Annotated in this window: 55 protein-coding genes and 1 tRNA gene (1 of these 56 running past the window's edge); 37 read left to right on the top strand and 19 right to left on the bottom strand. The window is 71.4% G+C overall.

What is annotated here, in order from left to right; all coding sequences use genetic code 11:
• Both CFP66_RS13440 and CFP66_RS13435 read left to right on the top strand, forming a co-directional pair.
• A protein-coding gene (locus tag CFP66_RS13440) for an MFS transporter (protein WP_143517248.1) crosses the window boundary here: on the top strand, positions 1–118 show its end. Its footprint begins 1106 nt before the window's first position; only the last 118 of its 1224 coding nucleotides appear in the window; its start codon lies off the left edge, out of view; its stop codon occupies positions 116–118.
• On the top strand, positions 25–849 hold the full coding sequence (locus CFP66_RS13435) for an SDR family oxidoreductase (RefSeq protein WP_198961426.1): 825 nt from the start codon (positions 25–27) through the stop codon (positions 847–849). The genes CFP66_RS13440 and CFP66_RS13435 overlap by 94 nt, the downstream gene beginning before the upstream one ends.
• On the opposite strand, the gene CFP66_RS13430 is transcribed toward CFP66_RS13435, so the two are convergent.
• From CFP66_RS13430 to CFP66_RS13415, 4 genes are all read right to left on the bottom strand, one after another.
• A complete protein-coding gene (locus CFP66_RS13430; RefSeq protein WP_094923550.1) occupies positions 816–2537 on the bottom strand; it encodes a choline dehydrogenase in 1722 nt (573 codons plus the stop codon). The two genes, CFP66_RS13435 and CFP66_RS13430, sit on opposite strands and share 34 nt — an antisense overlap.
• On the bottom strand, positions 2534–4030 hold the full coding sequence (locus CFP66_RS13425) for a lipopolysaccharide biosynthesis protein (protein ID WP_143517247.1): 1497 nt from the start codon (positions 4028–4030) through the stop codon (positions 2534–2536). Before CFP66_RS13425 ends, CFP66_RS13430 begins: the two co-directional genes overlap by 4 nt.
• Positions 4027–4836, bottom strand: a complete 810-nt coding sequence (locus CFP66_RS13420; protein ID WP_094923545.1) for a sugar phosphate nucleotidyltransferase — start codon at positions 4834–4836, stop codon at positions 4027–4029. The genes CFP66_RS13425 and CFP66_RS13420 overlap by 4 nt, the downstream gene beginning before the upstream one ends.
• A gap of 345 nt (positions 4837–5181) precedes the next feature.
• Positions 5182–5583: a nuclear transport factor 2 family protein gene (locus CFP66_RS13415; RefSeq protein WP_094923543.1), complete on the bottom strand. Its 402-nt coding sequence runs from the start codon at positions 5581–5583 to the stop codon at positions 5182–5184.
• A gap of 119 nt (positions 5584–5702) precedes the next feature.
• Between CFP66_RS13415 and CFP66_RS13410 the strand changes: the two genes are divergently transcribed.
• Positions 5703–5918: a hypothetical protein gene (locus CFP66_RS13410; RefSeq protein WP_198961425.1), complete on the top strand. Its 216-nt coding sequence runs from the start codon at positions 5703–5705 to the stop codon at positions 5916–5918.
• 122 nt (positions 5919–6040) lie between these two features.
• On the opposite strand, the gene CFP66_RS13405 is transcribed toward CFP66_RS13410, so the two are convergent.
• The 3 genes from CFP66_RS13405 to CFP66_RS13395 form a co-directional block, all read right to left on the bottom strand.
• Positions 6041–6112, bottom strand: a tRNA-Arg gene (locus CFP66_RS13405).
• Positions 6113–6147: 35 nt separating this feature from the next.
• Positions 6148–6855: a DUF305 domain-containing protein gene (locus CFP66_RS13400; RefSeq protein WP_094923540.1), complete on the bottom strand. Its 708-nt coding sequence runs from the start codon at positions 6853–6855 to the stop codon at positions 6148–6150.
• On the bottom strand, positions 6855–7628 hold the full coding sequence (locus CFP66_RS13395; RefSeq protein WP_094923538.1) for a DUF3105 domain-containing protein: 774 nt from the start codon (positions 7626–7628) through the stop codon (positions 6855–6857). Before CFP66_RS13395 ends, CFP66_RS13400 begins: the two co-directional genes overlap by 1 nt.
• 118 nt (positions 7629–7746) lie before the next feature.
• Here CFP66_RS13395 and argS point away from each other — a divergent pair, with 118 nt between their 5' ends.
• The 10 genes from argS to CFP66_RS13345 all read left to right on the top strand — a co-directional run bounded on the left by argS (position 7747) and on the right by CFP66_RS13345 (position 20150).
• Positions 7747–9396, top strand: a complete 1650-nt coding sequence (gene argS / locus CFP66_RS13390) for an arginine--tRNA ligase (RefSeq protein WP_094923536.1) — start codon at positions 7747–7749, stop codon at positions 9394–9396.
• An 85-nt stretch (positions 9397–9481) separates the two neighbouring features.
• Positions 9482–10924, top strand: coding sequence for a diaminopimelate decarboxylase (gene lysA / locus CFP66_RS13385; RefSeq protein ID WP_094923534.1), 1443 nt, complete (start codon positions 9482–9484; stop codon positions 10922–10924).
• A 51-nt stretch (positions 10925–10975) separates the two neighbouring features.
• Positions 10976–12301, top strand: coding sequence for a homoserine dehydrogenase (locus CFP66_RS13380; protein ID WP_094923532.1), 1326 nt, complete (start codon positions 10976–10978; stop codon positions 12299–12301).
• Entirely contained in the window at positions 12298–13374 is a 1077-nt protein-coding gene (gene thrC, locus CFP66_RS13375; RefSeq protein ID WP_094923530.1) for a threonine synthase, read from the top strand. Before CFP66_RS13380 ends, thrC begins: the two co-directional genes overlap by 4 nt.
• Before the next feature lie 40 nt (positions 13375–13414).
• Positions 13415–14317: a homoserine kinase gene (thrB, locus tag CFP66_RS13370; RefSeq protein ID WP_094923528.1), complete on the top strand. Its 903-nt coding sequence runs from the start codon at positions 13415–13417 to the stop codon at positions 14315–14317.
• A gap of 318 nt (positions 14318–14635) precedes the next feature.
• Positions 14636–16978, top strand: a complete 2343-nt coding sequence (gene rho, locus CFP66_RS13365) for a transcription termination factor Rho (RefSeq protein WP_094923526.1) — start codon at positions 14636–14638, stop codon at positions 16976–16978.
• A gap of 130 nt (positions 16979–17108) precedes the next feature.
• The gene (gene rpmE / locus CFP66_RS13360; RefSeq protein ID WP_094923524.1) at positions 17109–17327 is read left to right on the top strand and encodes a 50S ribosomal protein L31; all 219 of its coding nucleotides are present in this window, start codon (positions 17109–17111) and stop codon (positions 17325–17327) included.
• A 70-nt stretch (positions 17328–17397) separates the two neighbouring features.
• The gene (gene prfA / locus CFP66_RS13355) at positions 17398–18459 is read left to right on the top strand and encodes a peptide chain release factor 1 (protein ID WP_094923522.1); all 1062 of its coding nucleotides are present in this window, start codon (positions 17398–17400) and stop codon (positions 18457–18459) included.
• An 85-nt stretch (positions 18460–18544) separates the two neighbouring features.
• Complete coding sequence (gene prmC, locus CFP66_RS13350; RefSeq protein WP_094923521.1) at positions 18545–19423, top strand: peptide chain release factor N(5)-glutamine methyltransferase; 879 nt, start codon at positions 18545–18547, stop codon at positions 19421–19423.
• A 79-nt stretch (positions 19424–19502) separates the two neighbouring features.
• Positions 19503–20150 carry an L-threonylcarbamoyladenylate synthase gene (locus CFP66_RS13345; RefSeq protein WP_094923519.1) on the top strand — a complete coding sequence of 216 codons (648 nt, stop codon included), beginning with the start codon at positions 19503–19505 and terminating at the stop codon, positions 20148–20150.
• Positions 20151–20201: 51 nt separating this feature from the next.
• On the opposite strand, the gene CFP66_RS13340 is transcribed toward CFP66_RS13345, so the two are convergent.
• Positions 20202–20876 carry a TetR/AcrR family transcriptional regulator gene (locus CFP66_RS13340; protein ID WP_094923518.1) on the bottom strand — a complete coding sequence of 225 codons (675 nt, stop codon included), beginning with the start codon at positions 20874–20876 and terminating at the stop codon, positions 20202–20204.
• A 110-nt stretch (positions 20877–20986) separates the two neighbouring features.
• Here CFP66_RS13340 and glyA point away from each other — a divergent pair, with 110 nt between their 5' ends.
• From glyA to CFP66_RS13275, 13 genes are all read left to right on the top strand, one after another.
• Positions 20987–22276, top strand: a complete 1290-nt coding sequence (gene glyA / locus CFP66_RS13335; RefSeq protein WP_094923904.1) for a serine hydroxymethyltransferase — start codon at positions 20987–20989, stop codon at positions 22274–22276.
• Positions 22277–22289: 13 nt separating this feature from the next.
• Complete coding sequence (locus tag CFP66_RS13330; RefSeq protein WP_094923516.1) at positions 22290–23441, top strand: glycosyltransferase family 4 protein; 1152 nt, start codon at positions 22290–22292, stop codon at positions 23439–23441.
• Between the two features lie 1383 nt (positions 23442–24824).
• Complete coding sequence (locus CFP66_RS13325; RefSeq protein WP_094923515.1) at positions 24825–25268, top strand: hypothetical protein; 444 nt, start codon at positions 24825–24827, stop codon at positions 25266–25268.
• Between the two features lie 215 nt (positions 25269–25483).
• Positions 25484–25702, top strand: coding sequence for an AtpZ/AtpI family protein (locus tag CFP66_RS13320; RefSeq protein ID WP_094923513.1), 219 nt, complete (start codon positions 25484–25486; stop codon positions 25700–25702).
• A gap of 57 nt (positions 25703–25759) precedes the next feature.
• Positions 25760–26539 carry a F0F1 ATP synthase subunit A gene (gene atpB / locus CFP66_RS13315; RefSeq protein WP_198961424.1) on the top strand — a complete coding sequence of 260 codons (780 nt, stop codon included), beginning with the start codon at positions 25760–25762 and terminating at the stop codon, positions 26537–26539.
• 63 nt (positions 26540–26602) lie between these two features.
• Complete coding sequence (atpE, locus tag CFP66_RS13310) at positions 26603–26821, top strand: ATP synthase F0 subunit C (RefSeq protein WP_198961423.1); 219 nt, start codon at positions 26603–26605, stop codon at positions 26819–26821.
• 35 nt (positions 26822–26856) lie between these two features.
• A complete protein-coding gene (locus CFP66_RS13305) occupies positions 26857–27420 on the top strand; it encodes a F0F1 ATP synthase subunit B (protein ID WP_094923511.1) in 564 nt (187 codons plus the stop codon).
• Positions 27420–28250 carry a F0F1 ATP synthase subunit delta gene (locus CFP66_RS13300; protein ID WP_094923509.1) on the top strand — a complete coding sequence of 277 codons (831 nt, stop codon included), beginning with the start codon at positions 27420–27422 and terminating at the stop codon, positions 28248–28250. The genes CFP66_RS13305 and CFP66_RS13300 overlap by 1 nt, the downstream gene beginning before the upstream one ends.
• 38 nt (positions 28251–28288) lie before the next feature.
• A complete protein-coding gene (gene atpA / locus CFP66_RS13295) occupies positions 28289–29938 on the top strand; it encodes a F0F1 ATP synthase subunit alpha (RefSeq protein WP_094923507.1) in 1650 nt (549 codons plus the stop codon).
• A gap of 26 nt (positions 29939–29964) precedes the next feature.
• On the top strand, positions 29965–30951 hold the full coding sequence (locus CFP66_RS13290) for a F0F1 ATP synthase subunit gamma (protein WP_094923505.1): 987 nt from the start codon (positions 29965–29967) through the stop codon (positions 30949–30951).
• Position 30952: 1 nt separating this feature from the next.
• On the top strand, positions 30953–32395 hold the full coding sequence (atpD, locus tag CFP66_RS13285; protein WP_094923503.1) for a F0F1 ATP synthase subunit beta: 1443 nt from the start codon (positions 30953–30955) through the stop codon (positions 32393–32395).
• Positions 32396–32437: 42 nt separating this feature from the next.
• Positions 32438–32812, top strand: a complete 375-nt coding sequence (locus tag CFP66_RS13280) for a F0F1 ATP synthase subunit epsilon (RefSeq protein ID WP_198961438.1) — start codon at positions 32438–32440, stop codon at positions 32810–32812.
• Between the two features lie 7 nt (positions 32813–32819).
• Positions 32820–33281, top strand: coding sequence for a DUF2550 domain-containing protein (locus CFP66_RS13275; protein WP_094923500.1), 462 nt, complete (start codon positions 32820–32822; stop codon positions 33279–33281).
• A gap of 316 nt (positions 33282–33597) precedes the next feature.
• Here the strand turns inward: CFP66_RS13275 and CFP66_RS13270 are convergent, their stop codons facing one another.
• The 4 genes from CFP66_RS13270 to CFP66_RS13255 all read right to left on the bottom strand — a co-directional run bounded on the left by CFP66_RS13270 (position 33598) and on the right by CFP66_RS13255 (position 36716).
• A complete protein-coding gene (locus CFP66_RS13270; protein WP_094923498.1) occupies positions 33598–34185 on the bottom strand; it encodes a cob(I)yrinic acid a,c-diamide adenosyltransferase in 588 nt (195 codons plus the stop codon).
• A 235-nt stretch (positions 34186–34420) separates the two neighbouring features.
• The gene (locus tag CFP66_RS13265) at positions 34421–35269 is read right to left on the bottom strand and encodes a haloalkane dehalogenase (protein WP_094923496.1); all 849 of its coding nucleotides are present in this window, start codon (positions 35267–35269) and stop codon (positions 34421–34423) included.
• A gap of 22 nt (positions 35270–35291) precedes the next feature.
• On the bottom strand, positions 35292–35756 hold the full coding sequence (locus CFP66_RS13260) for a MarR family winged helix-turn-helix transcriptional regulator (RefSeq protein ID WP_198961422.1): 465 nt from the start codon (positions 35754–35756) through the stop codon (positions 35292–35294).
• Between the two features lie 204 nt (positions 35757–35960).
• Entirely contained in the window at positions 35961–36716 is a 756-nt protein-coding gene (locus CFP66_RS13255; protein ID WP_233159387.1) for an SDR family NAD(P)-dependent oxidoreductase, read from the bottom strand.
• Positions 36717–36789: 73 nt separating this feature from the next.
• On the opposite strand from CFP66_RS13255, the gene CFP66_RS13250 reads away from it, so the two are divergent.
• Genes CFP66_RS13250 through CFP66_RS13240 form a run of 3 tightly spaced genes read left to right on the top strand, consistent with a single transcriptional unit; the run spans position 36790 to position 39389 of the window.
• Positions 36790–37401: a TetR/AcrR family transcriptional regulator gene (locus tag CFP66_RS13250; protein ID WP_094923489.1), complete on the top strand. Its 612-nt coding sequence runs from the start codon at positions 36790–36792 to the stop codon at positions 37399–37401.
• 29 nt (positions 37402–37430) lie between these two features.
• Entirely contained in the window at positions 37431–38699 is a 1269-nt protein-coding gene (murA, locus tag CFP66_RS13245; RefSeq protein WP_094923487.1) for a UDP-N-acetylglucosamine 1-carboxyvinyltransferase, read from the top strand.
• Between the two features lie 51 nt (positions 38700–38750).
• Positions 38751–39389, top strand: a complete 639-nt coding sequence (locus CFP66_RS13240) for an SDR family oxidoreductase (RefSeq protein ID WP_094923485.1) — start codon at positions 38751–38753, stop codon at positions 39387–39389.
• Between the two features lie 143 nt (positions 39390–39532).
• Here CFP66_RS13240 and CFP66_RS13235 read toward each other — a convergent pair whose 3' ends face one another.
• Genes CFP66_RS13235 through CFP66_RS13225 form a run of 3 tightly spaced genes read right to left on the bottom strand, consistent with a single transcriptional unit; the run spans position 39533 to position 43115 of the window.
• Positions 39533–40531 (bottom strand): substrate-binding domain-containing protein, encoded by a 999-nt coding sequence (locus tag CFP66_RS13235; RefSeq protein ID WP_094923483.1) that lies wholly within the window; start codon positions 40529–40531, stop codon positions 39533–39535.
• Between the two features lie 32 nt (positions 40532–40563).
• Complete coding sequence (locus CFP66_RS13230) at positions 40564–41571, bottom strand: ABC transporter permease (RefSeq protein ID WP_094923481.1); 1008 nt, start codon at positions 41569–41571, stop codon at positions 40564–40566.
• Complete coding sequence (locus CFP66_RS13225) at positions 41568–43115, bottom strand: sugar ABC transporter ATP-binding protein (protein WP_369805036.1); 1548 nt, start codon at positions 43113–43115, stop codon at positions 41568–41570. The genes CFP66_RS13230 and CFP66_RS13225 overlap by 4 nt, the downstream gene beginning before the upstream one ends.
• Before the next feature lie 184 nt (positions 43116–43299).
• Here CFP66_RS13225 and CFP66_RS13220 point away from each other — a divergent pair, with 184 nt between their 5' ends.
• Both CFP66_RS13220 and CFP66_RS13215 read left to right on the top strand, forming a co-directional pair.
• The gene (locus CFP66_RS13220; RefSeq protein WP_158228088.1) at positions 43300–44025 is read left to right on the top strand and encodes a DedA family protein; all 726 of its coding nucleotides are present in this window, start codon (positions 43300–43302) and stop codon (positions 44023–44025) included.
• Between the two features lie 234 nt (positions 44026–44259).
• The gene (locus tag CFP66_RS13215) at positions 44260–45078 is read left to right on the top strand and encodes a DUF1206 domain-containing protein (RefSeq protein WP_094923477.1); all 819 of its coding nucleotides are present in this window, start codon (positions 44260–44262) and stop codon (positions 45076–45078) included.
• A 40-nt stretch (positions 45079–45118) separates the two neighbouring features.
• On the opposite strand, the gene CFP66_RS13210 is transcribed toward CFP66_RS13215, so the two are convergent.
• On the bottom strand, positions 45119–45442 hold the full coding sequence (locus CFP66_RS13210) for a hypothetical protein (protein ID WP_094923475.1): 324 nt from the start codon (positions 45440–45442) through the stop codon (positions 45119–45121).
• A 144-nt stretch (positions 45443–45586) separates the two neighbouring features.
• Between CFP66_RS13210 and CFP66_RS13205 the strand changes: the two genes are divergently transcribed.
• Positions 45587–47611 carry a protein meaA gene (locus CFP66_RS13205; RefSeq protein WP_094923473.1) on the top strand — a complete coding sequence of 675 codons (2025 nt, stop codon included), beginning with the start codon at positions 45587–45589 and terminating at the stop codon, positions 47609–47611.
• Positions 47612–47624: 13 nt separating this feature from the next.
• Positions 47625–48302 carry a GNAT family N-acetyltransferase gene (locus tag CFP66_RS13200; protein ID WP_198961421.1) on the top strand — a complete coding sequence of 226 codons (678 nt, stop codon included), beginning with the start codon at positions 47625–47627 and terminating at the stop codon, positions 48300–48302.
• A gap of 47 nt (positions 48303–48349) precedes the next feature.
• On the opposite strand, the gene CFP66_RS13195 is transcribed toward CFP66_RS13200, so the two are convergent.
• Complete coding sequence (locus CFP66_RS13195) at positions 48350–49267, bottom strand: hypothetical protein (protein ID WP_094923471.1); 918 nt, start codon at positions 49265–49267, stop codon at positions 48350–48352.
• Between the two features lie 258 nt (positions 49268–49525).
• On the opposite strand from CFP66_RS13195, the gene ehuB (CFP66_RS13190) reads away from it, so the two are divergent.
• From ehuB (CFP66_RS13190) to ehuA, 4 genes are read left to right on the top strand one after another with little or no spacing between them, the layout of a single operon-like run.
• Entirely contained in the window at positions 49526–50434 is a 909-nt protein-coding gene (ehuB, locus tag CFP66_RS13190) for an ectoine/hydroxyectoine ABC transporter substrate-binding protein EhuB (RefSeq protein WP_094923469.1), read from the top strand.
• 7 nt (positions 50435–50441) lie between these two features.
• Positions 50442–51143: an amino acid ABC transporter permease gene (locus tag CFP66_RS13185; RefSeq protein ID WP_094923467.1), complete on the top strand. Its 702-nt coding sequence runs from the start codon at positions 50442–50444 to the stop codon at positions 51141–51143.
• Positions 51143–51796, top strand: a complete 654-nt coding sequence (gene ehuD, locus CFP66_RS13180; RefSeq protein WP_369805034.1) for an ectoine/hydroxyectoine ABC transporter permease subunit EhuD — start codon at positions 51143–51145, stop codon at positions 51794–51796. The genes CFP66_RS13185 and ehuD overlap by 1 nt, the downstream gene beginning before the upstream one ends.
• Before the next feature lie 16 nt (positions 51797–51812).
• Entirely contained in the window at positions 51813–52577 is a 765-nt protein-coding gene (gene ehuA, locus CFP66_RS13175) for an ectoine/hydroxyectoine ABC transporter ATP-binding protein EhuA (RefSeq protein ID WP_094923465.1), read from the top strand.
• 17 nt (positions 52578–52594) lie between these two features.
• Here the strand turns inward: ehuA and CFP66_RS47205 are convergent, their stop codons facing one another.
• Both CFP66_RS47205 and ehuB (CFP66_RS13170) read right to left on the bottom strand, forming a co-directional pair.
• Positions 52595–53221, bottom strand: coding sequence for a hypothetical protein (locus tag CFP66_RS47205; protein WP_143517246.1), 627 nt, complete (start codon positions 53219–53221; stop codon positions 52595–52597).
• A gap of 1258 nt (positions 53222–54479) precedes the next feature.
• The gene (gene ehuB / locus CFP66_RS13170) at positions 54480–55337 is read right to left on the bottom strand and encodes an ectoine/hydroxyectoine ABC transporter substrate-binding protein EhuB (protein ID WP_094923463.1); all 858 of its coding nucleotides are present in this window, start codon (positions 55335–55337) and stop codon (positions 54480–54482) included.
• Between the last annotated feature and the right edge of the window lie 837 nt (positions 55338–56174).

Below are 56174 nucleotides of genomic sequence, written 5' to 3'. Positions count from 1 at the left end.
GACGTGGACCGGGCCGGTGGGTGCGTGCGTCACGTTGGCCGGAGTCGTCTTCACGGCAATCGTGCTTCGCGCCGATTCAGACAATGCATCCCAGCTTTCGACCGGGAGGAAGAGATGAATCTCAAGGGTAAGAAGGCGCTCGTCACCGCGGGCTCCCGCGGAATCGGGAGTGCCATCGCACGACTCCTGGCCACCCGCGGCGCCGAGGTCGTCGTCAACTACCACGAGAACCGAAAAGCGGCCGACGGCACCGTCGAGGCGATCACCGCCGCCGGCGGCACGGCGATCGCCGTTCAGGCCGACCTCGGCAGCTCAGCAGACGTCCACCGGCTCTTTGCCGAAACCGCCGAGACCCTCGGTGGGCTCGACATCGTCGTCAACAACGTCGGCATCAACCTCGTCGCGCCGATCGCCACGACGGCCGAATCCGACTTCGACAACGTCGTCGCCGTCAACTTCAAGGGGTCGTTCCTGGTCATGCAGCACGCGGCCGACGCGGTGTCCGACAACGGCCGGATCATCAACATCTCGACGGGTAACACCCGCGTCTCGATGCCGTTCATCGGGGTCTACGCAGCCACCAAGGCGGCCGTCGAACAGATGACCTTCTCGCTCGCCCGCGAGCTCGGTTCGCGAGCGGTGACGGTGAACGCGGTGCTCCCGGGGCTGACCGACACCGACGGACTGCGCCCGGAGATCCGGGAGAACGCTTCTTCGATCATCCAGATGACCCCGCTCGGTCGGATCGGTACCCCCGAGGACGTCGCCGAGGTCGTCGCGTTCCTCGCCTCGGCCGAGTCGCGTTGGGTCACCGGTCAGACCATCGGCGCCTCGGGCGGCTTGTCCTGATCGGCAGGACGACGACTCAGCCCACGGCCGGGACGGTCCGAGCGTGCGACGGAGGCCGAGCCCCAGGGCCGCGGGGGCAGCGGGGTGTTGCCCAGGAGGAGGTCGGCGGCCCGTTCGGCGATCATCACGGTGGGCCCGTACGTGTTGGCGTTGGGCAGCACCGGCATCACCGACGCGTCGACGACGCGTAGACCCTGCGTGCCGTGCACGCGCATGGTGCGCGGGTCGACCACGGACTCGTCGTCGAGACCCATGGCGGCGGTGCCCACCGGGTGCAGGCCGGTTTGGGCGCTGCGGCGCACCCAGTCGAGCACCTGCTCGTCACCGGCCACGGCGGGTCCGGGTAGAACCTCGCCGCCGTCATAGGGTTCGAACGCAGGCTGGGCGAGCAGGTCCCGGGCCTTCTGCAGGGCGATCGGCCACAGCCGGTGGTCCTGGCTGCCGCCCAGGTAGTTCACACGGATGGCCGGGTAGCGCTGGGGATCGCGGCTCGTGATCATGACCGAGCCGCGCGCGTCGGAGCGCATCACCCCCACGTGCAGCTGATAGCCGTGGTCACGGGGCCCCAGCGACGTCTCCTCGCTGTGCATCGCGATCGGCGCGAACATCATCATGAGGTCGGGGTAGGGGGCGGCCTCGGAGCTGCGCAGGAAGCCCACGGCCTGCATCGGGTTGTGGGCACCGGGGCCGCTGCCGCTCAGCAACGACTGGGCGACGATGCGCGGCCAGCGCTTCTTGTCCTTCACCCCGACGTCCGAGACCGGCAGCCGGGACTCGTGCTGCATGTGGACGGCGAGGTGGTCCTGCAGGTTCTGCCCGACGCCGGGCAGGTCGTGCACGACGGGAACGCCGAGCGATTCGAGGTGGCGAGCGTTCCCGATGCCCGAGGACTGCAGGAGTTGCGGGGTGCTGATGGCGCCGCCGCACAGGACGACCTCACCGGCGCGGGCCTGAACGGTCGCACCGGGCCTGGTCCGGTAGCGCACGCCGACGGCGCGGGTCCCGGAGAACATCAGGCCGGTGACCGCCGCCTGGCAGCGGATCTCGAGGTTGGGGCGGTGCCGGACGGGGCGCAGGTACGCCCCGGCCGCCGACTCGCGGCGCCCGCGGCGCACCGCCTGGTCCAGCCGGGCGAAGCCCTCCTGCTCGGTGTCGTTGATGTCGCCGACGACCGGGTGGCCGGCTTGGCGGGCGGCGGCGAAGAAGGCATCGAACAGCGGCCCCCGCGCCGGGCTGCGCTCCAGGGTCTGTGGTCCGTGGCGGCCGCGGGTGGTGCCGCCGGGCTCATCGCGCACGTTCTCCAACCGCCGGTAGTAGGGCAGGCAATGCGCCGCATCCCACTCGTGCAGCCCGGGGCGCTGGGCCCAGCCGTCGTAGTCGGCGGGGTTCCCCCGCTGGTAGACCATCCCGTTGATGCTGCTGGAGCCGCCGAGCACCCGGCCGCGCGGTTGCCGCATGCGCCGGTCGTGCATGCGCGGCTCCGGTTCGGTCTCGAAGCGCCAGTCGTGCGTCCGGCTGCCGACGGGGAAACCCATCGCGATCGGCAGGTGCACGGCGAGGTCCCACCAGTAGTCCGGCCGGCCCGCCTCGAGCAGCAGCACCGTGGTGCGCGGGTCAGCGCTGAGGCGGTTGGCCAGCACACAGCCCGCCGATCCGCCCCCCACGATGATGACGTCGTACTCCGTCACGTCCGGTCCCCCCGTGTCATCCGTTTCTTCCCCAGCGTGCGAACGAGCACCACGTGCACCGCGCAGAGCAGTTGGACCGCCACGTAGCCCCACGCGACCGGCAACAGGGCGGTGCCCGAGCCACCGCCCGCCGGCACCGGCACCAGGAAGACAGCCAGTAGCACCAGCACCGTGCTGGCCAGGTGCAGCCGCGCGTAGGCCACCCCTCGGCCGGCGGCCGTGCGCACTCCGAGCTCGTGCACCACCAGCAGGCGGAACGCCTGGCCGAGCAGGAGCAGCCGCAGCACCTCGGCGGTCGCCGCGTAGCCGGGCCCGAAGATCGTCAACCCTGGTCCGGCCAGGAGCGCTGCGAGCCCGAGCAGCGGCAGGAAGATCATGAGCATCTGGCGGCGGGAGGAGGACGTGAGCTCGGCGGCCCGTTCCGGCGCCCGCGCCCACGTGGCGGACAGCGAGTGGGTGAAGTAGGTGGCCGCGGTCTCCACCACGACCGTGGCCTGCCAGGCGACGAAGAAGGCCGCGCCCGGTTCGGGGCCGAACCGGAGGATGACCAGTAGGGGCACCTGGTTGAGCAGGAGGGTGTTGCCGATCTGGGCGAGCCAGGTCGGCCCGAGGAAACCCACCACCTCGGACCTGCTCGGTACGGTGCCGCCGGTGGCGCGGGCGGCGCAGCGACGCACCGCCACCAGGAGCACCAGTGAGCCGGCCGCGATCCACACGACGAGCGGGCCGGCCCAGGAGAGCACCACGCCCTGCGCGCCCAGGGCGGAGCCCAGGACGACGAGCAGGGCGATGCGAACTGCGGCGAACAAGCCGTTGCGCCACACGCTCCACCACGGCTTGCCGATGGCGACCAGCACGTAGTCGTGCACGACGAAGACGCCCCACGCGGCCGCGGCCGCGGCGAACACCACCGCGCCGATGACGATCGGTCCGTCCGGTCCGGCCGCGGTACGGGCCAAGGTCGGAACCACCACCACGTACGCGAGGCCTGCGACGCCCGCCAGCGGCATGATCAGCAGCAGGCTGCGCCACACGAGAGTGCCGACGTGCCGGCCCGCGACGGGCAGCCAACGCATCAGGGCCAGGCCGAGGTTCACCTGGGCGATGCCGCCGACCAGCATGAACGCCGAGACCACGGCGGCGGCGAGCCCGAACTCGGCTTGCGGGAGCAGGCGTGCCGCGATCAGCCAGCTCGCCAGCCCTGCCAGTGCGCCGAGCCCGGAGCTGATCGAGAGCGCCAGTCCCTCGCCCAGCCCGGCGCGACGCTGTGCCGCCGAGGAGCAGGGCGCTGCGGACAGCGGCTGCTCGCCGCGGCGCCGGACGGGGGGCAGCACCACGGTCAGCGGCTCGGTCACGAGGGCGCAGAGCTCGTGCTCGGTGCGTGCTGAGAGGCCGCGCTGCTCCCCGGGAACGGCGGCCTGCGTCCGGACGGCCGGAGGACCCGGGCGCGGGTGCCAGGAACCGTCGGCCGATCCGCCGACCGCGGACGTCATGCGCGCTGCCCCGGGGCGGGAACGGGTTCGCCGCACGCGGACTCCCACACCATCCACGGCCGGTTCCCGGCGTGGTAGGCCGCCTCCAGCGCGTGCCGTTCCTTGACCGTGTCGGCAGGCTGCCAGAACCCCCGGTGGCGGTGCGCGAGCAAGCGGCGCCGCTCCGCCAGCGACCGGCAGGCGTCCATGACCAGATCGCCGCCCGGAGGCAGGTGGTCGAAGATCTCGGGGCGCAGCACGAAGTAGCCGCCGTTCTCCCACAGCGGCATCTCCTGCAGTGCCGTGATGCTCTCCACGAGACCGTCGTCGCGCACGTCCACGCAGTGGAAGGCCGCCTGCGGCGCCACCGCGAGCAGCCCCGCCACGGCGTCCGACTGCCGGAACCGCTCCACCATGCGGTCCAGCGGGAGATCGGTCAGCACGTCGGCGTAGTTGGCGAGGAACATCTCCTCGCCCTGCACGTGTGGGCGCACCTGCCGCAGCCGCTCCCCGATCGGGGAGTCCGACCCGGTGTGGACGAAAGTGATCGTCCACTCCGAGATGTCGCGGCCCAGCAACTGCACGTCCCGGCCGCGCAGCACGAAGTCGTTCGACGCGGTCTCGGAGTAGCTCAGGAAGTAGTCCTTGACGTGGTGCGCCCCGTGGCCCAGGCACAGCACGAAGTCGGTGTGACCGAAGTGGGCGTAGTAGCGCATGACGTGCCAGATCAACGGTCGTGGCCCGATCTGCTGCATCGGTTTGGGCAGCTCGGAGGCGCCGTCGCGCGTCCGCGTGCCGTAGCCGCCGCAGAACAGCACGACCTTCACGATGTGACTCCGGCCCGTCGAGCGGGCTCACGCTCGTCCGACACGTACATCCTCCGTCACTCTCCGTAGGCGCAATAGCTATTGCGTCCGTGAGAGTAGACGTCCCGGATCGCACGGGGTTGCCCACCGTGCACGAGTGGATCTGCCCGCCACCTCGGGCGCTGCAACCGGCACCGAGAGGGCGCTGTTCGGTGCGTCCAGCGCTCCGGCGGGGCGCATGGTCCGCGGGTTCGGTTGCTATGGCTGTCGGGCAGCCAAAGTCAACCGAAACTCGCGATCATGAGCCCGCCGCGAGGATGCCTCGGTTCCGGGGTGGGAGGCGGTCTCGAGTCGTCAACGGGCCGCTCATCCAGAGAACGCGGAGAGGGCGCGGGCCGTATCGATGTATTCGCGTGCTGCCACGATCTTGCCGTCCGCCAGTTCGAATGCGAAGTGATATACCTGGTCGAGGCTCTTCCCGTTGGCGAGGAGCGCGTGCGAAGTCGCCTCCACCGACGCATGGGCTTCATCGGCGATCACGCTGGTCACCGACATGTGTATGCCGCTGGGAAGCGAGTCGTGAAACTTCTTCATGTGTTCGATGAACGCGGGCTTCGACATGTCGCCGGAGACCGGGAAAGTGGCAGCGTCGGTCATGACGGTCCACACTGCATCGTCGTGAAGAAGGTCGAAGGCGTCGGGGCTACCGTCCGTTCCCAGACCTTCGACCAGCCTTCTGACGGACGCCTTGTTTCGGTCGATCGTCATGTTTCTTCCCTTCGTCGTCGGTCTGGCACGGGCTCGCACGTGCACGCGCGTCGTCAGTCTGCACCCGGGCTCACGCGCTCGGATGTGAGCCTGGTCCACCCGAATAGGAACGCCCGGATGTGCTCGCCGTCCCGCTCGGTGCGCCGCCCTGCACGCTCCGGCACGCGTGCGTCTCCACGCGGCTCAACGGGGGGTTGCCGAGCCCGCAGGTCGCCGAGTGGGCCGGGCACTCGGTGAAGGCGTTGCTCGAGGCCCGCACCAAGTGCGAGGACGGGCAGGACGCGATCGCCCGGCGCCGCGTCGAGCAGGCGCTCGGGTACCTGGGGAGGGCGTAGCCGCAACGTGGGCTAGGTGGACGCGCACAGTCGGTCAGGGCCGGGACGCCCAGACACGACAAGAGCGGCCCCTCACGCTGTCTTCCCAGGTGAGGGGCCGTTTCTCGTGGTCACGATGAGGGTGCCCCCGGCAGGATTCGAACCTGCGCTCCCGCCTCCGGAGGGCGGTGCTCTATCCCCTGAGCTACGGGGGCCGTAGCGATGCCACAACCCTAGCGCACGCCCGGATCTACAGCGGCAGGGGCTGCCCGCCGCGCTCGGCCAGGAGTTGGCGCAGGTAGTCGGTCTCCACCGACTGCGAGCGGTGCATCTGCTCGGCGAGGTTGCGGACCTGCGGCACGGCGGCGCGCTCGGCGGCGTAGGTGAGCATGCTCGCCCCGCCCTGGTGGTGACGCAGCATGAGCTGCAGGAACAGGACGTCGAGCTCGGGGCCGGTGGCAGCGCGCAGGGCGGCGAGCTCCTCGTCGCTCGCCATCCCCGGCATGGTGGCGACGCCGCCCGCACTCGCGGCCACATGGCCGTGGCCGGGCTCGGTCATCCACGCCATGTGCTCGCCGGTGGGCAACGACGCGGCGCCCCACAGCTCGAGCCAGCCCTGCATGCGCCCGATCTGGGCCTCCTGCGTGGCCTCGATGTCGGAGGCGAGCTGGTGCAGCACCGGGTCGGTGGTGTGGTCGCGCTCCCAGGAGGCCATCGTCACGGCCTGCTGGTGGTGCACGGTCATGTCCTGTGCGAAGCCGACGTCCACGGAGCCGCGCTCCGGCACGACGGGTCCGGAGGAACCGGGCATGCCTAGGAGCAGCCCGCCGGCCGCACCGAGCAGCAGGAGGCCCACGGCGGCGACGACGACGAGCGCCGGACGGATCCAGCCGGCTTCCGGCGGCGTGGGGCCGGTCGGCGTGGCAGGGGGTGCCGTGGGCGTGCTCACCCCTCCCATCATGACCCCGGAGCGGGGGCGGGCGCCTGCGCCTGCACTGTCTCGGGGTACGCGCCGGGCGTGCCCGGGGCGGGCGGGGGAGCGAACGCGGGCGGGCTGTCCTGGGAGAAGCCGTTGGCCTCGTTGCAGCTGGCTCCCGGCTCGGGGTGCTGGTACTGGTTGAGCCGCAGCGCGGTGATGAACTGGTCGATCCGCGGGTCGTTCGCGTCGTCGAGCTTCAGCTGGTGGCCCCAGGACTGGAGCGAGATCGGGCGGTCGAGCCCGGGGTAGGGCGACAACATCGAGTACGGCTGGCCCTCCACCTTGCTGCGCAGGGTGTCGAGCGCGGGCCCGTTGACCTGGTCCGGGTTGTAGGCGATCCAGACGGTGCCGTGCTCGAGGGCGTGGACCATGTTCTCGTTGCGCACCGGCTCCGGGTAGACGACGCCGTTGCACGCGGCCCATGCGTAGTCGTGGGCGCCGCCCATCGGCGGGAAGTGGGTGTAGGACACCTGAGTGGCCCCGTCGACGTGCACCCCGCCCTGGAACGGGAGGACCTCGACGCCGGCGATCTGCGTGGACGGGTCCTGGTTCTCCGCGCTCGGCGTGTAGGGCGCCACCGCGTCGGCCTGCGCCTGGGACTCCTCGTTGCGCATGAACGCGTAGCCGAAGACGGCGCCGGCGAAGAGCGCCACCACGACGACCGCGGCGATGAGACCCCACGGCGTGGCCTTCTGCTGGACCACCTTCGTCTTGGAGCTGCGGGACCGCTTGCTCGTCTTGCCGCTGACCATGAAACGTCCAGACGCTCGGAATCGGGATGCGCGGCCGTCACCCGGACAGCCCTTGCGAGCCCGCAGTCTAGGAGCGCCACCTGAGAAACCGGTGAGCAGCACCTCCTATCCTTGAGCGGTGACCCCTGCCCTGCTCGCCGAACTGGTCCGTGCCGCTGCGTCCGACGTGCTGACGCGACGCGGCCTGGACCTCGCGGCGCTGCCCGCCGACGTCACGGTGGAGCGCCCGCGCAACCCGGAGCACGGCGACTACGCCACCAACGTGGCCATGCGCACGGCCAAGAAGGCCGGGGTCGTGCCGCGGGACCTGGCGGGCTGGCTCGTCGAGGAGCTGGCCGGGCGGACGGGCATCGCGAGCGCGGAGGTCGCGGGGCCGGGGTTCATCAACCTGCGCCTGGCCGCCGACGCGCAGGGCGCGGTCGTCGGCGAGGTGCTCTCCGCCGGGGCGGGTTACGGCAGCGGCGACGAGTACGCCGGCCGCGACGTCAACCTCGAGTTCGTCTCGGCCAACCCGACGGGACCCCTGCACATGGGGGCCACGCGGTGGGCCGCGGTGGGCGACGCGCTGGGCCGGGTGCTGAGCACACGCGGGGCGAAGGTCACCCGCGAGTACTACTTCAACGACGCGGGCTCGCAGATCGACCGGTTCGTCGCGTCGCTGGTGGCGGCGGCACAGGGCAGGCCCACTCCGGAGAACGGGTACGCCGGCGCCTACATCGGCGAGGTGGCCCAGCAGGTCGTGCAGGCCGAGCCGGACGTGCTCGACCGGCCCGACGCCGAGCGCGACGAGGTGTTCCGGCGCATCGGGGTCGGGCACATGTTCGACAGCATCAAGCGCACGCTGCACGAGTTCGGCACCGACTTCGACGTGTTCTTCCACGAGCAGTCGTTGCACGAGTCGGGCGCGGTCGCCGCGGCCGTGCAGCGGCTGAAGGACTCGGGTGGCCTCTACTTCTCCGAGGGCGCCTGGTGGCTGCGCTCCTCGGAGTACGGCGACGACAAGGACCGGCCGGTCATCAAGAGCGACGGCAACCCGGCCTACATCGCGGGCGACCTCGCCTACCTGCTCGACAAGCGCTCGCGCGGCTTCGACCTGTGCATCTACATGCTCGGGGCGGACCACCACGGCTACATCGGCCGGCTCAAGGCCTCCGCCGCCGCGTTCGGCGACGACCCGGCCGTCGTCGAGGTGCTGATCGGACAGCTGGTCAACCTGGTCAAGGACGGCAAGCCGGTGCGGATGAGCAAGCGCGCGGGCAACACCGTCACGATGGACGACCTGGTCGAGGCCGTCGGCGTGGACGCGGCCCGCTACTCGCTGGTGCGCTCGTCGGTCGACTCGCCGCTGGACATCGACCTCGACCTGCTGGTCAAGCGCTCGAACGACAACCCCGTCTTCTACGTCCAGTACGCCCACGCCCGGCTGGCCTCGCTCGCCCGCAACGCCGCCGACCTCGGCCTCGAGCCGGGGGAGTCCTTCGGCCTGCTCGAGCACCCGCGCGAGGGCGATCTGATCCGTACGATCGGGGAGTTCCCGGGCGTGGTGGCCACGGCGGCCGAGCTGCGCGAGCCCCACCGCGTGGCCCGGTACCTGGAGCAGCTGGCCAGCGCCTACCACAAGTTCTACGACTCGTGCCGGGTGCTGCCGATGGGCGACGAGGAGATCGGCGACCTGCACCGGGCCCGGCTGGCGCTGTGCGTCGCCGCGCGCCAGGTGTTCGCCAACGGGCTCGGGCTGCTCGGGGTCTCGGCACCGGAGCGGATGTGAACGCAGGCCATGATCAGCGGTTCGGCGCGAAAACGTGTCGGATCCGCCCGGGAACGCGCCGAAATGTCGATCAAGAGGCAGAGTCATGAACGCCCACCCCGCCGGCCCGCTGCATGCCGGCATCTCGGTCCCGCCGGAGACCGCGGGCCTGCGGCCCACCGACGCCGCCGGGCTCGACGAGCTCGCTCCCGCCGTGTGGCCGCGCCACGCCGCCCGCTCCGAGGGGGGCGCGGTGGAGGTCGCCGGCGTCGACGTCCGGGAGCTCGCCGAGCGCTACGGCACCCCGCTGTTCGTGATCGACGAGGGTGACTTCCGCTCCCGGGCCGCCGAGTTCGCGGCCGCGTTCGGCGCGTCCGCGGTGCACTACGCGGCGAAGGCTTTCCTGTCCGTCGAGGTGGCCCGCTGGGTGGCCGAGGAGGGCCTGAGCCTGGACGTCGCGAGCGGCGGCGAGCTCGCCGTGGCGCTGCGCGCCGGGTTCCCGGCCGAGCGGATCGCGCTGCACGGCAACAACAAGTCCACCGAGGAGCTCGTTGCGGCCGTCGAGGCGGGCGTGGGCCGGGTGGTCCTCGACTCGTTCCACGAGATCGCCCGCCTGGACGCCGTCGCCCGCGAGCGCGGCGTGACGGTGCCGGTGATGGTGCGCCTGACCGTCGGCGTCGAGGCTCACACGCACGAGTTCATCGCCACCGCCCACGAGGACCAGAAGTTCGGCTTCTCCATCGCGGGCGGGGAGGCGAGCGCGGCGGCCGAGGCCGTGCGGCGCGTCCTCGCGGCCGACGGGCTCGTGCTCGACGGCCTGCACAGCCACATCGGCAGCCAGATCTTCGACACCGAGGGCTTCGAGGTGGCCGCGCACCGCGTCGTGCGGTTCCTCGCACAGCTGCACAAGGAGCACGGCGGCGACGCGCTGGCCGCGCTCACCACCCTCGACCTCGGCGGCGGGTTCGGGATCGCCTACCGGGCGCAGGAGTCCCCGGTGGACGTCCCCGAGCTGGCCGAGGAGCTGCGCGGGATCGTCAAGCGGGAGTGCCACGGCGCGGACCTGGACGTGCCGCACCTCGCGGTCGAGCCCGGCCGGGCGATCGCCGGGCCCGCCGGGATCACGCTCTACACCGTCGGCACCCTCAAGGACGTGCCGCTGGGTGGGACGTCGGCGCGGCGCTACGTCAGCGTGGACGGCGGGATGAGCGACAACATCCGCACCGCGCTCTACGACGCGGTGTACGACTGTCGGCTCGTCTCGCGCTCCTCGCAGCGTGACGGCACCGGTGACGCGGCGCTGTCGCGGGTGGTCGGCAAGCACTGCGAGAGCGGCGACATCGTGGTGCGCGACTGCTGGCTGCCCGCCGACGTGGCGCCCGGTGACCTGCTCGCGGTGGCGGCCACCGGCGCCTACTGCTACTCGATGGCCAGCTCCTACAACCGCCTGCCGCGGCCCGCGGTCGTGGCCGTGCGCGACGGGCGGGCGCGGCTGCTGCTGCGCCGCGAGACGCCCGAGGACCAGTTCCGGCTCGAGGTGGACGCGTGAGGACTCCCACCCGGGCGCCCAGCGGTTGCCGGTACCGGCGATGATCGGGGGGTGGCTGTGAAACCCGTCCGCGTCGCCATGCTGGGCTGCGGCACCGTCGGCGGCGAGGTGGTGCGGCTGCTGCGCGAGCAGGCCGACGAGCTCACCGCACGCGCGGGCGCTCCGGTCGAGCTGGTCGGTGTCGCCGTCCGCCGCCCGCACAAGCATCCCGAGCTCGAGGACCTGATCACCACCGATGCCACCGGCCTCGTCACGCGCGAGGACGTCGACGTCGTGGTCGAGGTGATCGGCGGCATCGAACCGGCGCGCACGCTGCTGCTGGAGGCGCTGAAGGCCGGCAAGTCCGTCGTCACGGCGAACAAGGCGCTGCTCGCCGAGGACGGTCCCGCGCTCGCCGAGGCCGCCGACGCCTCCGGTGCGGACCTCTACTACGAGGCGTCCGTCGCCGGGGCGATCCCGCTGCTGCGCCCGCTTCGGGAGTCCCTCGCGGGTGACCGCATCACGCGCGTCGCGGGGATCGTCAACGGCACCACGAACTTCATCCTCTCCGCGATGACCGCGTCGGGGGCGAGCTACGCCGACGCGCTCGAGGAGGCCACGCGGCTGGGCTACGCCGAGGCCGACCCGAGCGCCGACGTCGACGGCTACGACGCCGCGTCGAAGGCGGCGATCCTCGCGTCGCTGGCGTTCCACACCCGCGTCGCCTCCGTCGACGTGCACTGCGAGGGCATCCGCACGGTCACGGCCGCCGACATCGCGGCCGCCACCGGCATGGGCTGTGTGATCAAGCTGCTGGCGATCTGCGAGCGCACGCCTGCGGACTCCACCACCCCCGAGTCCGTCTCGGCGCGCGTGTACCCCGCGATGATCCCGGCCACGCACCCGCTCGCGTCCGTGGACGGCGCGTTCAACGCCGTGTTCGTCGAGGCGGAGGCCGCGGGCCAGCTGATGTTCTACGGGCAGGGTGCGGGCGGCGCCCCCACGGCGAGCGCGGTGCTCGGCGACCTCGTGGCGGTGGCCCGCAACCGGGTGTTGGGCGGGCGCGGGCCGCGGGAGTCGGCGTACGCGGGCCTGCCCGTCCGCCCGATCGGCACGCTGCCCACGCGTTACCACGTGAGCCTCGAGGTGGCCGACCGCGCGGGCGTGCTCTCCACGATCACCGGCGAGTTCGCCCGGCACGGCGTCAGCATCGCCGCGGCGCGCCAGTCCGGCGACGGCAACGGCACCGAGGCGGCGCGGCTCGTGGTCGTCACCCACGCGGCCCCGGAGGCCGCCCTGGCCGCCACGGTGGACGTGCTCGCCGGACTCGACGTCGTCCACGGCGTCCACAGCGTGCTGCGGGTCGAGGACCTGGGCCGGAAGGGAGTGGCGGGATGACGACCACACAGGGGCTCACCCGCTGGCCGGGTGTGATCGAGGCCTACCGGGACCGGATGCCGGTGCAACCGGGTTGGAAGATCGTCTCCCTCGGCGAGGGCGGCACCCCGCTGCTGCCGGCGCCGCACCTGTCCGCGGAGACCGGCTGCGAGGTGTTCCTCAAGGTCGACGGCGCCAACCCCACGGGCTCGTTCAAGGACCGCGGGATGACGGTGGCGGTCACCGATGCGCTCGCCAACGGCAAGCAGGGCGTGCTCTGCGCGTCCACCGGCAACACCTCTGCGTCGGCCGCCGCCTACGCCACGCGCGCGGGCCTGACCTGCGCGGTCCTCGTGCCGCAGGGCAAGATCGCGCTCGGGAAGCTGGCGCAGGCCGTGGCGCACGGCGCGCGGATCCTGCAGATCGACGGCAACTTCGACGACTGCCTCGAACTGGCCCGCAAGACGACGGCCGACTTCCCGGTGGCCGCGCTCGTCAACTCCGTGAACCCCACGCGGATCGCAGGCCAGGCGAGCGCGGCGTACGAGATCTGCGACGAGCTCGGCCGCGCCCCCGACGTGCACTGCCTGCCCGTGGGCAACGCCGGCAACATCACCGCGTACTGGGCGGGCTACCGCGCGTACCTCGCGGACGGGCTGATCGACGCGGCGCCGCGCATGTTCGGGTTCCAGGCCGCCGGGGCGGCCCCGCTGGTGCACGGCGAGCCCGTGGTGGCGCCGGAGACGATCGCCACGGCCATCCGGATCGGGGCGCCCGCATCCTGGGGGCCCGCCGTCACGGCGCGCGACGAGTCGCACGGGCGGTTCGCCGCCGTCACCGACGACGAGATCCTCGCGGCCTACCGGTTGCTGTCCGCGCGGGAGGGCGTGTTCGTCGAGCCCGCCTCCGCGGCCAGCGTCGCAGGGCTGCTGCAGTCGGTGGCCGACGGCACGCTGCCGCGCGGGTCGCTCGTCGTGTGCACCGTCACCGGCCACGGCCTGAAGGACCCGGACACCGCGCTGCTCGCCGCGCCCGAGCCCACAGTGGTGCCGATCGACCCGAGCGCCGTCGCCGCAGCGCTGGAACTCGCATGAGCACTCGTATCCACTCACGGCCGCCGAAGGCGGGCTGCTGATGGGGCGGCCTTCCGAGGTCCGGGTGCGGGTGCCGGCCTCGTCGGCGAACCTCGGCCCCGGCTTCGACGCCCTCGGGCTCGCGCTCGGGCTCTACGACGAGATCGAGGTGTCCGTGGCCGCGGACGGCCTCGCCGTCGACGTCGGGGGTGAGGGCGCCGGCCGCGTGCCGTGCGACGAAGGTCACCTCGTCGTCAAGGCCATGCGCACGGCCTGGAACATCGTCGGTGACGCGCCTTCCGGTCTGCGGCTGCGCTGCCGCAACGCGATCCCGCACTCGCGCGGGCTCGGCAGTTCGGCAGCGGCCGCGGTGGCGGGCGCGGTGGCGGCCGTCGTGCTCGCCGGGCGCGACGCCGAGCTCGAACGCGACACCGTCCTGCAGGTTGCGGCCGGGATGGAGGGCCACGCCGACAACGCGGCGGCCAGCCTGCTCGGCGGGTTCGTGCTGGCCTGGGAAACCCCTGGGAATACGGCGGAGAGGTTCCACGCTGTACGGCTCGACGCGCATCCGGGCATCCGCCCGGTGGCGCTCGTCGCGGGAACCGAATCGCTCACCAGCACCACCCGAGGGCTCCTGCCCGAGCGGGTCCCGTTGGTGGACGCCGCCTTCACGGGCAGCCGCACCGCACTCGCGGTGCTGGCCTTCACCCAGCGGCCCGACCTGTTGCTGCCGGCCACCGAGGACCGGCTGCACCAGGGCTACCGGCGGCCGGCGTACCCGCAGTCCGCGGACCTGGTGGATGCGCTGCGTGAGCAGGGCGTCGCCGCCGCGATCTCCGGGGCCGGGCCCACGGTGCTGGCGCTGACCGGCGACGGCACCCTCCCGTCCGACCTGGCGGTCGACGGCTTCACCGTCCTCCCGCTCCCGGTCGACAACGTCGGGGCGCGAGTGGAGATCGGCTGATCCGCCCGTCCGGCGCGCCGGTCACGGGGGGTTGTTGCCGGGGCGCGGTGGGAACGTCTACGCTCGGCATCGCAACGGCGATCCACGCGGCATCCGCGTGGCCACTCGAGCCGGAATCTGCCAATCAGCATCGCCAGGACCGGTTCCGACCCGAGCGGCCAATTCCCGTGACCGTCGCGATGATCGCCGCCCTTGCCTGTCGGGGCGGCCGCTCATCCCGCGACCCGTTGACCGACATGTCGTCCGGCACACCGTCCGGGCGAGTGTGTGAATCCCGCTGATCAGGGCTCGAGGCCCGGTCGGTCAGGAAGGACATCTGTGAGCGAGACCGATCTCGTCAGCACTGAGGCGTCGCCCGCACCGCGCAAGCGCGGAGGCCTCACCGGCATGGTGCTGGCGGAGCTCCGCCAGCTGGCCGGCGAGCTGAACATCACCGGCATCGCCGGGATGCGCAAGGGCGATCTGATCGCGGCCATCAAGGAGAAGCAGGGCGAGTCGCCGAGCCGCAAGAAGGCGGCGTCGGGCCAACTCCCGCTGCCGGAGAACGGCTCCGAGCCTGCCGCGCCGAGCGCCGCCGAGGCGCCCGCCGTGAACGGCTCGGCCCCGGCTGCGAAGCCTGCTGCGGACGCGAAGCCTGTTGTGGACACGAAGCCCGCTGCCGACACGAAGCCTGCGGCCACCGAGCCGTCCACCGGCACCGTCTCGGCCGAGACCGCTGCCCCCGAGGCGCCGCCGGCCACCGCGCCCACGCGCCGCCGCCGTGCCGCGTCGCGGCCCGCGGGAGCGCCGGCGAAGTCCGCCGCGCAGGCCGAGGCGCCCGCGGTGAACGGCTCCGCCCCTGCCGCGCAGGCCACGCCCCGGAAGGCGGAGCAGGCCAAGGCGCCTGCGGAGGCCACTCCGGAGGCCCCTGCTGCGGAGGCTCCTGCCACGGAGGCTCCTGCCACGGACACCGCTGCCGCCCCGCAGGCGGACGCCGCGACCGAGGCACCCGCACCCACCACCCGCCGCTCCCGGCAGAGCCGGCGTAACCGCGCCGAGCAGCAGTCGGGGCAGCAGTCGGGACAGGCCCCCGAGCAGGCTGCGGCCCCGGCTCCCGCCGACACCCCGGTGGAGGAGCGGCCGCGCGACCGCACCCGTGACGCCGGCGAGTCGCGTCAGGACAGCCGTCGTGACGAGGGCCGCGCCGAGCGCGACGGCGGTCGTGGTGACCGCGACGGTGCTCGCGGCGGTCGTGGCGACCGGCCGGACAACCGTGGCGACAGCCGGGCTGACCGGCCGGACAACCGCGGCGACAACCGCGGCGACCGCCCGGACAACCGCGGCGACCGCCCGGACAACCGCGGCGACAACCGCCCCGACTCGCGCGGGCCGCGCGACAACCGTCCCGACGACGATGACGACGACGGCGACGGGCGGGGCCGGCGCGGTCGCCGCTTCCGGGACCGTCGCCGGGGCCGTGACCGCGACCGCAGCACCGGTGGCGGCGGCCAGGGCAACGTCGACACCGAGGTGCGCGACAACGACGTGCTGCTGCCGGTGGCCGGCATCGTCGACATCCTGGACAACTACGCGTTCGTCCGCACCACCGGCTACCTGTCCGGGCCCACCGACTGCTACGTCTCGCTGTCGCTGGTCCGCAAGTACGGCCTGCGTCGCGGCGACGCGATCACCGGCGCCGTGCGTGAGCCCCGCGAGGGCGAGCAGTCGCGGCAGAAGTTCAACCCGCTGGTCCGGGTCGACTCGGTCAACGGGCAGGACCCGGACGCCGCGAAGGACCGGCCCGAGTTCACCAAGCTCACCCCGCTCTACCCCAATGAGCGGCTGCGCCTGGAGACCGAGCCGCACAAGCTGACCACCCGCGTCATCGACCTGGTGATGCCGGTCGGCAAGGGCCAGCGCGCGCTGATCGTGTCCCCGCCCAAGGCGGGCAAGACCACGATCATGCAGAACATCGCCAACGCGATCACCACCAACAACCCCGAATGCCACCTCATGGTCGTCCTCGTGGACGAGCGGCCGGAGGAGGTCACCGACATGCAGCGGTCGGTGAAGGGCGAGGTCATCGCCTCCACCTTCGACCGGCCTCCGTCGGACCACACCACGATCGCGGAGCTGTCGATCGAGCGGGCGAAGCGCCTGGTCGAGATGGGCCACGACGTGGTGGTGCTGCTCGACAACATCACGCGGCTCGGCCGGGCCTACAACCTGGCCGCGCCGGCGTCCGGGCGCATCCTGTCCGGTGGTGTCGACTCCACGGCGCTCTACCCGCCGAAGCGTTTCCTCGGCGCGGCGCGCAACATCGAGGACGGCGGCTCGCTCACGATCTTCGCCACGGCGCTGGTCGAGACCGGGTCCACGATGGACACCGTCATCTTCGAGGAGTTCAAGGGCACCGGCAACGCCGAGCTGAAGCTGGACCGCCGCATCGCCGACAAGCGGGTGTTCCCCGCCATCGACGTGGGCGACTCCGGCACCCGCAAGGAAGAGCTGATCATGTCGCCGGACGAGTACGCCGTCATGGTGAAGCTCCGCCGGGTGCTCGCCGCGCTGGACGACCAGCAGGCCATCGACCTGCTGCTCACCCAGCTCCGCAAGACGCGTACCAACATCGAGTTCCTGATGCAGGTCGCGAAGAACACCCCCGGCGCCGACAACGACTGACCCGGCCTCGGCCGACCTGGGCCGCCCGCGGGAATCCGCGGGCGGCCCAGGTGGTTGAATGGGCTGTCACGCTCCGGTTCCGGTTCACCCCGTCCCGCGGGGACCCGGCGCCACTTCGAGAGGAACCACCGTGCGTTCAGGCATCCACCCCGAGTACGTCGAGACCCAGGTCGTCTGCGGCTGCGGCAACTCGTTCACCACGCGCAGCACCAAGACCAGCGGGAAGATGACCGTCGAGACCTGCTCGGCGTGCCACCCGTTCTACACCGGCAAGCAGCGCATCCTCGACTCCGGCGGCCGCGTCGCCCGCTTCGAGGCCCGCTACGGGAAGCGCGCCGGCAAGAAGTAGCGGCACCGACGGCGCCCACCAGAGCTTGGTGGGCGCCGTCCGCATGTCTGGACCGCGGAAAGGGGGAGGCATGACGGCACCGGCCGTCGAAGCGGTGCTCGCCGAGCACGCCGAGCTGGAGCTGCGGCTCGCCGACCCTGCCGTGCACACCGACGCCGCCACCGCGCGCAAGCTCGGTCGCCGCTACTCGCAGATCGGTCCGATCGTCGCGGTGGCGCGGGAGCTGTCCGCGGCGCGCGCCGACGAGGCCACGGCCCGCGAGCTCGCGCCAGAGGACGCGTCCTTTGCTGCCGAGGCCGACGAGCTCGCCGCGCGCATCCCGGCCTTGGAACGGCGGCTCGCCGAGCTGCTGGTGCCGCGGGATCCGCACGACGGCGACGACGTCATCATGGAGGTCAAGTCCGGCGAGGGCGGCGAGGAGTCGGCGCTGTTCGCGGGCGACCTGGTGCGGATGTACCAGCGTTACGCCGAGCGTCGCGGCTGGAGCACGCAGGTCCTCGACGCGGTGCCGTCGGACCTGGGCGGCTACAAGGACCTCACGCTGGTGGTGCGTTCGCGCGAGCCGGTGGCCGACGGCGTCTGGTCGGGGCTGAAGTTCGAGGGCGGCGTGCACCGCGTGCAGCGCGTTCCCGTCACCGAGTCGCAGGGGCGCATCCACACCTCCGCGGCCGGAGTGCTCGTCTACCCCGACACCGGCGAGGACGCCGACGTCGAGATCGACGAGAAGGACCTGCGCGTGGACGTCTTCCGCTCGTCGGGTCACGGCGGGCAGAGCGTCAACACCACCGACTCCGCGGTGCGGATCACCCACCTGCCCACGGGCATCGTGGTGAGCTGCCAGAACGAGCGCTCGCAGTTGCAGAACCGGGCGCGGGCGATGGAGGTGCTGCGCTCCCGGTTGCAGGCTCTCGCCGAGGAGGAGGCGGCCGCGAAGGCGTCCGACCAGCGTCGCTCCCAGGTCCGCACGGTCGACCGCTCCGAGCGCATCCGCACCTACAACTTCCCGGAGAACCGGATCTCCGACCACCGCGTGGGCTACAAGGCCCACAACCTGTCGACGGTCCTGGACGGCGACCTGCAGGGTGTCGTGGACGCCCTGCAGGCGGCAGATCGCGCGGAGGCGGTCGGCTGATGAAGTGGCCCCAGAGGTTCAGGAAAGCCACATTCATGAACCTGCAGGACATGAATGTGGCTTTCCTGAACCTCGGGAGGCTGCCGTGAGGCGGCAGCCGCTGCGGCTGGCCATCCTCGAGGCCGAGCGCGCGCTCGCCACCGCGGGGATCGCCTCGCCCCGGGTCGACGCGGAGCTGCTCGCCGCGCACGTCGTGGGCGTGGACCGCGGGCGGCTCATGATGCACCCGCTCGTCGACCCGCCCGTCGTCGACGCGCTGCGCGAGCTCGTGGAGCGCCGTGCCGCGCGCGAGCCCCTGCAGCACCTGGTCGGTAGCGCCGTGCTCGGCCCGGCGGAGGTTGCCGTCGGGCCGGGGGTGTTCACGCCCCGCCCGGAGACCGAGCTGCTGCTGGAGTGGGGGCTGCGCGAGATCGTCGACGTCGCCCAGCCGCTGGTCGTGGACCTGTGCACGGGCAGCGGGGCGCTCGCGCTGGCGGTGGCGGCGAGCCGGCCGGACGCCCGGGTGCATGCCGTCGAGGCCGACCCCGCGGCGCTGACGTGGGCGCAGCGCAACGTCGCCGCGCACGTTGCCGACGGGGGCACGCCGGTCACCCTGCACGCGGCCGACGTCCGGTGGCCGGACCTGCTCGTGGAGCTGGAGACGCACGTCGACCTCGTGCTCTGCAACCCGCCCTACGTGCCCGACGGCACCCGCCTGCCGCCCGAGGTCACCGACTGGGACCCGCCCGCCGCGGTCTTCGGCGGCCCCGACGGCCTGGAGATCATCCGCGCTGTCATCTCGGCGTCCGCGGCCCTGCTGCGCTACGGCGGTGGCCTTGCGATCGAGCACGACGACACCCACGGCGAGACGGTGCCCGCGCTGCTGCGCCGCCGCAAGGTGCTCACCGAGGTCGAGGAGCACGACGACCTGAACGGTCGCCCCCGCTTCGCGACGGCGCGCCGCCGCCCCCTGCACCCCGCCTGACCCGCCCGGCGGCACCTGGGAGGACCAGGCCGTTCGGACCGGGCCTCGGAGTCGAGGTATCGCTCGGTAGGCTCCGCCCGTGGCTTCCACGTACGACTGCGCCGACCCGGACCAGCGCGCCGAGGGACTGGTGGCGGCGGCTCGAGCGGCGCGGGCGGGACGCCTGGTGGTGCTGCCCACCGACACCGTCTACGGCATCGGCTGCGACGCCTTCAGCGCCTCGGCGGTGCGTAGCCTGCTCACGGCCAAGCAGCGTGGCCCGGACATGCCGGTGCCGGTGCTCGTCGGCTCCTGGACGACGATCGACGGCCTGGTGCAGGGCGTCCCGAAGGCCGCGCGCGACCTGATCGAGGCGTTCTGGCCGGGCGGGCTGTCGCTGGTGCTGCCGCACGCGCCGTCGCTGAAGTGGGACCTGGGCTCCACGAAGGGCACGGTGATGCTGCGGATGCCGCTGCACCCGGTGGCCCTGGAGCTCCTGCGTGACGTCGGCCCCATGGGTGTCTCCAGCGCCAACGTCTCGGGCTCGCCGCCCGCGTCCACCGCCGCGGAGGCGCAGGAGCAGCTGGGCGAGAAAGTGGCGGTGTACCTCGACGGCGGCCCGTCCGGGGAGCCCGTGGCGTCCACGGTGCTCGACCTCACCGGCGACGACCCGCGCGTGCTGCGCGAGGGCGCGGTGTCGTCGGCGGAGGTGGCGGAGGTCCTGGGCCGCGAGGTGCTGACCGCCTGATTCGCGCGCCGATCCCGCGACGGAGGTGCCGTTCGTTGCGGGGGCCGGTGTTCACGGGAGCGGGATCAGGTCCGCCAGCCGCTCGACCACCACGTCGAAGTGCGCTTCGTGGTCGGCCACCACGCCGTGGGTCTGGCCGAAGAGCTCGAAGCTGATCGCGCCGTAGAGGCCGCTCCAGACCATGACGATGCGCGGGCCGAGGGCGGGCGGCAGGCCGAGGCCCTCGGCGAGGCCGGGGGTGAGCACGTCGGCACCGTCGCCGGGGTCGGCGTCGACCGCTCCGGCGTCCACCCCGTCGAGCACTACCCGGCACAGCAGCTCCGCGACGCGCGCCGCGGGGCCGATGGTCGCCTCGGGCGCCGCGTAACCGGGCACCGGCGAGCCGTAGACCAGCGCGTACTCGTGGGGGTGCGCGATCGCCCACACGCGTGCGGCGCGGCACGTCGCGCGCCAGCGGCCGCGCAGGTCGCTCCGTTCCACCGCGGACTCGGCCTGCTCGGCCGCCGTGCCGATGGAGTCGTAGGCGTCGATGATGAGCGCGGTGAGCAGGTCGTCGCGGCTCGGGAAGTAGCGGTAGACGGCGGAGGAGGCCATGCCGAGCTCGCGGGCCACCGCGCGCAGGGAGAGTGCGGCGGCACCCTGCGTGGCGAGGTGCCTGCGGGCGGCCTCGGCGATCTCGCGGGTCAGTTCGGCGCGCACGCGGGCGCGGGCTCCGGCGGCGGTCATCGGGCGAGTCTGGCACGGGATGAGAGCAGCAGCAACAACTGAGATCGGTGCTCCAGTTGAACGGCACCGCCCCGACCAGGCGCGACGGTCGCAGCGGGTACCGTTCAACCGTGAGCGAGCAGAGCACCCCGTTCTGGGGCCCGGACTTCGACGCGCTGCAGCACCAGGACCCGGAGATCGCCGGAGTGGTGCTCGACGAGCTGGATCGGCTGCGCGGTGGCCTGCAGCTCATCGCGAGCGAGAACCTCACGAGCCCGGCCGTCCTGGCGGCGCTCGGCTCCACGCTGTCGAACAAGTACGCCGAGGGCTACCCGGGTCGTCGCTACTACGGTGGCTGCGAGGTCGTCGACCGCGCGGAGGAGATCGGCAACGCCCGCGCGCGGGAGCTGTTCGGCGCGGAGCACGTCAACCTGCAGCCGCACTCGGGCGCGTCGGCGAACTTCGCCGTGTACGCCGCGTTCACCCAGCCCGGCGACACGGTGCTCGCGATGGACCTCAAGCAGGGCGGCCACCTCACGCACGGCAGCAAGGTCAGCTTCTCTGGCAAGTGGTTCAACGCGGTGTCCTACACCGTCCGCGAGGACAGCGAGCTGATCGACTACGACCAGGTCCGCGACCTGGCCCTCGAGCACCAGCCGAAGATGATCATCGCCGGCGCCACCGCGTACCCGCGGCTGATCGACTTCGCCGCGTTCCGCCAGATCGCCGACGAGGTCGGCGCCAAGCTCATGGTCGACGCGGCGCACTTCATCGGCCTGGTCGCCGGCAAGGCGATCCCGTCGCCGGTGCCGTTCGCCGACGTCGTCACGGCCACCACGCACAAGGTCCTGCGCGGGCCGCGCGGCGGCATGATCCTCGCGAAGGCCGAGCACGCGAAGGCCATCGACAAGGCCGTGTTCCCGTTCGCCCAGGGCGGCCCCCTCATGCACGCGGTGGCGGCGAAGGCGGTCGCCATGCGCGAGGCGGCGCTGCCGGAATACCAGGCCTACACGAGCCAGGTGATCGGCAACGCCCAGGCGCTGGCCAAGAGCCTCGAGACCGAGGGGATGCGCCCGGTGTCCGGCGGCACCGACACCCACCTCGCGCTGGTGGACCTGCGCCCCATCGGCGTCACCGGCGACCAGGCGGAGACCCGGTGCGACGCCGCGCGCATCACGCTGAACAAGAACGCCATCCCCTACGACCCGGCTCCGCCGCTCAAGCCGTCCGGGTTGCGCGTCGGCTCGCCCAGCGTCACCACGCAGGGCATGACCGAGACCGACATGGCCGAGATCGGCGCGCTGCTCGGCCGGGCCGTGCGGGCCGAGCACGGCACCCCGACCGGGGACGCGGAGCTGGCCGACGTGGCCGCCGCGGTGTCCGCGCTCGTCGCGCGGACCCCCGCCTACCCGCGGCCCTAGCGGGCACGCCGCCGTGGCGGTCCCCACGCTCGTCCTGCCGATCCGGGAGTTCCTGCTCGCCGGTCTGACGGCGACGGTCGTGACGTTCCTGCTGGTCGGGCCCGTGCGTGTGCTCGCGCTCCGGCTCGGAGCGGTGGCCTGGCCGCGCAAGCGCGACGTGCACGTCACGCCCACCCCGCGCTGGGGCGGCCTCGCCATGCTCGGGGGAGTGCTCGCCGGCGTCGGCATGGCCTACCAGCTGCCCGCGCTGCGCCTCGCGTTCGACAACAACGCGTCCGAGGTGCTCGGCGTGCTGGGCGCCGCACTGCTGCTCGCGGCCGTCGGGGCGCTGGACGACCGCTACGACCTGGACGCGCTCACCAAGTTCGCGGGCCAGACCACGGCCGCCGGGATCCTGGTGATCTTCGGTGTCCAGTGGACGGTGTTCTTCGTGCCGTGGGGTGGCGGCGGCTCCGGTGAGTCCGGCTCGCTGCTCGTGCTCGGCCAGGAGCAGGGCGTGCTGATCACGGTGCTGCTGACGGTGGCGCTGGTCAACGCGATGAACTTCGTCGACGGGCTGGACGGGCTCGCCGCCGGGGTGGGCATGATCGCCGCGGCCGCGGTCGGGCTCTTCGCGGTCGGCCTGGTCGGCCGCGTCGGCAACGATCCCTCGGTCTACTCGCCCGCCCTGATCGCGGCGGTGCTCGCCGGAGCCTGCCTCGGCTTCCTGCCGCACAACTTCAACCCCGCCCGGATCTTCATGGGCGACTCCGGCTCGATGCTCATCGGCCTGCTGCTCGCGGCGGCCACCACGAGCGCATCGGGCAAGATCTCCATCATCGGCGCGGACGCCACCGACATGCTGGCCCTGTTCGCGCCGCTGATCGTGCTGGCCGCAGTGGTGTTCGTGCCGTTGCTCGACCTGCTCATGGCCGTGGTCCGGCGCACCCGCAAGGGGCTGAGCCCGTTCGCGCCGGACAAGATGCACCTGCACCACCGGCTGCTCGAGATCGGGCACAGCCAGCGGCGCGCGGTGCTCCTGATCTACCTGTGGGCCGGCCTGCTGGCGTTCGGCGCGGTGGCGCTGGCGCTGATCGACGACCCGTTCATCGTGCTGTGCGTGGTGGGGGTGGGCCTGGTCGTGGCCGTGCTCGCCTCCGCCATCCCGAGAGCGAGGGCCAAATGACCGACTTGCACCCCCGAGTCGTCCCGGGGGCCACCGTTAGTTAGCACACCGCAGCGTCATCTGCGTTCGGCCCACTGACCCCCGAGGTACGAACCCGACCGGTCTCGCCTGGCGCGATCGTGATGCAAGGAGAGTCGGGCCAGCCGGCGATAACAGCACGGGCGTCGATGGTGTGCGAGCAGGCATTCCTGATGTCGGCGTAGGTGGACCCTTCATCCTGGTACACGCGGACCAGCTGTGCGCAGCCAGCGGCAGACTCGGCCGCAGCTGCAGGCCCAGCCGCAGCCGCAGGCGCAGCGGTCAGAACGAACGAAGACATCGAGATGAGGGGGATGGTCAGGAGGAATGCGGTTCGTCTTGGCAAGGTCGGCTCCTCGGTGTGAATGGTGTCAATCAACTAGCCATGGCACTGAAGCATGTGTCCATGTGGCGGATCGAAGTATGCATCGCCGACGCCGATTTTCAGCCAGATCCAGCTGAAACTGTTTGCGATAGTGAACGTTGTCAGGACCGGGCGATCGTGGGTAGACATGATCAGGTTGGCATCCAGCCCATGGTCGAGGGGGCAGGGCCGCTGTGGTGATCGCTCCGGTCTGCCACTGGACGCAGGCGACCAGACTGGTCCGGCGCGGAGCGGCGGGGGGCAGGCCGGCGTAGCCCTGTGCGTAGCAGTGCTACGGACTGTGCTGCCGGCAGCTCTCGTCGTCGGCCAGTGGGCAGACCGAGGGAGAACGGGTCGGCTGCCAGGGTGGCGGAGGGCTTCGGGATGGACCGGCCGTGCCGCAGAATTGATCAAGGTCTGTGGTTGCAGAGATGCGCCGATGCGGTTCTGGCGCCGCAGCCATCGATCATGTCGACCTGCCGCCCGAGCGACCGGTGCCCGGCGGGGGCGGTCGGTGCGGACGCTGTGATCGCCAGGACCGGGACCTGGCGCCCACCAGTGGCTGCGAGTCCGGGTTGCACCGATCATCGGCCATTGCCCGCCCGCGGGCCGTGGGGGCGGTCGTCATCGCGCATGCCCTAAAACTGCGTTGATCACCGGTTGGGTGCACGAACGGCCGGATACGGCCGCCCGTGCACCCAACCGATGACCATGCTTCTGGCCCGCGCTTCCGGCCCCGCCACGGCACCCGCCGCACAGATCACGAGGCCTCGCAGTGGTGGGAGGCCACTCGCTGCTGTGACGGTCATCGCGGGAGCGCCCTGACTGACATATTCGTGGAGGGGAAGTGCGGTGTGTTCGTCAGGGGCTCGACATGAACTGGGTAGTCGCGGCGGGTGCCCGCTGCCGCTTCCGCCGCACGGGTGTTGCTACGTTCGAGGCGGCGGGGATCGGCCTGGTCGTGGCCGTGCTGTCCCTGTCATCCCGAGAGTGAGGGCCAGATGACCACACCCCGACCCGAACCCGAGAAGGACGCCCCGCACGTCGGCACCGTGCTCCGCCTCGCCGCGGCGATGCAGCGCTCCGCCGCGATCATCACCGCGATCGTCGCCGTGATCGCGTTCGTCGTCGGGTTCCTGCTGCGAGGCAGCCCCGGCCTGGTCGGGGCGATCGTCGGCGCCGTGATCGGGGGAGCGCTCGGCTGGCTGGGTACCTGGGTCATGGCGCGCACGGCCCGGGCCAGCCCGGCAGGCGTGATGATCGGTGCGATGGCCGCGTTCGGCGTGAAGATCGTCGTCATGCTGGTGTTCCTGCTGTTGTTCCAGGGCACCACGCTGTTCGACAGCCGGGCGTTTGCCTTCAGCCTGCTGGCCGTGACGGCGGCGTGGATCGTCGGCGAGGTCGTCGGCTTCGTGCGGACGCGCATACCCGCCGTCGACATCTGAAACGACCCCCGATCGGGTGTACGGCGACGGTGTGATCGGGGTCTCCATGGGACCCCGATCACTCGACGAAGGCCTCGTCGCGGCCGTTCTACAGGCGATAGAGCCCGGCGGGCCCGCGTTCCGGGTCGTCGGACGCGCCGAACTGGCCCGCCTCGACGTCCACCGAGGTCATCCCTGGTAAAGAGTTGCTAACCCGCCTGATATGGTCCGTCTCGATGGAGCCGGACCAGTCGCGCGACGGCGGTACTCAACCGCCACCGCCGGGCGACGCGTGGACCGCTCTGTCCTATCTCCTGTCCGGCTTCCTCCTCTTCGGAGCGGTCGGGTGGGGGTTGGACGCACTGCTGGGTACGGGTGCCTTCCTGCCGGTCGGCTTGCTGTTCGGCGGGGCTGCCTCGTTGTACTTGATCTACATCAGGTACGTTAAGTCCTGATCGTCACGATTCTGCCGCCCTGGATCCCCCGGACGGCGGAACCGGAAGGAGCACTGGGTGACCATCCCGGCCACCGCCCCAAACCCCGGCTTCGACGCGCCGGGTGTCGAGGACTTCCAGTTGCCACCGATCTTCGGTGAAGTCACGAAGCCGGTCGTGCTGTTCGTCCTCGCCGCGGTCATCGTGTACGCCTTCTTCGCCTACACCGTGCGGCGCCCGGCGCTGGTCCCGGGCAAGGGGCAGTTCCTCGGCGAGTCCTTCCACGGGATCGTGCGGAACTCGATCGCCCGCGACAACATCGGGCACGAGTACCTCAAGTACGTCCCGTTCCTGACCACGCTGTTCGCCTTCATCCTGGTGAACAACCTGTTCGGGATCGTCCCGCTCATCCAGTTCCCGACGTTCTCGCACCCGGGAGTGGCCTACGCACTGGCCGGGATGGTGTGGCTCACCTACAACGTGATCGGCATCCAGCGGCACGGGTTCATCGGCTACCTGCGGGTGTCGACCTGGCCGCCGGGCGTGCCGTGGTGGGTGCGGATCGTGCTCACGCCGATCGAGTTCCTGTCGAACATCCTGCTCCGGCCGGTCACGCTGTCACTGCGACTGTTCGGCAACATGTTCGCAGGTCACCTGCTGCTGCTGGTGTTCATCCTCGGTGGCGAGTACATGCTGCTGCACTCCGGGTCGATCCTGCTCGGGATCCTGTCCCCGTTCGCCTTCGCGCTCGGGATCGTGTTCACGTTCTTCGAGGCGTTCATCCAGGTCGTGCAGGCCTACATCTTCACGATCCTCACCGCCTCCTACATCGGCAGCGTGCTCGCCGACGACCACTAGGTCGCCCCGCCCCATGACTGACGGGTCCGCGGGAGGTGCCGCGGGCCGGAGGAAAGGAAAGCAATGAACATCGTCGGTAACCTGAACGTCATCGGTTACGGCCTGTCTGCGATCGGCCCGGGGATCGGCGTCGGCATCGTCTTCGCCGCGTTCATCAACGGCGTCGCCCGCCAGCCGGAAGCCCGCGGCCAGCTGCAGGGCATCGCGTTCATCGGGTTCGCTCTCTCCGAGGCGCTGGCGATCCTGGGCCTCGTGCTCGCGTTCGCGCTGCCCGGAGCCTGACCCAGCACAACGCCGGGTAGGCGGAGGAGACACCCATGATCAGCACCGTTCTGGCGGCCGAGGAACTCAACCCCCTCGTCCCGCACACCGTCGAGATCATCGTCGGCACCATCGCTTTCCTCGTGCTGCTGTTCGTGCTCTGGAAGACGGTCTTCCCCCAGTTCGAGAAGATCTACGCCGAGCGCACGGACAAGATCGAGGGCGGGCTGAAGCGGGCCGAAGAGGCTCAGCAGGAGGCCAACGACCTCAAGCGGCAGTACGAGGAGCAGCTCGCCGGCCTCCGTGCCGAGGCGGCCCGCATCCGCGACGACGCCCGCGCCGAGGGGCAGCAGATCAAGGCCGAGCTGCGCGCCCAGGCGGAGGAAGAGGCCGCACGCATCCGGGCCCGCGGCGACGAGCAGATCGCGGCGGCCCGCGAGCAGGCCACACGGCAGCTCCGCGGCGAGATCGGTGGGCTTTCGGTTCAGCTCGCCGAGCGCCTCATCGGCGGCTCGCTGGCCGACGACAGCCGTCGCTCGGCCACCGTCGACTCGTTCCTGACGGAGCTGGACGGCATGGCCGGTCGCGGCACGCCGACCCCCGCCGGCGGAGCGAGCTGATGGCCGCGGTCCTCGCGGCGGCGAGCCGGGAGGCGATGGCTTCGGCCGACGCCCGGCTCGACGCCTACGCCGACTCGGCGCAGGCCGCCGATCTGCAGCGGCTCGGTGACGAGCTGTTCGCGGTCACGCGCCTGCTCGTCGAGCAGCGGGCGCTGCGGCGGCTGCTCGCCGACCCGTCGTCGCCGGAGGCCGCCCGCACGGGCCTGGTGGAGCGGCTGCTCGCGCAGCAGCTCGGCGCGCCGACCCTCGACGTCGCGAAGCAGCTCGTGGCCGCGCGCTGGTCGCGGCCCGGCGATCTGGTGAGCGCGTTCGAGTCGATCGCGCGGCAGGCACTGCTCGCCGTCGCGGAGAAGGACGGCTCGCTCGACGACGTCGAGGACGAGCTGTTCCGGTTCGGGCGCGTCCTGGACCGGGAGCCCCAGCTGGGCAGCCTGCTCTCCGACACCACCAACCCTGCCGAGGGGCGCGTCGCGCTGCTCGACCGGCTGGTGGGTGGCAAGGCCTCGCCCGTCACGGTCGCGCTGCTGCGCCACAGCGTCCAGCTGCCGCGGTCGCGGCACCTCGACGTCGTGAGCGAGGAGCTGGCCGAGCTCGCGGCGGGCCGCCGGGAGCGGTCGGTCGCCCGTGTCACCTCGCCGGTGGCTCTTTCGCCCGAGCAGGAGCAGAAGCTCACCGACTCGCTGACCCGCCTTTACGCACGACCGATCTCGCTGCAGGTCGAGCTGGACCCGCGCCTGCTGGGCGGGCTGGTCGTGCAGGTCGGCGGCGAGGTCATCGACGGAAGTGTGGCGAGCAAGCTCGCCGCCGCGCGCCGCTCCCTCCCCAGCTGACCACTGAGAACGCACCGACAGAAGGACAGACGACAGCCATGACAGAGCTGACGATCTCCTCCGAGGAGATCCGGAGTGCGATCTCCAGCTACGTCTCGTCGCTGGAGACCGACACCTCCCGTGAAGAGGTGGGCACCGTCTCCGACACCGGCGACGGCATCGCCCACGTCGAGGGCCTGCCCTCGGCGATGACCAACGAGCTCCTCGAGTTCGAAGGCGGCGTGCAGGGTGTCGCGCTGAACCTGGACGTGCACGAGATCGGTGCCGTCATCCTCGGCGAGTACTCCCACATCGAGGAGGGGCAGTCGGTCAAGCGCACCGGCAACATCCTCTCGGTGCCCGTCGGGGACGGTTTCCTCGGGCGGGTCGTCGACCCGCTCGGCAAGGCGATCGACGGGCTCGGGGACATCGAGGCCGAGACCAACCGCGTGCTGGAGCTGCAGGCGGCGTCGGTGGTGGAGCGCCAGGAGGTCCGCGAGCCGCTGCAGACCGGCATCAAGGCCATCGACGCGATGACGCCGATCGGCCGCGGCCAGCGCCAGCTGGTGATCGGTGACCGCAAGACCGGCAAGACCGCGGTCTGCGTCGACACGATCATCAACCAGAAGCAGAACTGGGCCACCGGCGACCCGAAGCAGCAGGTGCGCTGCATCTACGTCGCGATCGGGCAGAAGGGCTCCACGATCGCCGGCATCCGGCAGTCGCTGGAGGACGCGGGCGCGCTGGAGTACACCACCATCGTCGCCGCTCCCGCCTCCGACCCGGCCGGCTACAAGTGGCTCGCGCCCTACACCGGCTCCGCGCTCGGGCAGCACTGGATGTACCAGGGCAAGCACGTCCTGATCGTCTTCGACGACCTGTCCAAGCAGGCCGAGGCCTACCGCGCGATCTCGCTGCTGCTGCGTCGCCCGCCGGGCCGCGAGGCCTACCCCGGCGACGTCTTCTACTTGCACTCGCGGCTGCTGGAGCGTTGCGCGAAGCTGTCGGACGAGCTCGGCGCGGGCTCGATGACCGGCCTGCCGATCATCGAGACGAAGGCCAACGACGTGTCGGCCTACATCCCGACGAACGTCATCTCGATCACCGACGGGCAGTGCTTCCTAGAGTCCGACCTGTTCAACCAGGGCGTGCGCCCGGCGATCAACGTCGGCATCTCGGTGTCCCGCGTCGGTGGTTCGGCGCAGGTGCGCGCGATGCGCACGGTGTCCGGCTCGCTGCGCCTGGACCTCTCGCAGTACCGCGAGCTGGAGGCGTTCGCCGCCTTCGGTTCCGACCTCGACGCCGCGTCCGCGGCCTCGCTGGAGCGCGGTGCACGCCTGGTGGAGCTGCTCAAGCAGGCCCAGTACCAGCCGCAGGCCGTCGAGGAGCAGGTCGTCTCGATCTTCCTCGGCACCCGCGGGCACCTCGACTCGGTGCCGGTCGCCGACGTCCGGCGTTTCGAGACGGACTTCCTCGACCACGTCCGTCGCAACCACGACGGGATCTTCGGCGAGGTCCGCGACACCGGGAAGCTCTCCGACGAGCTCGCCGAGCGCATCGTGAAGACCGTGAAGGACTTCAAGAAGGAGTTCACCGCGTCCGACGGCTCGTCGGTGGTGCCGAAGGAGGCGCAGGCCGAAGCGCTGGACGAGGACGAGGTCGATCGCGAGTCGGTCAAGGTCAACAAGCCCGCGCCGGCCTCGAGCTAGACGACGGCGAAGCTGAGGAGCAGCGGATGGCGGCACAGATTCGCGTGCTGCGGCGGCGGATCCGGTCGACGCAGTCCATCAAGAAGATCACGCGCGCGATGGAGCTCATCGCGACGTCGCGGATCATGAAGGCGAGGGCTCGCGTCGACGCGGCGCGCCCGTACGCCGAGCAGATCACGGCCGTGCTCAGCGAGCTGGCCAACAACTCGGCGCTCGACCACCCGCTGCTCGTCGAGCGCGAGCAGCCCAAGCGCGCCGCGGTGCTGGTCGTCACCAGCGACCGCGGGCAGTGCGGTGGCTACAACGCCAACGTCCTCAAGGAAGCGGAGCAGCTGCAGCAGCTGCTGCGCGAGCAGGGCAAGGAACCGGTGCTCTACGTCATCGGCCGCAAGGGCGTGAGCTACTACCGCTTCCGCAAGCGCAAGGTCGAGCAGGCCTGGACCGGCTTCTCCGAGCAGCCCACCTACGGCGACGCCGCCGAGGCCGCGCGGGTGCTCGTGGCGGCCTTCATGGCCGGCAGCGACGACTCCGGGGACGCTCCCGGTGAGGACGGCATCCACGGCGTCGACGAGCTGCACCTGGTGTACACGCAGTTCAAGAACATGGTCACCCAGGTGCCGCAGGCCCGGCGGATGGCTCCGCTCGAGGTCGAGTACGAGGCCGACACCGTCGGTGCGCCCGGCGGCGACGTCGAGGAGCGGCGGGAGGCTGCGCAGCAGTCCTCGGGCGAGGTCGCGCCGCTGTACGAGTTCGAGCCGAGCCCGGATTCGCTGTTCGACGCACTGCTGCCCAAGTACATCGGGGCGCGGCTCTTCGCCGCGCTGCTCGAGGCGGCTGCCTCGGAGTCGGCCAACCGCCAGCGGGCGATGAAGGCCGCAACCGACAACGCCAACGAGTTGATCCGTACCCTGACACTGCAGGCCAACCAGGCCCGTCAGGCGCAGATCACCCAGGAGATCAGTGAGATCGTCGGTGGGGCCGACGCTCTCGTCAGCGCAGGGAGTGAGAGCTGAGATGACCGCCACCGCAGAGACCCAGCCACAGTCGACCCAGAACACCGCAGGCCGGGTCGTCCGCGTCACCGGCCCGGTCGTCGACGTCGAGTTCCCCCGCGGCTCCGTGCCGGAGCTCTACAGCGCCCTCACGGTCGACGTCGAGTTCGGGGACCTCGCCAAGAAGCTCACCCTCGAGGTGGCCCAGCACCTGGGCGACCACCTGGTGCGCACCATCTCGATGCAGCCGACCGACGGCCTGATCCGCGGCCAGAACGTCACCGACCTCGGCCGCCCGATCTCGGTGCCGGTGGGCGAGCAGGTCAAGGGCCACGTGTTCAACGCGCTCGGCGAGTGCCTGGACAAGCCCGACCTGGAGATCACCGGCGAGCTGTGGGGCATCCACCGGTCGGCGCCGAACTTCGACCAGCTCGAGGGTCGCACCGAGATGCTGGAGACCGGCATCAAGGTCATCGACCTCCTCACCCCGTACGTGCAGGGCGGCAAGATCGGCCTGTTCGGTGGTGCCGGTGTCGGCAAGACGGTGCTCATCCAGGAGATGATCACCCGTGTCGCCAAGAACTTCGGCGGCACGTCGGTGTTCGCCGGTGTCGGCGAGCGCACCCGTGAGGGCAACGACCTCATCACGGAGATGACCGAGTCCGGCGTCATCAACGACACCGCGCTGGTGTTCGGGCAGATGGACGAGCCGCCCGGCACGCGTATGCGGGTGGCCCTGTCGGCCCTGACGATGGCGGAGTACTTCCGTGACGAGCTGAACCAGGACGTTCTGCTCTTCATCGACAACATCTTCCGGTTCACGCAGGCCGGGTCCGAGGTCTCCACGCTGCTCGGCCGCATGCCGTCCGCGGTGGGCTACCAGCCGACCCTGGCCGACGAGATGGGCGAGCTGCAGGAGCGGATCACCTCCACCCGCGGCCGTTCGATCACCTCGATGCAGGCGATCTACGTGCCGGCGGACGACTACACCGACCCGGCGCCCGCCACCACGTTCGCGCACCTCGACGCCACCACGGAGCTCTCCCGCCCGATCTCCCAGAAGGGGATCTACCCGGCGGTGGACCCGCTGACGTCGACGTCGCGGATCCTGGACCCGCAGTACGTCGGTGACGAGCACTTCCGGGTGGCCAACGAGGTCAAGCGGATCCTGCAGAAGTACAACGACCTGCAGGACATCATCGCCATCCTCGGCATCGACGAGCTCTCCGAGGAGGATCGCCAGCTGGTGGGCCGTGCGCGGCGCATCGAGCGGTTCCTCTCGCAGAACCTGCTGGTCGCCCAGCAGTTCACCGGTCAGGAGGGCTCGACGGTCCCGCTGAAGGAGACCATCGAGTCGTTCGACAAGATCGCCAAGGGCGAGTTCGACGACGTCCCCGAGCAGGCCTTCTTCCTCTGCGGTGGCCTCGAGGACCTCGACAAGAACCGCAAGAAGCTCGAGGGCTGATCGGGTGCCCACGCACGACGAAGGAGTGGGTCATTGGCTGAGATGACCGTGGAGCTGGTCGCGGTCGAGCGGCGGATCTGGTCGGGATCGGCCAACTTCGTGCTCGCCCGCACCACCGTGGGTGAGATCGGGGTCCTGCCCGGCCACGAGGCCACGCTCGCGCAGCTGGAGGACTCGGGCGTCGTCCGCGTGGACGGCACCGATGGCACCTCCACCACGCTGGCGGTGCACGGCGGGTTCCTCTCGATCACGCCGGAGACCGTCACGGTGCTGGCCGAGTACGCCGAGCTGGCCGACGAGATCGACGTCTCGAGGGCCCGTGGATCGCGGGACCGTGCCGACACCTCCGACCCCGAAGGCGTCGCTGCCGCGGCGCGGGCGAACGCGCGGCTCAGAGCCGCGGGCGTCGCGGACTAGGCCGCGGATGGAAGCAACGGCGCTGATCATCAGCATCGTGCTGTTGCTTGCCTGCTTCTGTCTGGGATACCTCGCCTTTCGGAGAGTACGACTCATGCGGGGCGGTGGCGTGGACGTCTGTCTGCGCCGCCGCCCCGCAGCTCGTTTCCGGCTCCGTGCCGGCGACGGCACCGCCGGCTGGCACTTCGGTGTGGGGCGCTACCGGGGCGACGAGCTCGCCTGGTTCCGGCTGACGTCCCTGCGCCCGGGCCCCACGGTCGTGGTCGATCGCACGGAGCTCGAGATCGTCGACCGGCGCACGCCGTCCAACCCCGAGGCCTACGTCATCCCGAGCGGTGCCTCGGTGCTGCACTGCCGCCTCCGGGGCGTGGAGCTGGAGCTCGCCATGGCCCCCGGCGTCCTGACCGGCTTCCTGTCCTGGGTCGAAGCCACACCGCCGGGCCGCACCGGCTACCGCCAGGCCTCCTGACCCACCCCGCGAGTCGCGCTCTCAATCCCGTGAGTCGCGCCCTGAACCCCCGCGTTTCGGGGTCTGCCGCGCGCGTCTCGGGGTCACAGCTGGTGCCTCAGCGCTACGTGAGCGCGCCTGATACTTCTGCGCCGCGGCATCCGCGCACCGACAACGCGAGTTGCCTGCGTGTGGCCGCGACTCGCGGGAGTAAGGCCGCGATTCGCGGGGGTGGGGTCGCGACTCGCGGGGGTGGGGCCGCGATTCGCGGGGGGTGGGGCTGCGATTCGCGGGGGTGGGGTCGCGACTTGCGGGGGGAGGGGCGCGACTCGCGGGTTCAGGGGGCGTCAGGGGTGTGAGGGCCGCCGGGGTGCCAGAGGACGTCGCCGTCGGGGTTGGCCACGCGGCCCAGGATGAACAGCAGGTCGGACAGGCGGTTGAGGTACTTCGCCGTGAGCGGGTTGGTGCGCTCGGGGTCCTCGTCCAGCAGCGCCCAGGCCGAGCGTTCGGCCCGGCGCGAGACGGTGCGGGCCACGTGCAGGTACGCGGCGCCGGGCGTGCCACCGGGCAGGATGAACGAGTCCAGCTTGGGCAGGCCTTCGTTGAACGCGTCGCACCAGCCCTCGAGCCGGGTGACGTACTCCTCGGTGACCCGCAGCGGCGGGTACTGCGGATCCTCGACGATCGGCGCGCAGAGGTCCGCGCCGACGTCGAAGAGGTCGTTCTGCACCTGCCGGAGGGGTTCGACGACCTCCGGTGCCAGGCCGCCGACCGTGACGGCGACGCCGAGCGCGGCGTTGCACTCGTCCGTGTCGGCGTACGCCGTGATGCGGACGTCGGTCTTGCGGACGCGGCTGAAGTCGCCGAGCGCGGTGGTGCCGTCGTCGCCGGTCTTGGTGTAGATCCTGGTCAGGTGCACGGCCATGGGTGTCAGCCTATGTCGGTTGCCGCGTGCCGCTTGCGCCGCACGACGGTGGCGACCACACCCACGAGGGCCATCGGATGATCCGCACGTCGGGGTGCTCCGCGGCGCCGTCGGAGAGGCGGGTCGAGACCACCGGGGCGCCCGCACCAGGCGATGCCCCCCGCCGCCTGCATGGCCGGCGCGGATCGCGACACGCGTGCACCCGACCCGCTCTCCGGGCGTCGGTGTCGCGATCTCAGCGCAGGCCGTTCTCGTCGGCCCACGTGGCCACGGCGGCCGCGATCTCCCGCGGCCGATCCTCCGCGGCGTGGTGTCCGGCCTCGCCGCAGGCCACGATGTCCAGACCGGCGATGTTCTCCGCGCACCACGCCGCCAGGTCGGGGTCGATCATCAGGGTCGGCGAGCCGTCGAACGTCAGCAGGAGCTTCGGCACGTCGGTGCTCTTGGCGAGCCACGCGTCGTAGACCTCGACGCGGGCGACGATCTCGGCCGGCTCGCCGCCGAGCGGGATCTGCTGAGCCCAGGCCAGCACGGGTCGACGGGTCCGCGGGGTCGGGAACGGAGCGAGATAGTCGGCCAGGGTCTCGTCGGTGACCGGCGTGCGCACCCCGCCGGTGTAGGCCATCCGGATGAGCTGGTCGGACTCCAGCAGCTCCTCCCCGCGGGTGCGGACCATGTCGGCGCGGGCCCGCGCCTGCGGCGTCAGTGTGTCCAGGTCGATCGGCTTGATGATCGCTTCGAACAGGGCCAGCCCACGAACCCGCTCGGGGTGCCGGGAGGCCCAGTCGCAGGCGAGCGCCCCGCCCCAGTCGTGGCCGACCAGCACCACGTCGTGGAGTTCGAGGGCATCGAACCAGGCGTCGAGGTAGCGGGTGTGGTCGGCGAACAGGTACGGGATGTCGGGTTTGCCGGACCGACCCATCCCGATCAGGTCGGGCGCGAGCAGCCGCCCCGGCCCGACGTGGGGCAGGACGCCGCGCCACATGTGGGACGAGGCGGGGTTGCCGTGCAGGAAGACGAACGTCGCCCCGCTGCCGGTCTCCGTGTGGTGGATGGTGGAGTCGAGGACGGGGATCACCGGCATCGGGGGCACCCTTCTGGAGCTGTTACGAGGACGGGGGATCGAGCGGGGCGTCGAGCAGCACACCGAGCTCGCGGACGAGCGCGGTCGCGCGTGCGCCGTCCCGGCCGCCGATCGGTGCGAGGAGGCGTTCGAGCAGCTCCTGGACGGTCCGCATGGCCGGCGGTGCGCTCGCCCGCCCGTGGTCGGTGAGGATGAGCCGGACGGCCCGGGTGTCGTGCGCGTCGCGCCGACGGGTGATGAGGCCGTTCGCCTCGAGCGTGCGCGCCAGTTTGGAGACGTACAGCGCCTCCAGGCCGGTCTCGTCGGCCAGCTCGCGCTGGGTCGGCTGCCGTCCCGCTCGTTCCAGGCCGTGCAGGGCGGCCAGCAGGACGTACTGGGCGTGTGTGAGTCCCAGCGGCGCCAGTGCGCGGTCGACCGCGGAGCGCCACTTCGTCGCGAGCCGCCAGACGGTGGCGCCCGCGGCGGCGCCCGGAGGTCCTGATCCCATGAGAAAACCGTACATGGCAATTATGTACATGGCTACTAAATTGGCGGTCGCCGCCGGATCGGCGATCGGCCTGCGCGGGAGGTGCTCGGCGCGACTCCTGCGTCAAGCCCGCGATACGCGTGCATCCGGAGCGCGACACCGCGGGGATGGTGGCGCGACTCGCGGAGTGCCGCGAGTCGCGCCCGCCGTGCGCTCGTGTCGCGCTCAGGCGTTGGTGCCCGCGTCCACCACCAGGGAGGCGCCGGTGATGGTGCGGCCGCCGGGGCCCGCCAGGTGGGCGACGGTGGCGGCCAGCTCGTCGGGGGTCTGGTAGCGGCCCAGGGCCGTGAGCGAACGCTGGTGCTCGGCGTTCCCGGAGTCGGCCGGGTTCATGTCGGTGTCCGTGGAGCCCGGCTGCACCACGTTGACGGTGATGCCGCGTGGCCCCAGCTCGCGGGCGAGCGCTCGGGTGTACCCGAGCAGGGCGGACTTGGTCGTGGCGTAGAGCGCGATACCGGGGAACGGCACCCGCTCGGCGAGGTTGCTGCCGATGCTGATGATCCGCCCGCCCGCGCCGAGGTGCGGGGACGCCGCTTGGGCGGCGACGAAGGCGGCGCGCACGTGGATCGACAAGGTGCGGTCGAGCTCGTCGAGGCCCACCTCCTCGAACGGGCCGAACGGGAAGACACCGGCGTTGTTGACGAGGATGTCGAGCCGGCCCAGCTCCCGTGCGGTGGTGTCGACGGCGGCGCGGACGGCGTCGGCGTCGCTGCTGTCGGCCTGCAACGCGAGGCCGCGGCGGCCGAGTTCCTCGATCTCCTTCACGACGCGCGCGGCGCTGTCGGCATCTGCGCGGTAGGTGAGCGCCACGTCGGCGCCCTCCCGGGCCAGGCGGAGCGCGACGGCGGCACCGATCCCCCTGCTGCCTCCGGTCACCAGGGCCACGCGGTCGGTGAGGGCATCTGTTTCTGTAGTGATCACTATTGAAGTCTGACCACTGCGGCGACGAGCTGTCAAGGAGTATCTTGAGGGAGCGCTACAGAAAGGAGGGCTCATGGCGGAGCGAGGACGCCCTCGCGGGTTCGACCGCGATGAGGCGCTGAAGCGCGCCATGGAGACCTTCTGGGAGCACGGCTACGAGGGCACCTCCATCGGCGACCTGACGGCGGCGATGGGCATCCGTCCGCCCAGCCTGTACGCGGCCTTCGGGTGCAAGGAGGAGCTGTTCCGCGAGGCCGTCGCCGTCTACGAGGACGTGGAAGGTGAGCCGGCGCTGCGCGCGCTGCGCGAGGCACCGACGGCCCGCGAGGGTGTCGAGGCCATGCTGCGGGCGAACGTCCGCTCCTACACCGAGCCGGGCCGCCCGACCGGATGCATGATCGTGCTGGGGGCCACGACGTACACGCCGAGCACCGCCGGCATCCGTGACTTCCTCGCCGAGCAGCGGGCCGGCGCCACGGCTGCCGTCCGGGAGCGGCTCGCGCGCGGCCAGGCGGACGGCGACGTGCCGTCCGGCGCGGACACCGGTGCGTTGGCCGCCTACGTCATGTCGGTGCAGTACGGGATGTCGCTGCAGGCGCGCGACGGAGCCACGCGTGCGGAGCTGGACGCCGTGGTGGACTGCCTCGTGGCGGCCTGGGGCGTGCTGGCGCCTCCCGTCGCGTAGCTGCATGGCGGGCGGGATAGCGTCTGCGCGTGGCAGAGCACTTCGCGGTCAACGGGGGCGCCCGGCTCGTCGGCGCCGTCGACGTGGTCGGGGCGAAGAACAGCGTGCTGAAACTGATGGCGGCGGCGCTGTTGGCAGAGGGCACGACCACCATCACGAACTGCCCCGAGATCCTGGACGTACCCCTCATGGCCGACGTGCTGCGCAGCCTCGGCTGCGCGGTGGAGGTCGACCACGGCACCGTCAGCATCGACGTCCCGGCGCAGCCGGGCGCGCAGGCGGACTACCGGTCGGTGTCGCGGCTGCGCGCATCGGTCTGCGTCCTCGGGCCGCTGCTGGCGCGGTGCCGTCGCGCGGTCGTGCCGCTCCCCGGTGGTGACGCGATCGGCTCGCGCCCGCTCGACATGCACCAGGCCGGTCTGCGCAAGCTCGGGGCGACCACCGAGATCGAGCACGGCCGGGTCGTCGCGCAGGCCGACGAGCTGCGGGGCGCGCAGATCTGGCTCGACTTCCCCAGCGTGGGCGCCACCGAGAACATCCTCATGGCCGCCGTGCTCGCCGAGGGCACCACGGTGATCGACAACGCTGCACGCGAGCCGGAGATCGTCGATCTGTGCACGATGCTGCAGCAGATGGGCGCGAAGGTCGACGGCGTCGGCAGCTCCACCCTCACCGTCCACGGCGTGACCGGTCTGCAGCCCACCGAGCACCGCGTGATCGGCGACCGGATCGTCGGCGCCACATGGGCGTTCGCCGCGACGATGTCGCGCGGTGAGGTCACCGTGCGCGGGGTCGACCCGCACCACATCGACCTGGTCCTGGACAAGCTGCGCAGCGCAGGCGCCGAGACGACGATGGGCACCGACGAGTTCACCGTCCGGATGGACGGGCGGCCGCGCGCCGTCGACTTCGTGACCCTGCCCTACCCCGGGTTCGCCACCGACCTGCAGCCGATGGCCATCGCGCTCTCGGCGGTGGCCGACGGTACGTCGATGATCACCGAGAACGTGTTCGAGGCGCGGTTCCGGTTCGTCGACGAGATGGTGCGCCTGGGCGCCGACGCCCGCACGGACGGCCACCACGCGGTCGTGCGCGGGGTCGAGCGGCTCTCCAGCGCGCCGGTGTGGGCGAGCGACATCCGTGCGGGTGCGGGCCTCGTGCTGGCCGGGCTGTGCGCCGAGGGGCAGACCGAGGTCTGGGACATCGAGCACATCGATCGCGGTTACCCGCGGTTCGTCGAGAACCTGCGGTCCCTCGGTGCCGACGTCGCCCGGGTGCGCAGCGAGCCCGACCGCTAGTGCCCCCGGTTCCTTGACCTTGCCACTGGTGTCAGGCCTTACGGTCCTGGCGTGGACACGGTGGTGGTGGTCGGGGCGGGTCCCGGGATCGGGCGCGCGGTGGCGGCGAGGTTCGCGGCGGAGGGAGCGGCCGTGGCGCTGATCGCGCGCACGGCGGCCACGGTGGAGGACGTGGCGCGATCGCTGCCGGGGCGGACGCTGACCCTGACCGCCGACGTCGCGGACGAGGAGGGCCTGCGCGCCGCGCTCGACCACGCGTCGGCCGAGCTCGGACCGCCGGACGTGGTGGTGCACAACACCGCGGTGATCCGCCCGGACACCGTGGGCGAGTTGTCGGCCGGGCAGCTCCTGGACACCCTGGCGGTCAACGTGGTCAGCGTGCTGAGTACCGCCGCGCAGGTCGCCCCCGGCATGGCCGCGCGCGGCCGCGGCACCTTCTTGGTGACGGGCGGGATGCCCGAGCCCGTGCCCGGCTACGTGAGCCTGTCGCTCGGCAAGGCGGCCGTGCGCACCGCCGTCGACCTCCTGGACGCGACCTACGGCCCGGCGGGCGTGCACGTCGCGTCCGTGACGGTCGGAGGGCCGGTCGCACCCGGAACGGCGTACGACCCCGACGACATCGCCGAGCACTACTGGCGGCTGCACTCCCAGCCCCGCGGGAGCTGGGAACGCGAGGTCCGGCACGGGTGAGCGGCCGTCTCACGGAGCATGGTCGCTGCGAGAAGCGCAGCAGCGCGATGCGGACGACCCCGGGATGCGAACCGGAACGATCACGAAGCGGGAAATGCGCCGAGCCGCACACCAGTGCTGTCCTGACGGTCCTGGTGTGCGGCTCAGCCCTGTCCGCCCAGCTCCGTGTACACGGCGGCGGCGTTCTCGGCCGTCACCTGCTGGGTCTCCAGCGTGGTGGTCTTCGGGACCTCCGCGCAGTCGACGAGGATCTGGCGCGCCAGCTCGATCGCCTCCCGGCCGCCGGTCGGGTAGACGTAGGTGGCCTTCAACCGGCCCTGCTCCACCGCCTTGATGCCGCCCGACGGGATCGGCAGCGCGTCGATCCCCGTGAAGATCAGGTCGCCCGCCCGGCCGGCGGCGTCCGCGGCGAGGTAGGCGCCTTCGGCCATCGGGTCGTTGTGCGAGTACACCGCGGTCGCGTCGGGGTGCGCCTTGAGCAGCGCGTCCGCGACGGACTGGCCCTTCTCCCGCAGCCACTCGCCGGACTGGCTGGCCACGATCTCGATGGCGGGGTTGGACGCGATGCCCTCGCGGAACCCGGCCCCGCGCTCGGCCGCCGGCGTCGACCCGGGAAGGCCGGCGATCTCCAGCACCTTGCCGCCCTGGGGCAGCAGCGTCTCGGCGTAGTACCGGCCCACCTGGCGGCCGATCTCGGTGTTGTCGGCGCCGATGAAGGCCGTGTACCTGTCGCCCTCGACCTTGCGGTCCAGCACGATCACCGGGATGCCGGCGTCGTAGGCCTTGGCGACCGCCGCGGTCAGCGGAGCGGCCTCGTTCGGCGAGATGATCAGCAGGTCGACCTGCTGGGTGATGAAGTTCTCGACGTCGGCGACCTGCTTGCTGTTGTCCTGGGCGGCGTCGGCGACGTTCACCTCGAAGCCCTCGACGGCCGTGGCCGCGGTCTCGACGTCGGTGTTCATCACCTCCCGGTACGGCTCGGCGTTGTTCGCCTGCGACATGCCGATCAGGTACTCGCCGGGCCCGCCGCACTCGGCGCCCGCCGCGTCCCCGGGCGGTGCGCTCTCCGGCTGCTCGACGCTGCACGCGGCCAGCGCGAGCGCGGTGACGGCCAGCAGCGCCGGCCGGCTGAATCGGTGCATGATCCTGCTCCCCCTCGGGTTCCCGGCAGGCGTCAGGTGACGCTGCGGCGGAGTTTCTGCAGAGCGGCTGCCGCCACGATCACCAGGCCGGTGACCAGCAGCTGGATGTTCGCGTCGATGTTGTTGAGGCCGAGGATGTTGGTGAGGATGCCCAGCAGCAGCGCGCCGGCCAGCGTGCCGCTCATCGTGCCGATGCCGCCCGCCAGGCTGGTGCCGCCGATCACCACCGCGGCGATGGCGTTGAGCTCGTAGCCGAGGCCGTCGTTGGGGCTGCCTTGGCTCAGCTGACCGGCGTGGATGATCCCGGCCACGGCCGTCAGCAGGCCGGCGATCACGAAGACCGCGACCTTCACCCGTGTCACCGGCACCCCGGCCAGCCGCGCCGCCCGCTCGTTGCCGCCGATCGCGTACACGTGCCGGGCGAAGGCGGTGGTCCGCAGCACGACCACGGCGACCGCGCCGATCACGAGGAAGATCACCGCGGGGACCGGCAGCACACCGTTGATGGAGCCGCGCAGGATCTCGAACGACGGTGGTGCCTGCTGCGGCCCGTCGCCGTACGCGATCGGGACGCCGACGCCGCCGGACCAGATGCGTGCGAGACCGCGGGCCACCTGGAGCCCGGCGAGCGTCACGATGAACGCCTGGATGCCGACGACCGCGGTCGCGACGCCCTGCAGCGCCCCGAACGCGGCGCCGATGAGCAGCACGACCACCACGGTGGGCAGCACGCCCCAGCCGTTGTCGACCATCAGGATCGCGGTGCCGACCGCGGAGAGGCCCAGTACCGCGCCGACCGACAGGTCGATGCCGCCGATCAGGATCACGAACGTCATCCCGATGGCGATGATGCCGATCTCCGAGACGGCCCGCACGACGTTGCCCAGGTTGCTCACGGACAGGAAGATGATCTCCCCGTTGCGGACCGGGGAGGCCAGCACGGCCACGGTGAACACGACGACCAGGCCGAACAGGCTCTGGAAGCGGAACAGCGTGTCCGTGTTCAGTTGCCAGCGCTTCGTGCCGGCGGGCTCGCTCATGCCTGCCCCTTCGGGGTCGACCCCATCGCGGCCGCCAGGACGGCCCCTTGGCTCGCGCGGTGCCGCGGCATGTCGGCGACGACCTTCCCGCCGCGCAGCACGACGATCCGGTCGCAGACGCCGAGCAGCTCGGGCAGCTCGGACGAGGCGAACAGGATGCCGAGGCCGTCGTCGGCGAGGGTGCGCAGCAGCCGGTACAGCTCGGCCTTCGCCCCGACGTCGATGCCGCGCGTGGGCTCGTCGAGCAGCAGCAGCCGCGGACGGGCGAGCAGCTGCCGCGCGAAGACCACCTTCTGCTGGTTGCCCCCGGAGAGGGTGCCCACGGGCACCGCGGGCGAGGCGGCCTTGATGCCCAGCGCGGCGACCTGCTCGTGGACGGCCCGCCGCTCGCGGCCGGGCCGCACCACGCCCGCCGTGCACAGCGACCGCAACGCGGTGAGCACGATGTTGTGCCCCACCGGGTGCTGCAGCTGCAGGCCCGAGCGGCGCCGGTCCTCCGACACGAAGCCGACGCCGCGGGCGAGCGCCGCGCGCGGCCCGGACGGCGCGTAGTCACGCCCGTCCAGCTGCACCGAACCGGTGCGCCGGCCGGGCGGCGCGGCGCCGTAGAGGGTCTCCAGCAGCTCGGTGCGGCCCGCGCCCATCAGCCCGGCGAGCCCGACGATCTCGCCCGCTCGCACGGTGAGGTCGATGCCCGCCGGATCGGTGCGACCGGATTGCCGGCCCTTGGCCTGCACGGCCAGGTCCCGGACCTCCAGCAGCACCGGGCCGGCCGTGGCGTCGCCGTCGGTGCCGAACTGCTCGTCCTCCGCCCGCCCCACCATCAGCTCGATCACCTCCTGCCGGGAGGTGCTGCGCGGGTCGACCGTGCCGGCCACCTGCCCGTTGCGCATGACGGTGGCGCCGTCGGCGATCTCCTCGATCTCCTCCATCCGGTGCGAGATGTAGAGGATCGCGACACCCCGCTCGCGCAGCCGGGAGATGGTGGCGAACAGCAGCCGCACCTCGGCGTCGGCCAGCGCGGCCGTCGGCTCGTCCATGATCAGGACCCGGGTCTCGGTCGACAGCGCCTTCGCGATCTCCACGAGCTGCTGCTCGCCCACCCGGAGGGACCCGACCGCGCGGTTCGGGTCCAGCTCGACCCCGAGCTCGACGAGCTGCGCCGCGGCTGCGGCGGCCATCCGCCGGACGTCGACCGTGCGCAGCCTGGTGCGGGGCTCGCGCCCGAGGAAGATGTTCTCGGCCACCGACAGCTCGGGCACCAGGTCCAGCTCCTGGTGGATCATCGCGATGCCGGCTGCCTGCGCGTCGGCCGGACCGCGGAACCGGTGGGGCCGGCCCGCCACGGTGATCGTGCCCTCGTGGTCGGTGATGACGCCGGCGAGCACGTTCATGAGGGTCGACTTGCCGGCGCCGTTCTCGCCGAGCAGCGCGCGGACCTCGCCCGGCCGGACCGTGAGGTCCACGTCCGTGCACGCGAGCACGCCGGCGAACCGCTTGGTGATGCCGGTCATGGTGACGAGGGCGCCGGAGCTGTCGGGCACGGGCACCTCCGTTCGAGCCGGGTGGTCCGGCGCCGAGAAATCGATTCCAGAGACGCTGAACGTAGGGAAGGTCACACCGCCCGTGCAACCCCGAATCCCGGAGCGGAGAGGGGGGACATCCCCACCCCCGGTTCAGGGGTTGCCCGGATGGGCCGGGGCCCGTCGAGGGGCCAGGGTGGAGCACGTGATCACGGAATGGCTCGACGCGTTCTTCGCGATGATCGACGCGGTCCCGGCCTGGCAGCTCTATGCGGTGGTCGGCCTGCTGCTCGTGCTCGAGACCACCGTGCTGATCGGTCTCGTGACGCCGGGCGAGGTCGTGCTGCTCGCGGCGGCGACCACGGTGGGGAGTGCGGGGGAGTACGCGGCGCTGGCCGCCGTCGCCGCGGGGTCGAGCCTCATCGGGCAGACCGGGGGGTACCTGCTCGGCCGGAAGTTCGGGGGGCGGATCCGGGCGAGCTGGGCGGGACGCAAGGTCGGGGAGTCGAACTGGGTGCGGGCCGAGGCCGTGCTGCGGGGCGGTACGGGCCGCGCGGTCGTCGGGTCACGGTTCATGGCCGTGGCGCACTCGCTGGTGCCGGTCCTCGCCGGAACGCTGCGCATGCCGTTGGGGCGGTACGCGCGCTACACGGCGCTGGGGGCCATCACCTGGGGGCTGGTGTACGTCGGCCTGGGGAGTGCGGCGTCGCTGGCGATCCGGCACTCCGCGCACCTGCTCGGCCCGGTCGTGACGTGCGTGGTGGTCGTGGCCGTGGCTGCGGCGCTGGGGGTGCGCGCGGTCCGCAAGCGCCGTCGTCGAGCGGCTGGGGAGCCGGTCGACGACGGCGTGGCGGCTGTTCCGATCACGGTGGGTACGGGGGGAGGCGACCTGCCGGGGGGCGGGTCGCCGGGGGCGCAGGGGGAGCGCTGACGAGAGCCGGGCGGCCGCGGGGGGCGGCGCTCGGCCCCACCGGGCGAGGTGGTCGTGCTCATGGGGGGAGCACGGCCACCTCGCTGCATTGGGCCAGAAGGAGCAGCAGGGCATGCGGAGGACGGCCGTTGCGTGCGACGGTGCAGCTACCGCACGAGGGCTCCGAGGAAGGCACCGCATGAACGGCACCGCATGAACGAGATCGCATGAACGAGATCGCATGAACGAGATCGCATGAACGAGGCTGTACGCACCGCCCACCGATCCGCGAAGAACGCTGCGCGCAGCCGCTTCGTGAAGACCGGAGCACGGATCGGGATCGCCGCCTACGGGCTGACGCACCTGCTGGTCGCGTGGATCGCACTGCAGATCGCGTTCGGCGGCAGCGGCGAGCAGGCCGACCAGAACGGGGCGTTCCAGGCCATCGGGCAGCAGCCGCTCGGGCGCGTGCTGCTCTGGGTGCTGGTCGCCGGGTTCGCCGCCGTCGCGCTCTGGCGCCTGGAGCAGGTGTTCTGGGGGTTCTCCTACGAGTCCGACCGCACCACCGTGGTGCGCAAGCGGGCTGTCAGCGGGGGCAAGGCCGTGGTGTTCGCCGTCCTGACGGTGCTGGCGGCCGGTACGGCGGTCGGCAGCGGCGGGAGCGGCGGGCAGCAGGGTGCCACCGCAGGCGTGCTCGCGATGCCCGGCGGGCAGGTGCTCGTCGGTGCGGTCGGGCTCGGGATCCTGGTTGCCGGCGTGGTGACGGTGGTCACGGGGATGCAGCAGCGCTTCCGGCGAGACATGACCTTGCCCTCCGACCGCCACGCGCGGGCGGTCGCGCTCCGCAGCGGGCAGGTCGGGTTCGCGGCGAAGGGTGTCGCGCTCGGCCTGATCGGCGTTCTCGTCGTCGTCGCGGCCGTGCGGTTGCGGCCCGAGGAGGCGTCGGGCATGGACATGGCGCTGCGGACGCTCGCCGGGCAGCCGTTCGGGCCGTACCTGCTCGCCGCCGTCGCGCTCGGGTTGCTGGCCTACGGGGTGTTCTGCCTCTTCGACGCGCGCTACCACCGCGTCTGATCGGGCCGGTCCCGGGCCTCGGCCAGGTCTTCGACCATGGTCAGTCGAGGGCGTTGCCGCTGACGACCACCAGGGCGCCGGCGCGGTCGGCGCGGAACACGAGCAGGCGGTACCCGCTGCCGGACCGGCCGACCGTGGCGCGGATGCCGGCGTCGGCGAGGCGGGAGCGCAGCACCTGGGCCGCGGCCTCCGTCGGCACCCGGGACACCTCGACGAGCAGGCCGTCGCCAGTGGGGTCGTCCGGATCGGGGAGGTGCGGAGCGGGCTGGTCGCGGCCCGTGCCGAACGTCCAGCGCAGCGCGATCAGGAGCAACGCCATCATCAGGACGCCGCCGATGAGCGCGGTGAGCGGTGCGGCGGTCACGCCGTCGATTGTGCGCCGGATCGGGCGGTGCTGCGCGCCGACCTGGATCGATCCGCAGGTGTGACGCCGCTCCTCGCACCGGGTCGCGGGGGCTACCTGCCAGTAGCATCACGGCTCGTCCCATCCTCGACGCGGAGGTGCCCGGTGCCGTACCCGACCGACCGCGAGCGCGACCGCCCGTGGGTCATCCGCACGTACGCGGGTCACTCGTCCGCCGAGAAGTCCAACGCGCTCTACCGGCGCAACCTGGCCAAGGGCCAGACCGGCTTGTCCGTCGCCTTCGACCTGCCCACGCAGACCGGCTACGACCCCGACGACGAGCTCGCGAAGGGCGAGGTCGGCAAGGTCGGTGTGCCGGTCAGCCACATCGGCGACATGCGCACGCTCTTCGACGGCATCCCGATGGCCGAGGCCAACACCTCGATGACGATCAACGCGCCGGCCATGTGGCTGCTCGCGCTCTACGTCGCGGTGGCCGACGAGCACGAGGCGCCGCGCGCGACGCTCGCCGGCACCACCCAGAACGACATCGTCAAGGAGTACCTGTCGCGCGGGACGTACGTGTACCCGCCCGCGCCGAGCATGCGGCTGATCTCGGACATGATCGCGTGGTCGGTGTCGCACATCCCGAAGTGGAACCCGATCAACATCTGCAGCTACCACCTGCAGGAGGCGGGTGCCACGCCGCCGCAGGAGCTGGCCTACGCGCTCTCCACGGCCGTCGCGGTCCTGGACGCCGTGCGCGACTCGGGGCAGGTGCCGCAGGATCGGTTCGGCGACGTCGTCGCGCGCATGTCGTTCTTCGTCAACGCGGGCCTGCGTTTCGTCGAGGAGATGTGCAAGATGCGGGCCTTCGCCCGGCTGTGGGACGAGATCACGCTGGAGCGCTACGGCGTGCAGAACCCCAAGCAGCGGCGCCTGCGCTACGGCGTGCAGGTCAACTCCCTCGGGCTCACCGAGGCCCAGCCGGAGAACAACGTGCAGCGCATCGTGCTCGAGATGCTCGCGGTGACGCTGTCGCGCGACGCGCGCGCCCGGGCGATCCAGCTGCCGGCCTGGAACGAGGCGCTCGGCCTGCCCCGCCCCTGGGACCAGCAGTGGGCGCTGCGCATGCAGCAGGTGCTCGCCTACGAGACCGACCTGCTCGAGTACGAGGACCTCTTCGCGGGCAGCCACGTCGTCGAGGCCAAGGTCGCCGAGCTCGTGGAACAGGCCCGCGCGGAGGTCGAGCGGGTGCAGGAGATGGGCGGTGCCGTCGCCGCCGTCGAGTCCGGCTACATGAAGGGGCAGCTGGTCAGCTCGCTGGCCGAGCGGCGCAGGCGGATCGAGTCCGGCGAGGAGGTGGTCGTCGGGGTCAACCGCTTCGACAGCACCGAGCCGAGCCCGCTGCAGGCCGAGGGTGCGGGCGCGATCGAGACCGTCGACCCGGCCACCGAGGCGGCCGCGATCGAGGCGATCCGCGCCTGGCGGGCGGGCCGCGACGCCGCCGTCGTCGAGTCGGCGCTCGGCACCCTGCGCGACGCGGCACTGAGACATTCGACTGCGCCCGACGCCAACCTGATGGACGCCTCGATCGCCTGCGCCAAGGCGGGTGTCACCACGGGGGAGTGGTCCGGTGTGCTGCGTGAGGTGTTCGGCGAGTTCCGCGCCCCCACCGGGGTCTCGGCCGCGGTGACGGGCGGCGAGGCGGCCGGCGAGATCGCCGAGGTGCGCGAGCGGGTCCGGGCCGCGGGGGAGCAGCTCGGGTCGCGGTTGCGGATGCTCGTGGGCAAGCCGGGCCTCGACGGGCACTCCAACGGCGCCGAGCAGGTGGCCGTGCGGGCCCGCGACGTCGGGTTCGAGGTCGTCTACCAGGGGATCCGCCTCACGCCGGCGCAGATCGTGGCGGCCGCGGTGCAGGAGGACGTGCACGTGGTGGGCCTGTCGGTGCTCTCCGGCTCGCACCTGGAGGTCGTGCCCGCCGTCGTCGACGGGCTGCGCGCCGCGGGCGCCGACGACGTGCCCGTGGTGGTCGGCGGCATCATCCCGCCCGAGGACGCCGCCGCGCTAAGGGAGCGCGGGGTGGCCGCGGTGTTCACGCCGAAGGACTACCAGCTCACGGGCATGATGGACGAGATCGTGACGCTGGTGCTGGCCGCGAACGGCGAGCAGGCGTCCGCCGCGCGCTGACACACTCCGGGGTGTGCCGGAGATCGATGACAGTTTCGTCCCCGTGGCCGACGCCCGCCCGGGAGACGCGCCGTGGCCGCCTCTCGGCTGGCCACCGCAGCCCGGCGTGGTGGTGACCGGCCGCGTCGTCGAGGTCACGCCCGTCGACCCGGCCCGTGACGCCGAGGCGCTCTTCGCGGCGCTGGACGACGAGCGGGTGTGGCAGCACGTGAAGGGTCGCCCGGACACCGCGCAGGCGTACGCGTCGAGGCTGGAGGCCCAGCGCGCGGCCGGGACCCTCCCGTGGCTGGTGCGGCTGCGCGCGCCGCATGCCGGCCTTCCCGCCGGAACCGTCGTCGGGACGTCGAGCTACCTCGACGTCTCGGTCCCCGACGCGCGCCTGGAGATCGGGAGCACCGCCTACGCGCCGGCGGTCTGGGGCACCGCGGTGAACCCCGACACGAAGCTGGCGCTCCTCGCCCAGGCCTTCGACGTGCTGGGCGCCGGACGGGTCCAGCTCAAGACCGACGTCCGCAACGTGCGCTCGCAGCGCGCGATCGCCCGCCTCGGCGCCCGGCACGAGGGCACGCTGCGCCGCTACCAGCGCCGGGCCGACGGGACTGTGCGCGATACCGTCATGTTCTCGATCCTGGCCGAGGACTGGCCGCAGGTGCGGGCGCGCCTCCACCGCACCTTGGAGCCTCACTGCTGATTCCAGGCCGAAAAACAGCAGGATGGCTCCACGGCGCGGGGTGGGGGTCACTGGGCGGCGTTCTCCTCCGCGTCGTTCCGCTCGCCCCGCCTGCGGAAGAAGCCGAGACCGGGGATGCCCTGGATGGCCTGGCGCACCTCCTTGAGCTGCTCGAGCAGCTCGTGGACGTCCGGGCCGACGCGGTCGAGGGTGGCCAGGATCGGCATGATGTCGGTCTCCATGTGCTCGGTGAGCTGCGGCAGCTGATCCACCAGCCGGATCGCGGCGCGCACCTCCTCCTCGGAGAACTCCTCCACGAACCTGCGGGCCAGCGGCGCGGCCCGCTCGGCGATCGGCTGGTAGGTGGCCAGCAGCTCGGAGGCGCCGTCCGCGGCTCCGGAGGCCTGGTCGACCACCGACCCGGCACGGTCGGCCACCGTTGCGGCCTTCGTGACCAGCACTGCGGCCCCTTCCGCCACGCCGTCGGCGCGCCCCACGAGCCCGGCGGCGCCGTCGGCGACGCCACCCGCCCGCGCGACGAGCCCGGCGGCGTCGTCGGCGACCGTGCCGGCCCGGCCGACCAGCCCCGCCGCCTCGTCGGCCACGCCGCCCGCGCGGCTGACCAGCGTGCTCGCGCCGTCGGCGACGGTGCGGACGTCGGCCAGCAGCGCGTCGACGGTGCGAACCATGCCGTCGGCGTCGCGGAGCACCTCGTCGACCCGGCCGACCGCGGTCTGCACCGCGCCCAGCAGTTCGTCGACCGAGCGCATGATCCCGTCGGTCCGCGCGACGATCGTGTCCGCGCGGTCCGCGACGGCGGTGATCCGCCCGACCAGCCCGTCCGCCTCGTCGAGGAGCCCGGCGACGCGCTGGGGCAGCGAGGCGACGACCTGCACGGCCTCGTCGCTCCACCCGACCACGGCACGCGCCCCGGCGATGACCTCGGACGGGCCGACCCAGACCGGGAGCCCGGCGATGCGCAGCATGCTCCGATCCTGTCGCATCCCGGGCCGAACGGCTCGGTCGGGCGCCCCGGAGAAGTGCCGCGTTATGTACCCGCCCGTTCGAGCGCTCATGGCATCCGATCGGGTGAAAGTCCGGGGGAAACGTGCACCTCGTTGCGGTCCCGTAACGAGTGCATGTATGCGGCGCTCAGGTGACGGCGAGGCGAACGAGTTCCCCTACGTTCGGACTTCGACGTCGGTGACCGGAGGGGGGTCGCCGGACGACCGGAAGGAGATGCCATGACGCAGCACTGGAGCAGGCGTGACTTCCTGCGCCGCACCGCAACGGCTGGAGCGGTGGCGATCGGCGGTTCCACGTTCCTCGCCGCGTGCCAGAGCACCGGCGGTGGTGGGGGAGCGGGCGCCGGCGGTGTGCTCGAGAACGCCCGCAGCGCCGGCACCATCCGAATCGGCATCGCGGGTGAAGAGCCGTACGGCTTCACGGATGTCGGCGGCAACGTCACGGGTGAGGCCCCCGAGGTCGCGCGGATCGTGCTGGAGGCGATGGGCATCGCCGAGGTGCAGGCCGAGCAGGTCGACTTCGGCTCGCTCATCCCCGCGCTGAACGCCAACCGCTACGACATGGTGTGCGCGGGAATGAACATCACCGCCGAGCGCTGCGGGCAGGCGGCGTTCTCGATCCCCGACTACACCGCGCTGACCGCGTTCCTCGTGCCGGCCGGCAACCCGGAGCAGGTGGCCACTTTCGAGGACGTCGCGGCCAAGGGCCTGCCGCTCGCCGTGCTCAGCGCCGCCGTGGAACAGGGCTACGCCGAGGCCGCGGGCGTGCCCGCCGGGAGCATCAGCGTCTACGACGACCAGAACGCCTTGCTGCAGGCGGTCACGTCCGGTCGCGCCTACGCCGCTGCCCTGACCGACATCTCGCTCAAGTGGCTCGCCGGCAAGAACCCCGACGCCGGGGTCGAGGTCACCGAAGGCATCACCCCCACCGAGAACGGGCAGCCCGTCGTCTCCGCGGGCGGGTTCGTGTTCCGGCAGGCCGACAACGACCTCCGTGAGGCGTTCGACGCCGAGCTGCAGAAGGCCCACGACGACGGGCGCTGGCTCACCGCGGCGAGCCCGTTCGGGTTCTCCGAGGACAACTTGCCTGCCGACGGGCTGACCACCGAGCAGCTCTGCTCGGCCTGATCCGGCCGTGGAGAACTTCGGCACCTGGCTGTCGGTCATCGGTCAGGGTGTGCCCTACACCCTGATCGCCACGGTCGGCGGGATCGTGCTGACGATCGTGCTCTCGTTCGTGGCCGGGCTCGCGCTCCTGTCGCCGCAACGCTGGGTGCGGGTGATCAGCCGGATCTACGTGGAAGGCCTGCGCGGCACCTCCGAGGTCGTGCAGCTGTTCTGGATCTTCTTCGCGCTGCCGGTGCTGGTCGGCTTCGAGTTCATCCCGCTCTGGGGCGGCGTGGCGGTGCTGGGGCTCAACCACGGGGCGTACGGCGCCGAGATCGTGCGCGGCGCCGTGCAGTCCGTGCCGCGGGCGCAGTACGAGGGCGCGCTGGCGCTCAGCCTGTCGCCCGCTCAGCGGATGTTGCGGGTGATCCTCCCGCAAGCCGTGGTCGAGATGATCCCACCGTTCAACAACCTCTTCATCCAGCTGCTCAAGAGCACGTCCCTGCTCTCGTTCGTGTTCATCCCCGAGATCACGCGGCAGGCCACCGAGGTGCTCGTCCCGAACTTCAACCCGCAGGTGCTGCAGATCATGGCACTGCTCCTGGCGTGCTACCTGGTCCTCTCGTTGATCATCACCGCGGTGATGCGGACGCTCGAGCGGCTGGCAGCCGCCAAGCTCGGACGGGGCACGCGCCACGGTGCGGCCCGGGCGCTCGCGGGGACGCACTGATGGACGTCTGGGACTGGAACTACGCGATCTCGATCCTGCCGGCGCTGGTCGAGGGCCTCGGGCTCACGTTGCTCGCGACGCTGCTCGGCTCGATCATCGCGATGCTTCTCGGCCTGCTGTTCGCGGTGCTGCAACGCGGCCCGGCACCGGTCCGGATCGTCGTACGAGCGATCGTCGAGTTCGTGCGCAGTACACCGCTGCTGGTGCAGATCTTCTTCCTGTTCTTCGTGCTGCCCCAGTTCGGTGTCGTGCTGAGCGCCCTCACGGTCGGTGTGATCGCTCTCGGTATCCACTACGCCTGCTACACGTCGGAGGTCTACCGCGCCGGCATCGATGCGGTTCCCCGCGGGCAGTGGGAGGCGGCCACGGCGCTGAGCCTTCCCCGATCCCGGGTCTGGACCGGCGTGGTACTCCCGCAGGCGGTACCCCGGGTGATTCCGGCACTGGGCAACTACGTGATCTCGATGTTCAAGGAGGTGCCGCTGCTCACCGCCATCGGCATCCTCGATGTCGTCGGGCGGGCCGAAGAGGTGGGGAACACCTTCTTCCGCTATGTCGAGCCCTACACGATCGCGGGGCTGTTCTTCCTCTTGTTGAGCTATCCCGCGTCGCTGCTGATGCGCAGATTGGAGCGTCGTGTCGGTGCAATCTAACGGTGCGGCCGAGCCCATGATCGTCTTCGATGGTGTGGAGAAGCGGTTCGGCGACAACGTCGTGCTCTCCGACCTCTGCTTCTCCGTGGCGCCGGGCGAGCACGTCACGCTGATCGGCCCGTCCGGGTCGGGCAAGACCACGATCCTGCGGCTGCTCATGTGTCTCGAGTCGGTCACCGGCGGCACCATCCAGGTGGCCGGGAAGTACCTCTCGCACATGGAGAAGGGTGGCACGCTCGTCCCCGCCGACGAGAAGCACAGCCGCGAGGTGCGCAAGCGCATCGGGATGGTGTTCCAGCAGTTCAACCTGTTCCCGAACATGACGGTGCGCGGCAACCTCGTCGAGGCGCCCACCCGCGTGCTGGGGCTGTCGAAGGACGAGGCGAACGCGCGGGCGAAGGAGCTGCTCGACCTGGTCGGGCTCGGCGAGAAGATCGACGAGCACCCGTCGCGGCTCTCGGGCGGTCAGCAGCAACGCGTGGCGATCGCGCGGGCGCTGGCGATGCAGCCGGACGTCCTGCTGCTCGACGAGGTGACCTCCGCGCTGGACCCCGAGCTGGTGGCGGGGGTGCTCAAGCTGCTGCAGGACATCGGCGAGAGCACCGACATCACGATCCTGTGCGTCACGCACGAGATGGGTTTCGCGCGCGACTTCTCGCACCGGGTGATGATGTTCGACGGTGGCCAGGTGATCGAGGACGCCCCACCGGAGAAGCTCTTCTCCGAGCCGGACCACCCGCGGACCCAGGAATTCCTCAGGGCCGTACTAGGTCGCGGGTGAGCGTTTCCGCAGCTGTTTCACGACGGCCATATATGTCGGGATCGTTCTGCGGCATCAGCGAGGGTGTGTCCGTCGATGATCACGCGGGTAAGGGGCACTTCGAGGCGTGGCCACTCCAGTAGTAGCTCAAAGTGCTCGGCGGGCGGTAGAGGGCTGAGCCACAACTCATGCTCCCCCTGCCAGAATAGGTCGCCCACGTTGGCGTTGTGTTCGTAATGCACAAGGAGCGGCGCCCTGGACTTGTCGGTAGGATCGCGCCCGGCTTCGACTGAGGGATTCTCCAACGTAGTTGCTCTCGATCCGTCGATGTATGCAACGCCGAAGCGCGCCAGTGCATCATCGAGCGTAGCGAGCTGGCGAAGTTCTACCGTATCAGCGAAGACGGCCTCGGAAACCATGCGCTCGCGGGTGGAGTCAGGCGTATGCAGTCGCGCTGCGACGGTCAGCCAGAATGAACAGCCGATTGGATACACGTTCGCGTGGCGCAGGTAAATCGCCGCGAGGTCCTCGTGGTGAGCGGTTATCTCTAGTGGAACCACCGCGGGTAGAACGCCCCGGGGTGGTGCAGTCCAGCGATCGTCCTCAGGGGCATCCTCAGATTGATCGTGTGAAGTACCTGTTGGCGGAAGTTCGAAGAAGGTCACGGTGGAACTCTACCCCGATGTGCCACGGGTAGGCGTGACAGCGATACCTGATCGGCGATCGCAAGAAGGCGGCGACGCTCCTCTTGATCCTCGCAGTTCCCCGTCAAGGCAGGTGTTTGGTTACTGATGCACTCGCGCTGTGCGTCCTGCCTGTGACCGAAACTTTGACGTTCGTGCTTGCGGTGTAGTTGCCGAAGCCGCGAAATTGTGCGTGGCGGGGCATCGTTGCCTGGTTCGTGTGACGATTCGTCTGATTTATACACTCGGTCATTTCGAGGAAGGTTCGGATCGAAAGGTTGTCTACCTTGAATGGTCTGCCGGCTGCTGAGTTAAGTAGCAGGGCACCGAGGTGCTGGCGCTGGCGTCGCGGTGGTTTCGGAGAGTAGTGAATGTTTCCGATTTCGAATCTAGCAGTAGCCGCGCTCGAAATTGAGCGTCGTCGCGGACCGGACGAATCTGCGTCCACCGAGATATGCTCTACGATTCAGGTTGTTTCGTCCGATTCGGCGAGCACAGAGGGGAGCAGGGTTATGGCTGCTCCGCTCCATGCTACGCATAGTAGAGTTCTCAGTGCTCCCACGGCGGCCTCTTCGGCGTTTCGGTCGACTCTTGTGTTCCTGCCGCTCAACCGGCGGCTGTGTCGCGAGGAAATCCGCCGCACGATTCCCGCGCCTTCTCAAGCTTCCCCTCGAACGGGTCTGTGTCGTAGGCGTCGCTCGTTATGAGATCTGCCGCTCTCGCGAGTCGAGTCGAATAGAGTGGATGTACGGCGCTTGGTTGATGCATGGCAGTGCGTTTGAGTTGTAGGAGAATTCGCCAGTCACCACTGAATCTCAAGCACTCCCCACCCTGCCGCCTGTATCAGGACTCCTTTTCCGACGCCTCCTGGGCATGCGGCAGACCGCTTCCATTCTGTCGTTTCGTGAGCGCTCGCTGCGGGTGCGGAGATAGCTGCAAGTCCGAGGGTGAGCATCGAAACGGATAGGGCTCGTTGATATCTGTGCATGTGACCGGCTCGTCCTGGGGCTGCGGTGCGAAGTATTGGGATCGCCTCGGAAGGTACGGAGGAGCTGCTGTTCATGTAGGAGAACGGGCGTGGAACCCCTGATTGGAGCAGAAGACCGTGTTACTGGTTACGGAAAGCGACGAGTGAGTGGTCCGTACGGGTGACGGACGATGCGGCGGCCGCCGCGTGCGTCGAGGCTGGTTGGAGGTAGGGGCGAACGACAGTTGACGGCCGGGGCAGCAACTGCTGGCGTCAGGGGGCGGCGCACAGACTTGCGGTCGTCAGGTCCGCCGGCGGCAGGTTCTCGCGCGTGAACCCGAACTGCTCGGTGATGCGCAGCCACTCGCCGGAGGCCTGCACCGCGGCCAGCTCCGCGTTGAACGCCGCGAGGAAGTCGTTCTCGCCGGTACGCACGGCGAAGGCGGCCGCGGGCACGACGGGGCGCCCGTCCACCACGGGCTCCACGGCCTCGGTCACCTCGACGCCCGAGCCGGGGTTGCGGCGCAGCTCGTCGACCAGCGAGATCCGGGTCAGCGCGCCGGCCACGACTCGCTCGCTCGACACGCTGCGGAGCAGCTCCGACTGGCCGTGGACGATTTCCAGCTGGTCGTCGGACACGCCTGCGGCGCGGGCGTAGTCGATTTCCGCGGCGCCCTCGAGCACCGCCAGACGGGCGTCGGAGCGGGCGACGTCGCGGAACGACTCGATGTCGCGGGGGTTGCCCTCCTGCACGAGGAACGCCGGCGGGGCGACGAAGTCGGGCCGGCTGAACGCGACTTCCCGGCAACGCTGCGGCAGCACCGTCATGCCTGCGGTGATCAGGTCGAACTGCCCGGCCTGCAGTTGCGGGATCAGGTCGGCGAACGGCACGCGAATGGCGTCGAGGCCGTCGATCCCGAGGTGGGCCAGCACCGCGCGGGCGACCTCCGGCTGCGCGCCGGTGAGGCGGCCGGCGGGATCGATGTAGCTGTAGGGCTGCTCACCGGCGGTGCCCACGCGGATGGCGCCGTCGGCCCGTGCGCGCTCGAGGGTGCTCCCGGCGGGCCGGGAGCAGGCGACCGCCGCGCCCGCCGGGATCGTGAGCGCGAGGAGTCGCCGTCGGGAGAGCATCGCGAGAAGAGTAGTGCGCGTCGATCTCAGCCCGGCCCACCGGCGTGGAGCAGTTCGTGCCGGACGAAGGGGAACCGGGCGAAGTCACGCAGTGGCCGGGCGGCGAACACCCCGTCCACGCCTCTCTCCGCTGACGCCCCGTCGATGGGGAGCGCGGCGCGTATCCGGGGCCGCCGAGCGGAAAAGGGGTGCGCGCCCCCGCGGCCTGCCGCCGTTCCTCCCCCGGAGCCCTGCCTCGTAGCCCGGGGTTGCAGTGGGCGCGCCGTTCCCGGCTCGACACTTCCTGCCCCCACCCCGGCCCGGGGCCTCACTCGCAGTCGGTCCGGAACCGAGCCCGACCGCGCCGAAGACGGCTGGGCCGGGCACAACCCACGAACATCGTGGTCGTCCGGGCGGCCGTCCCCGACCTGGCCCAGGCCTGTTCCGGACGAAACCGTCGCGGCCGGGTGCGCGTTCGACCGGCTGTGGTGCCGTTCCCGAACCCCGTCGAGACCGCCTTGATCAGCGGGCCAGGGACATGGGCTGCACCGGGAGCGTGTTGCCGGACGGGGCCCGCGGGTGCGCGATGGTGATCGCTGCGAGGAGTACCTGACGTCGCCGCGACAGCACCCATGCACTTCTCGGACCGATCACCCGGCCCTGATCGCTCCGACAAGTACGCCGCCGTCGCAGCACCCGCACCCAGGTACTGATCAGACCGATCACCGCGGACCGGTCGAGGGGAACCCGGCCGATTGCGCGGAAGGCCGGGGTGTGGGGCAGTGGTCGCGAGCCGGGAACGGCGCGCCCACGGGAGGTTTCCATGGTCACATCGACCTGCGGGCTGTCGGAGCGCGC

This window comes from Pseudonocardia sp. MH-G8 (assembly GCF_002262885.1).
Lineage (GTDB): Bacteria > Actinomycetota > Actinomycetes > Mycobacteriales > Pseudonocardiaceae > Pseudonocardia.
Note: the sequence above shows the minus strand (reverse complement) of the source record. Positions and strands in the feature narration are given on the sequence as shown.

Excerpts from the sequence above, each read along its gene's own strand:
- CFP66_RS13265 (WP_094923496.1), bottom strand. The coding sequence starts at position 35,269 with ATGCCGGTGATCCCCGTCCTCGACTCCACCATCCACCACACGGAGACC.
- prfA (WP_094923522.1), top strand. The coding sequence starts at position 17,398 with ATGACGGCACCGGCCGTCGAAGCGGTGCTCGCCGAGCACGCCGAGCTG.
- atpA (WP_094923507.1), top strand. The coding sequence starts at position 28,289 with ATGACAGAGCTGACGATCTCCTCCGAGGAGATCCGGAGTGCGATCTCC.
- CFP66_RS13260 (WP_198961422.1), bottom strand. The coding sequence starts at position 35,756 with ATGGGATCAGGACCTCCGGGCGCCGCCGCGGGCGCCACCGTCTGGCGG.
- CFP66_RS13300 (WP_094923509.1), top strand. The coding sequence starts at position 27,420 with ATGGCCGCGGTCCTCGCGGCGGCGAGCCGGGAGGCGATGGCTTCGGCC.
- CFP66_RS13280 (WP_198961438.1), top strand. The coding sequence starts at position 32,438 with ATGACCGTGGAGCTGGTCGCGGTCGAGCGGCGGATCTGGTCGGGATCG.
- atpE (WP_198961423.1), top strand. The coding sequence starts at position 26,603 with ATGAACATCGTCGGTAACCTGAACGTCATCGGTTACGGCCTGTCTGCG.
- CFP66_RS13250 (WP_094923489.1), top strand. The coding sequence starts at position 36,790 with ATGGCGGAGCGAGGACGCCCTCGCGGGTTCGACCGCGATGAGGCGCTG.
- CFP66_RS13415 (WP_094923543.1), bottom strand. The coding sequence starts at position 5,583 with ATGACGATCGACCGAAACAAGGCGTCCGTCAGAAGGCTGGTCGAAGGT.
- CFP66_RS13290 (WP_094923505.1), top strand. The coding sequence starts at position 29,965 with ATGGCGGCACAGATTCGCGTGCTGCGGCGGCGGATCCGGTCGACGCAG.
- CFP66_RS13400 (WP_094923540.1), bottom strand. The coding sequence starts at position 6,855 with ATGGGAGGGGTGAGCACGCCCACGGCACCCCCTGCCACGCCGACCGGC.
- CFP66_RS13235 (WP_094923483.1), bottom strand. The coding sequence starts at position 40,531 with ATGCACCGATTCAGCCGGCCGGCGCTGCTGGCCGTCACCGCGCTCGCG.
- ehuB (WP_094923463.1), bottom strand. The coding sequence starts at position 55,337 with ATGCTCTCCCGACGGCGACTCCTCGCGCTCACGATCCCGGCGGGCGCG.
- CFP66_RS13325 (WP_094923515.1), top strand. The coding sequence starts at position 24,825 with ATGACCACACCCCGACCCGAACCCGAGAAGGACGCCCCGCACGTCGGC.
- CFP66_RS13425 (WP_143517247.1), bottom strand. The coding sequence starts at position 4,030 with ATGACGTCCGCGGTCGGCGGATCGGCCGACGGTTCCTGGCACCCGCGC.
- ehuD (WP_369805034.1), top strand. The coding sequence starts at position 51,143 with ATGGACGTCTGGGACTGGAACTACGCGATCTCGATCCTGCCGGCGCTG.
- CFP66_RS13230 (WP_094923481.1), bottom strand. The coding sequence starts at position 41,571 with ATGAGCGAGCCCGCCGGCACGAAGCGCTGGCAACTGAACACGGACACG.
- CFP66_RS13275 (WP_094923500.1), top strand. The coding sequence starts at position 32,820 with ATGGAAGCAACGGCGCTGATCATCAGCATCGTGCTGTTGCTTGCCTGC.
- CFP66_RS13305 (WP_094923511.1), top strand. The coding sequence starts at position 26,857 with ATGATCAGCACCGTTCTGGCGGCCGAGGAACTCAACCCCCTCGTCCCG.
- CFP66_RS13340 (WP_094923518.1), bottom strand. The coding sequence starts at position 20,876 with ATGACCGCCGCCGGAGCCCGCGCCCGCGTGCGCGCCGAACTGACCCGC.
- atpD (WP_094923503.1), top strand. The coding sequence starts at position 30,953 with ATGACCGCCACCGCAGAGACCCAGCCACAGTCGACCCAGAACACCGCA.
- CFP66_RS13395 (WP_094923538.1), bottom strand. The coding sequence starts at position 7,628 with ATGGTCAGCGGCAAGACGAGCAAGCGGTCCCGCAGCTCCAAGACGAAG.
- ehuB (WP_094923469.1), top strand. The coding sequence starts at position 49,526 with ATGACGCAGCACTGGAGCAGGCGTGACTTCCTGCGCCGCACCGCAACG.
- CFP66_RS13195 (WP_094923471.1), bottom strand. The coding sequence starts at position 49,267 with ATGCTGCGCATCGCCGGGCTCCCGGTCTGGGTCGGCCCGTCCGAGGTC.
- thrB (WP_094923528.1), top strand. The coding sequence starts at position 13,415 with ATGGGGCGGCCTTCCGAGGTCCGGGTGCGGGTGCCGGCCTCGTCGGCG.
- thrC (WP_094923530.1), top strand. The coding sequence starts at position 12,298 with ATGACGACCACACAGGGGCTCACCCGCTGGCCGGGTGTGATCGAGGCC.
- lysA (WP_094923534.1), top strand. The coding sequence starts at position 9,482 with ATGAACGCCCACCCCGCCGGCCCGCTGCATGCCGGCATCTCGGTCCCG.
- CFP66_RS13215 (WP_094923477.1), top strand. The coding sequence starts at position 44,260 with ATGAACGAGGCTGTACGCACCGCCCACCGATCCGCGAAGAACGCTGCG.
- ehuA (WP_094923465.1), top strand. The coding sequence starts at position 51,813 with ATGATCGTCTTCGATGGTGTGGAGAAGCGGTTCGGCGACAACGTCGTG.
- CFP66_RS13320 (WP_094923513.1), top strand. The coding sequence starts at position 25,484 with ATGGAGCCGGACCAGTCGCGCGACGGCGGTACTCAACCGCCACCGCCG.
- CFP66_RS13270 (WP_094923498.1), bottom strand. The coding sequence starts at position 34,185 with ATGGCCGTGCACCTGACCAGGATCTACACCAAGACCGGCGACGACGGC.